Source organism: Thermolongibacillus altinsuensis (genome assembly GCF_004341205.1).
Taxonomy (GTDB): domain Bacteria; phylum Bacillota; class Bacilli; order Bacillales; family Anoxybacillaceae; genus Thermolongibacillus; species Thermolongibacillus altinsuensis.
This window is the reverse complement of sequence record NZ_SLUL01000002.1, coordinates 1-57671: the sequence shown is the minus strand read 5'-3', so window position 1 is coordinate 57671 and position 57671 is coordinate 1. Positions and strand designations below refer to the sequence as shown.

Genomic DNA, 57671 nt, shown 5'->3' with positions numbered 1-57671 from the left:
TTTTAAGCCTTCTTCCGTGCTGTTTACCTTATAGCACGCTAGCACAGGGCTTAATTTTTCACGAGAAAGCGGATATTGCGGACCAACTCCTTTTAATTCAGCAACGAGAATTTTTGTATCTTCTGGAACGTCGATTCCCGCCATTTTTGCGATTTCGTATGCAGGTTTACCGACGATGTTTGGATTGACCGCGCACGTATTTTCATTAATAACAAGCTTTTCAACTTTTTTCTTCTCTTCTTCATTTAAGAAGTAACATTTATTTTCAATCATTTCTTTTTTTACGGCGTCATAAATCTCTTTATCGATAATAACAGCTTGTTCAGATGCACAAATCATTCCGTTGTCAAACGTTTTAGAAAGAATAAGGTCGTTGACAGCGCGCTTAATATTCGCTGTTTTCTCAATATAGCAAGGAACGTTACCAGGACCAACCCCTAACGCAGGCTTGCCTGAGCTGTAAGCCGCTTTCACCATTCCTGCGCCACCTGTCGCTAAGATGAGAGCAACACTTGGATGACGCATTAATTGTTGTGTCGCTTCTAATGAAGGGGTTTCAATCCATTGAATACAGTGTTCTGGCGCACCCGCTTTAATTGCGGCATCACGTAAAATTCGAGCTGCTTCGCTGCTGCATTTTTGCGCAGATGGATGGAACGCAAAAATAATTGGGTTTCGCGTTTTAATAGAAATCAGCGCTTTAAACATGGTTGTTGATGTTGGGTTTGTTACGGGTGTGACCCCTGCAATGATACCAACTGGCTCAGCAATCTCAATAATTCCTTCATGCTCGTTTTCGCGAATCACGCCAACCGTTTTATCGTATTTAATGTTGTGGTAAATATATTCTGTCGCGAAAATGTTTTTAATAATTTTATCTTCATAAACACCGCGTTTGGTTTCTTCGACCGCTAGCTTTGCTAAATACATATGTTTGTCTAGACCCGCTAACGCCATTTCTTTGACGATGCGATCGATCGTTTCTTGATCATAACCGCGGAATTTTTCAAGCGCTTTTTGCGCATTCGCCACGAGCGTATCAATCATTTTCGTTACTTCTTTCTTTTGATCCAACACTTTTTCGTCTACAGCCATGATAAGCCCTCCCGAAGTTATACTTGTGAAATATTTCACAAGTGTGTTTAAAAATTTAAGATGGAATAACCCCCATCACGCTTCCATTATAAACAGGTCGTTTCGATTTGTGTTTGTCAACTTTGTGAAATATTGAGCATTCTATTTCGAAAAAAAGCTGCTTCTTTTTCTAAAGAAGCAGTCCTACTGGCAAACTGGATTGCGTGGAATTTTTGTAAACGAAATATCTTTGTACATTCTTGTATTTCGCTTAACAATCACGACATAACTGGTTGTCCAAATATATGAAGGGATTTCTTGGCCATCTTCAAACATCATCGCTTCAAATTGATCCCCAATCATTTCCTCAAAGCTTTCCAATGTATATGTTTCTGTATCGGTAGAAAAGTCTCTCCATTCGCAAATGATCATTGCTTTTCACCTCTTCTTGCTGTTTTTACCATGATTGTAACATTATTTTTGACCATAAACTTTGTGAAATATTGAACAAATAGTGAATATTACTTAATTCTGTTTTGTCATATACGCTTGCTTTGGATGGTTTGGCTGATCTGGATATTTTAATTGGATCTTTCCTTCAGACAACAATTTCGCTAAATAATTATTTCTCAATCCATCTGGCGTTCGTTCTAATAACTGAGCTAGTTCTTTTAACATTAATGGCCGTTTTGCGCAAAGCTGTAAAATGATTTGTTCCATCATCGCTGGAGAAAGGCGTTTCTTCTTCCGTGCTAATTCTGCCAACTTCCATAATTCATCCTCAATCTCCTCTTTCTCGCTTCCATGCTCCGTATGATCGGTTTTATTTACGGAGTTATTTACGGAGTTGAGGTCTTTATTTATGGAGTCTTGGGTTTTATTTACGGAGTTTTGGTCGTTATTAACGGAGTTAAGCCCTTTATTTACGGACTCCAACTCCTTATTTACGGAGCTTTCGATTTTATTTACGGAGTTTCCTTTGTTATTTATGGAGTTTCCGCTCTTATTTACGGAGTTAAACACATTTTCTTTTTCGGTCAAATCAAAAAACGGTTCGACAAAATTTTCGCTTCCCCACTCATTGTGTCTTTCTGGGAAAGACACAATAGGCAACGTAAAAATCGTTCGTTCGCTTGGATCATGTTGAATGAACGTTGGTTTTTCCCAGCCATAACGCTGGCAAGTCGATTCAATGGTTTTTAGTCCAGACCCTGCACGTTTACAAAAATTAATTAAAATGAACATTTTAAATAAATTCGGGTTGCGAAGATTGCTGATGCCGCTTGTAAATATGTGTTCAACCGATGTGCGCAACAGCCCTGGATTCGAAAAACGAAACTGCTTGCTCTCTCTCTCGACTACAATGCCGCCTTCACCGTTATAATCGGCATGAACTAACGCGTTGATCAACGCTTCATGGACAACTTCTTTCACAGCTTGAGACGCATAAGAAAGTTCATTCATCACTTTAAAATAAAAGTCATACACGTTCCCCGACCATGTTCCGTCCTGTGACGTAAATCGCTTGGACCATTGATCATTTACGATTTCGCTCATATTTTCACGATATTCAAGAAAATATTGCGGTAAAACCTCCGTAATCATCCTCTCTTCGCTAAACATGAGCAATCCAGCTAACGTAAGCCCTTCTTTGCTTGTATTTCTTATTTTCCCCCAAGCACCGATTTTATATAAAAAATCTTTTGTCTCTAAGCCATTCCATGGATGATTCGGCTTTACTTTCGCAAACCGTTCACGATAGTTTTTCACCGATTCTAAATTTAATTCATTTAATCCGTAGTGTTCCAAGATGATGTTATCCTGTAAACGAATGGATGCATCTTTATTCACTTTCAATCTCCCTCTTATATTATTTTGTAAAAGTTTTTTCGTTTCGCTCTATTTCCATTTTATCATCTTTTGGATATGGACGGATTTGTTTCAATTTGATTTGTTTTTTATCTCATAAATAAATTTTTCATTCTTCGGGAAAATTAAGGAAAAATCACAAATGGAGGAATTTTTCTATGAATGATTTAAACCTTCCCATCACACCTGAACCGTATTGGCGTGCAACCATTGACCTTCCTTCGTTCCCTCCATTGACCGAAGACATTCATGTGGATGTCGCCATTATCGGCGGAGGTATTTCTGGTATTACGACCGCTTATTTGCTTGCGAAAAAAGGAGTAAACGTCGCTCTTATTGAAGCGAATCAACTGCTGAACGGAACAACCGGACATACAACAGCAAAAATTACAGCGCAACACGATCTGATTTATGATGAATTCATTCAGCACTTCGGTGAAGAAAAAGCGCGTCTTTACTACGAAGCAAACAAAGAAGCGATCGATTGGATCAAGGAAATCGTAACGACCGAACAAATTGATTGCGATTTTACCGTTGAGGATGCATACATTTACACAACCGCTGAAACCGAACGAAGCAAGATCGAAAATGAATGGGAGGCATATCAAAAAATCGGCATTGACGGGGAATATGTTGAGAAACTGCCTCTTCCTTTTTCCATTCAAGGGGCCATTATGATGAGAAATCAAGCGCAATTTCATCCGCTCAAATATTTACGCCAATTAGTGCAGTTCGCTGTTCGTCACGGCGCTTCTTTCTATGAACATACGGTCGCTTCTGATATTGAAGCCGGCACAAAACCAAGAATCAAAACAAAAGATGGACATTTGATCACATGCGATGCGGTCATTGTCTGTTCTCATTTTCCATTTTATGATGGGGCTCTCTATTTTTCACGTCTGTATGCGGAACGTTCATACGTTCTGGCGATCAAAACCGAAAAAGACTATCCAGGCGGCATGTATTTAAGTGCGGGAAATCCGAAACGTTCCCTTCGCTATACGATGATGAATGGAGAGAAACTTGTACTCGTGGGCGGAGAATCGCATAAAACCGGACAAGGAATTGCAACTATGAAGCATTATGAGGCTCTCCAATCGTTCGCAGAACACACATTCGGAATACAAGAAATTTTATATCGTTGGTCGGCTCAAGATTTAGTCACACTGGACCGAATTCCTTATATCGGTTCGATGCGTACAGATTATCCGAATATCATGGTCGCTACAGGCTATCGAAAATGGGGAATGACAAGCGGAACGCTAGCGGCTCATCTTCTTTCGGATTTAGCCATGCAAAAAGAGAATCGCTATCGCGAGGTATTCACGCCTTCACGGTTTTATGCGGATCCAAGCGTAAAAAATTTCTTAAAAGAAAACGTCGATGTTGCCAAGCACTTGATTTCTGGAAAATTAGAATATGCACTCCGCCAACCGGAAGATCTCGTCAACGGAGAAGGAGCTGTCGTCAATGTAAACGGAAAACGATGTGGGGCCTATCGCGACGAAGGAGGCAACCTTCATATCGTCGATACAACATGTACGCATATGGGCTGTGAATTGGAATGGAATAACGGTGATCGCACATGGGACTGTCCGTGCCACGGTTCAAGGTTTTCAATTGACGGAGAAGTCATGGAAGGTCCCGCGCAAAGAAGATTAGAGAAAAAATAAACATCGATAAAAATTTTAAGTTCCATATCGTTGCAGTTCTCCACTAATGATTTATAATTGAGGTAAATTATTCAACATCATAAAAATTGAGGTGGAGACATTACGATGAACGATCGCGTCATTATTCGCTTTGAACACGTCACAAAGCAATACGACGATGACCCTCCCGTGCTCGATGATGTCAGCTTTGAAATGGAGCGCGGGAAATTTTATACACTCCTTGGTCCTTCAGGATGTGGGAAAACAACGATTCTTCGTTTAATTGCTGGCTTTATCGAACCGACAAAAGGAAATATTTATTTCAACGGAAAGTTGATGAATGGGGTGCCGGCGAACAAAAGACAAGTGAACACCGTATTCCAAGATTATGCGCTCTTTCCTCATTTAAACGTATTTGAAAATGTCGCCTTTGGATTGCGCATTAAAAATCTCGACAAAAAAACGATTGAAACGAAAGTGCGAGAAGCGCTGCGTTTTGTCAATTTAGAAGGCTATGAAAATCGGGAAATTCACGAAATGTCCGGCGGACAGCGGCAACGTGTCGCCATCGCCCGCGCCATTGTGAATGAACCCGAGGTATTGCTGTTGGATGAGCCATTATCAGCGCTCGATTTAAAACTGCGAACCGAAATGCAATACGAATTGCGGGAATTGCAGCGCCGTCTTGGAATCACTTTTATTTTTGTTACGCACGATCAAGAAGAAGCGCTCGCGATGTCCGATGAAATTTTCGTTTTGAATAAAGGAAAAATTGAACAAAGAGGAACGCCAAAAGATATTTATGACGAGCCAATCAATCGCTTCGTTGCTGATTTTATTGGTGAATCGAACATCATTCCTGGAAAAATGTTAGCGGACTTTTCCGTTGAATTTGCTGGAAAGCAATTTGAATGTGTCGATCACGGTTTCGAACCAAACGAACCCGTCGATATCGTCATTCGCCCAGAAGATTTGGAAATAACGACACGCGAACAAGGAAAATTGCAAGTGCGCGTAGACTCGATCCTTTTCCGAGGCGTTCACTATGAACTTTGTTGCTACGATGATAATGGAAATGAGTGGCTCGTTCATTCAACCAAAAAAGCGGAAGTAGGCGAAGAAATCGGATTGTATTTTGAACCAGAAGCCATTCATGTTATGCGTCGCGTTGAAACAAAAGAGAATAGGGGCGGTGAGAGATGAGCGGAACAACTAAAAATTATAGCCGTTATCTTTACGCAATTCCGTATGCTTCATGGATGCTTTTATTCGTGATTGCTCCTATTATTCTTATTTTTTATTATTCTTTTTTTGATATTGAAGGTCACTTGACGCTGGATAACTATAAAAGGTTTTTGACACCTGTTTATTTGCGAATGACGATCAGTTCATTTTGGTATGCGTTTTTAATTACAGCTTTTTCATTACTGATCGCCTATCCGACCGCTTACTTGCTGACGAAAACGAAACATAAACAATTATGGCTATTGCTCATTATCTTACCTACTTGGGTGAATTTATTGTTGAAAGTGTATGCTTTCCTCGGTATTTTCGGAACATATGGATTGGTCAACGCGTTTTTCGAAACGATTGGCATAGGTACAAAACAGCTATTATTTACCGATTTTAGCTTCGTGTTCGTTTCTGTTTATATTTTTATTCCATTTATGATTTTGCCGATTTTTAATGCGCTTGAAAAATTGAATCCATCGCTTGTGGATGCGGCGCAAGATTTAGGCGCTTCCTCATGGACGACATTTCGCCGCGTCATTTTCCCGTTGACATTAGACGGAGTCAAAGCGGGATGTCAAGCGGTCTTTATTCCTTCTTTATCGCTCTTTATGATCACAAGATTGATTGCCGGAAACCGCGTGATTACGCTCGGAACAGCCGTTGAACAACATTTTCTTGTGACGCAAGATTGGGGCATGGGTGCGACGATTGCCGTATTTTTAATCATCGCCATGGCACTCATCATGATCGTGACAGGAAATCGGAAGTGGGGAGTGAAACAATGAGAAAAAAACTAAAAATTTCTCACCTCTATTTAATCGTTGTCTTTTTAATCTTATACACTCCCATTTTCTATTTGATTTATTACTCGTTCAATAGCAGCGGCACCATGCATCACTTTGAAGGATTTACGCTCGATTGGTATAAAGAAGTGTTTGCGGACACGCGCCTGCTTATCATTGTTTTAAACACAATAGTGATCGCTTTGTTTTCCGCTGCCATTTCAACAATTATCGGCGTCTTCGGAGCACTTGCGATTTATTATGCGAAAAGAAAACAAATCAAAAATGCGCTTTTGACATTAAACAACGTGCTCATTGTCAGCCCTGATGTCATCATCGGCGCTTCCTTTTTAATTTTATTTACGATTGTCGGCATTCAGCTCGGCTTTACTTCTGTTCTCTTATCTCATATCGCGTTTAGCGTGCCCATTGTCGTTTTAATGGTTCTTCCGAAACTACAAGAGATGAGCCCGACGTTAGTGGACGCGGCTCGCGATTTAGGGGCGAACTCTTGGGATGTATTGACGAAAGTCATTCTCCCGTATATTACCCCGGGAATTTTTGCTGGTTTCTTTATGGCATTAACGTATTCTCTTGATGATTTTGCGGTCACGTTTTTCGTAACAGGAAACGGATTTTCGACATTATCAGTCGAAATTTATTCGCGCGCTCGGCAGGGAATTTCGTTATCAATTAATGCGCTCTCAACGCTTCTCTTTTTGTTCACGATCACGCTTGTCATCGGCTACTATTTCATTACGCAACGTAGCCAACGTTCTAGCGCAGTAGGAGGGCGAAAATGAAAAAACTGATTCAACTGTTTACGGTCGTTTTTGTTAGCGCTTTTGCTTTGCTGTACGTTACTTCTTACTTAAATTCATCCGAAGGCTATTCGGGTAAAAATACATTAACCGTTTACAACTGGGGAGACTACATTGATCCGGATTTAATTAAAAAGTTTGAGAAGGAAACGGGCATAAAAGTCATTTATCAAACGTTTGATTCGAACGAAGCAATGATGACAAAAATCGCCCAAGGCGGAACGACATTTGATGTCGCCGTCCCTTCGGAATACGCAATCAGCAAAATGAAAGAGGAAGGTTTATTGCTTCCGATCGATCATTCGAAGCTGCCAAATTTAAAATATATCGATCCTCGTTTTCTAAACTTGTCGTTCGATCCAGGAAACAAATATTCGATCCCGTATTTTTGGGGAACGGTTGGAATCGTCTACAATCCTGAAATGCTTGGCGGAAAGAAAATTACAAGCTGGAACGATTTATGGGATCCTAATCTGAAGAATCAAATTTTGCTTGTTGATGGCGCGCGTGAAATCATGGGAATGGCATTAAACAGCCTTCACTATTCTTTGAATGACACAAATAAAGCACATCTGCAAGAAGCAAAACGCAAACTTGACGCGCTCACTCCTAACATTAAAGCGATTGTCGGCGATGAAATTAAAATGCTGCTTGCGAATGAAGAGGCAGCCGTTGGCATCGTTTGGTCAGGCGACGCCGCAGAAATTATGAGCGAAAACGAAAAACTCGATTACGTGATTCCAAAAGAAGGAACAAATTTATGGTTTGATAATATGGTGATTCCTAAAACGGCCAAAAACATTGAAGGGGCCCATCAATTCATTAATTTTATGCTTGATCCAAAAAACGCCGCCCAAAATGCAGAATACGTGGGCTATTCAACCCCGAACGCAAAAGCGCTTGAATATTTACCGAAAGAAATCGTGGAAGATGAACGATTTTACCCGAGCGATGAGCTAGCCGAAAAGCTCGAAGTATATGAAAACCTTGGGAAAAAAATGCTCGCTTATTATAATGAGCTTTTTCTCGAATTTAAAATGCATAAAAAATAATGAGGATGATTCAATTGAATCATCCTCGATTATTCTCCGAAACTGAACAAGATCCATCTGCACAATCATCGCGATTGGAATTGGCTTTTCCATTTAGATTGATTACAGAAGGCTGAGCTTGCTCTTCTTCCCACACCTTTTGTAACACATCCATAAACACATCGCTTGATTGCGCGCCGAAAACAGCGTATTTTTGATTGAATAAGAAAAACGGAACACCGGTTATCCCCAGTTGTCTACCAATTTCTTCATCTCGACGAACCTCATCGGCGTAACCATTGTTTCTTAATACATCAAGGGCTTTTTCACGATCCAAACCGACTTCGCTTGCCAAATTGGCCAGTACCTCATGATCGCCAATGTGCAGCCCTTCCGTAAAGTATGCCTTCATGAGCCGCTCTGTCATTTCCTCCATCTTTCCTTCGCTATTTGCAAAATGAGCCAAGCGATGGGCATCAAAAGTATTCGTTCGCTTCATGTTATCAAAGTCATAATGCAGTCCAACCGCTTCTGCTTGTTTCCCGACTTGTTGAGTCGTCGCTTTCGCTTGTTCTAGCGACATCCCATATTTTTCAGCAAGATATTCATACACGTTTTTTTTCGGATTTCGCTCAACATGTGGATCAAGTTCGAAACTGCGAAATACAATCTCGACCTTGTCCTTGTGTTCGAACTGTTCCAGCGCCTTTTCAAAACGCCGCTTGCCAATATAACAAAACGGACATACAAAATCTGACCAAATTTCTACTTTCATATAAAAGCCTCCAATATTGTTAGTTACTTTTCATTTTACCTTATTAAATATTGATCTCACAAAAAAGTTGTCCGGAAACTCCGGACAACTTTTTGAAAAAGCGATGAAAGATTAATCATACCCGCGGAAAACGTATGGTTCTTCCGGCGCTTTAATTGTATGCCATTCTTTCACTTGTACATACGGAATGGTAACATTAAACGGTTGGAAGTAAATAGTCGATAACTTTCCTTTTACATGAATCCATTCATCATTTTTTAAATGCGGATTTTCCGGAAATTCCGTCAACAATCCAAACACTCCTGAATCCGCTACACAATGAATGATCCCAAAACGAAGCACGAATAATTGCTGGCTGTTCGTTGTTTTGTCATGATATACAAATCCGTCAAATTCAATTTCTTTATCGCTAAACTGCCCTGGAAATTGATAAATCGTTTCCATCGCTTTCAAGTAGTTGTTGTCATTGAGAACAAGACGAGATTGCTTCGCAAACACCGCCAATTCTTTCCTCATTAGGTCTTTATAACCTTCTTTTCCATAATAAATGCTTGTATCAGGACGGAGAAATTGACGCTGCCCGAACGGATCTGCACTTTCCGTTTCAAACCCTGGAATGCGAAATCCTTTCGCTTTTACAATCTCCGAATCTAGCGTCGCAATCGGCAAAAACAACGCAGAGGCAATCGGAAAGATAAAAACAAAATAATTTAAGGCTTTTTTCCATTTCGGCTGATCTTCTTCATGATGATGACAGCACGTCTCATCATGACAGTGGTGACCGTTCTCTTTCCGATTCGCAATCCGAAACTGAACAATGGTAAGAAACGCAAAAATAAAAATGGCGCTGAACGATAAATACGAATATCGCATATTAATGTACTTGCTTATATCTCCCGTTGTGTGCAAGTGAAAAAATAGAAAGGTAAAACCGAGCAAAATGTATGTGCGAAGCATTTCTACTTCACCTCCTAAATAAATAATGAACCGACAAAGACGAAAATGGTAATATAAGCAATCAACACAATCACAAAGCGCGTTTTGAACGATTGTAAAAGCATAAGCGTATTTTTAATGTCAATCATCGGACCGTACACTAAAAAGGCTGCCAACGCGCCAAATGAGAACGTGTTTTGAAACGAGGAAGCGATAAACGCATCCGCCTCTGAACAGAGAGACAACACAAACGCAAGCGCCATCATCACAAGGGATGAAGACATTTTTCCGTGACCGATTGCAAGCAATGTCGATGTTTTTATATACGTTTGCATAGCCGATGCGACAAACGCACCAATGATTAAATATTTTCCTGATGAGAAAAACTCATCAATGCTATGCTCAAGCGTTCCCATCCATTTTTCTTTCAACGTTTTCGGCATGGAAGATGAAATGACCTCTTTTTTCCGCAATTGATCATCCTTATATTGCACCGCCAACAACAATCCAATCAAGATCGCAACAGCAAGCGCGAAAATGGAACGGCAAAGCACCATTTTTAAGCTGCTTCCGAAAGCGATAAAAGTAGAAAACAAGACAATCGGATTAATGATCGGTCCCGTTAACATAAACGGAATGGCTGCATAAAGCGGTACCCCTTTGGCAACTAAGCGTCGCGTAATCGGGACAATTCCGCACTCGCATGCAGGAAACAACGCTCCAATCAACGTCGCATATAACACCGCTAATATTTTATTTTTCGGAACCCATTTTTCAATCATCTCTTCGGTCACAAACATTTGAATAATCCCGGAAATAAATACGCCAATTAATACAAATGGCAATGACTCTATTAAAATACTGATAAAAATGGTATTTAACTGGAGAAAAGACTTGATCATGGTTCTCATGCTCCTTTAAACAAAAGCTACAACCCTCCATTCTAACAATAAGGCTATGAAAAATGAACGAGAATTTAATTCCATAAAATCACGCAAAAATTTAATAGAAAAGCACAAGCCAATGAAAGAAAGATGAATAAACTATATCGAATTCACTCTAAAAATTAAGAAGGGATCATAAAATGGAAAAAAATAAAAAAGAAGAGATCAAAAAGAAAAGTTCTAAAAAGGAGAAATCTTGTGAAATTGGACCATTATCAGCAAAAGAGCGTCAAAAAAAGGCATATAACATTCGCGAGAAAGCTGCACTTGTTCAAAAGGATCTTCCTCTTCCAGCTCATTTATGTAACGGAGATGAAGATTTGTTTTCCAATAAAATCGGTAACTATTCGAAAGGATTACCGCACAATTCCCTTGGCGAAGTAGACCTCAATGCATATAAAACATTAATAAAGTCTTTAACAACCGGGAATCCGGCTACATTTGAATCCATCCCTCTGGGAGGTACAGTTAAGCTCACCAATCCACAGTCTGCTTATGCATTCGATCTCGTTTCTCCTGATTCCTATTCTCTCAGTATGATTGCGCCGCCGAAGTTTAATAGTGCATGGATTGCGAGTGAAATGGCTGAATTATACTGGCAGGCACTGACCCGCGATATTCCTTTTGCTGACTACGATACGAATATCCTCACTCTCGCAGCAGCATCGGATCTATCCAATTTTCCAGATTTTCGCGGACCAAAAGAAAATGGAGTTGTAACCCCAAGCACCTTGTTCCGCGGGAATACACCCGGTGATCTAGCAGGTCCTTATATTTCCCAGTTTCTATGGAAGAATATTACTTATGGAGCTGCGACCATCATCCAACGAAATCGTACGACATTGCGCGGTGATGACCACATGACCTCGTATGAAGAATGGTTGGACATTCAAGACGGAAAACCGCCTACCTCCCAAAACCAATTTGATCCAGAACCTCGATATATCCGCAATGGACGAGATTTGAGCGAATGGGTCCATCGAGATTTTAGTTACCAAAGTGTTTTAAATGCTTGTTTAATTCTGCTCAGCTTTGGACAAGAAGCTTTAGACCCAGCTAATCCTTATTTGCATTCAAAAACGCAAGTTGGTTTTTCCACTTTTGGCGGTCCACATATTCTGGATTTGGTCGCTCGATCGACAAATGCAGCACTGAAAGCTGCTTGGTTTCAGAAATGGTTGGTTCACCGTCGATTGCGCCCAGAGGAATTTGGCGGACATGTTCATAACAACTTGATCGGTGCTTCCCATTATCCCATCCATCAAGAGCTCCTCGACTCACAAGCGATTTCCCATGTTTACAGTAAGTTTGGCACTTATCTTCTCCCTCAAGCCTATCCAGAAGGTAGTCCTACTCATCCTGCCTATCCTGCTGGCCATGCGACTTTTGTTGGAGCCGGGGTCACGATGCTAAAAGCGTTCTTTAATGAGTCTTTTGTGATTCCTAATCCAGTTGTAGCGAGTTCCAATGGCCTTACATTGCTTCCTTACTCAGGATCTCCTTTAACGATAGGCGGAGAATTGAACAAACTGGCCTCCAATATTGCTCTTGGTCGTGACGCCGCAGGAATTCACTGGCGTTCAGATGGATCGGAGGGAATGAAACTCGGTGAAGCCGTTGCGATCCGAATTCTTCAAGATTACAAAAAGTCCTATAATGAGCATTTTAGCGGTTTTTCTCTTACAAAGTTTGATGGAAGTACAATCATAATCTAGTAGAACGTGTTGCAAAACGCATAATGGATGCATAGATGCACATAAAAAATCCACCACCTTGGAAATCATATACAGTGACCAAAACCAACTACCAAGGGGTGGACACTATCATGATTTCCAATTTAAACAAAGAACATGCATGGTCTTATGAAATCGATCCACTTTTAGCATCCTTATTTCGATATATCGACTCGCTGTCGTTGCCGGAGACACCGTATGTGACAGGAAGACCGCCGGTGTCGAAAAAATCTTTATTGAAATGTTTCTTTTTGAAAACCTATTTTTCCATTGATTCCTTGCGAAAATTAGTACGCATTCTGCAGCGTTTTCGATGTTTTCAACGGGCTTGTGGGCTTGATGAAGTCCCACATCTGTCTACGTTTTCCCGTGCGGCAAAGTGGTTTCGGGAAACAGGGATTTCCTGTTTTTCACGCACAGCTGCTCAAAGATCTAGAAGTACGGTATCCCCAAATCGTGCTGATCGACAGCACGGCCCTTCGAAGCAGTCTTTACGATTCACAGGCAAAATGGGGAGTGTCCACCCGATACCACTGGTTTAAAGGATATAAACTCCATCTCTGTACCACTACCGAGGGAATCATCTTATCTCACGTGTTGACCACAGCGAACCGGAATGATGCGGCAGTGGCACCAGAATTGCTTGCTTCTTTGGGGCAATGGGAGATTGAGTTCGTGTTAGGGGATGCCGCGTATGACAGCGAAAAGGTTCGACAAACTGCTGAGCAAGCAGGAATCTTATTGATTTCCCCTATCAACCGCCGCAATAGCAAGGAACGAAAAGATGCCTATGGCCGGGTTCTTCCTGTCTTGTTGAAAACGAGATTTGGCCAATGGCTGTTTGGGCTTCGCCGCGAGATTGAACGGGTATTTAACGAGCTAAAGAGTGATGGGGTGGAGCAACCCCGATGGTATGGATTTCATCGATATTTACTGCATGTGTTATGTTGCATCCTTATGCATAACTTCGAGTTTTTACTCTAGTTTTGCAACACCATCTAGTAAATAAGCTTAGGGAAAGAAGTATTGATTAAGCCAATCAGACAAATAAATTTGTCTGTCATGCGTTTTACGTTCGGAATCGGCATGCTTCTAGCATGCCGGGGCGGCAAGAAAAATCTTGCCGCCTATGGCAGAAAAGCGGTCTTCTATTCATGATGAGATATGTTGGATACTCAACTTGAATCTATATAGAAAGGAGGAAAAGGTAGATGAGTAAAAATGAAAAATATATAAGAAAAGACGAAATAAAGAAAATCATCAAAAAGAAGTTGAGGAAGCACTTAAAAATCTAGTTATAAATATCGAATTTAAGCCACAAATTAACGTGATTAATGATACGCAACGCGAAGTAGCTATCGGTAAGCAGGGGAGTCGGTGCTGGTGAAAATACCAAATCGGCATCGTTGGAAAAGATGGCTCTACGGCAGCGGGAAATAATCCAGACGCAGCAGGCGTAGGAAAAGATGGAACGGCACAAGCTGCCGATCCGAATGCTGCTCAGGCCACTACAAGAGGTAATGCAGCTTCTCAGCCACAAGATCGATTCAATCAAGGTACAGAGTCCGGTCGCGGAGATTTAAATCAAGATACATCCCAATAAATGATATATAAAAACTGGTGAAGCATGAATTAGTTCCTGTGAAGTAGAAAAGTGCAACTCATGCGGCATGGGATCGAAAAATCAACCGGACTCATGTCGTATTTGTTTTGCGATATTATGTATCTGTCCAATGCGTCGGGGCAATTCTAGAACTATTTGTACATAAAGATTTTGTGTAGGGAATATATAAAGCCTTGCTAAGAAACTCAGCAAGGCCTAATTATTTTTATTAAATGTTATTTCAAGCGGTTCATCTTTTGTTAATTGATACTTTTTGCCATAAAGTTTGATCGTTAGTTCCTCTCCATTCAAAAGATTCACTTTCGTTCCTTTTGTATCAACGGAGACTGAAATGTGTCTACCTAAATATTGAATCGAAAATCTATATGACTGCCATTGTTTTGGAATCGCTGGCGCTAATGACAACCCGCTTTCTTTGACCCGAAGGCCAGCAAATCCATAAACAATCGCCATCCACGTTCCTCCCATATTCGCCATATGGAGACCGTCTTTCGTATTACCATGTGTATTATCTAAATCTAAACGAGCAGTTTCAATAAAGTATTCATAAGCCTTGTCTAATTCGCCAATTTTTGCAGCCATAATACTAAACACACATGAAGATAGAGAAGAATCGTGAGTAGTGATTTTTTCATAGTAATGATAAGAATCTCGAATCACGGATTCATCTTGTTCATCCTCTAATAAAAAGTGAGCCAGTACTGTATCGGCCTGTTTACACACTTGGTAACGATATAAAGTCAGCGGATGATAATGCAAGAGAAGTGGGTAATGTTCTTTCGGCGTATTCTCGAAATCCCAAACTTGTTTCTGCAAAAATGTATCATCCTGCGGATTAATATTCAGTGTTGGATCATAAGGCAAATACATAGCTTCAGCTGCTTTTATCCATTCTGCTATTTCCTCGTCAGTAACTCCAAGCTTTGCTTTTAATGATACTAATGTATCCGGTGCATGTTTTTCTAATTCCTCGATAGCTTTGGCTGCCCAGCGCAAATTGTGCTTTGCCATCACGTTCGTGTAATAGTTATTGTTCACAATACACGTATACTCGTCAGGCCCCGTTACAGCATCAATTTTAAATTTCCCTTCATGATAATGTCCGGTATCCATCCAGAGACGAGCTGTTTCAATTAACAGTTCAGCTCCATAAGATTTTAGGAAATCCAAATCTTTCGTCACCAAGTAATATTGAACGTAACTATAAGCGATATCTGCACTGATATGGTACTGAGCTGTTCCAGCTGGAAAATAAGAAGAACATTCTCCTCCTGATATTGTTCGCCACGGGAATAAAGCGCCTTTTCTATGGCCCATTTCCCTTGCTCTTTCACGTGCTTTATCTAGGATTGAATATCGATAAAGGAGCAATTGCTTTGCTAGTTCAGGATTCGTCATCAAGAAAAATGGCACCATATATATTTCGGTATCCCAAAAATAATGCCCTTCATATCCTTCGCCTGACAAGCCTTTTGCGGCTATATTTGAGAAACGATCGCGCCCTGCTGATTGTAGCAAATGAAATAAATTAAAGCGTATCCCTTCTTGGAGCGCCTGATCTCCACATATTTCCACATCCGCATAAAACCAAAACTTATCTAAATAGTGCTTTTGTTGTTCTTTAAGGTCATTAAACGTCAAACATGATAATTTCTGACATAGATCAAGACCAGCCTGAAGTGGATGATCTCCATGTCGAAGCGTATCTGTATATATATTTATTTTGGTCATGATCACTTTTTCTGTTAATTCAAAAGTGAGTACAGTTTCAACCGACTTCTCATTTTTAACATATTCTCGCTGAAAATCAGTGTTTAGTCTGCATGTTGATGTACAAGCGGCATAAAGATTTGACCGTTTCGTTTTTGTTTCTACACCAACAAAATCTCCTTCAATAACCGTATCCGAGACCGTTAAGAGCTTCGCATGTCCTGAACCGACCCGTGGATCATTCGGATCAACAAAATTTGAGACATCTCCGTTAACTGAGAAAACCACCTTCGTTTTCCCAAAAAAATTAACGGGTTCAATTGTAATTTTCTGCATGAAAAGTTCTTTATAAATGAATGAAGTTAACCTTTTAAACTTGAGTTTGACTTCTTTCCCTCTAGGAGAACGCCAATGAATCACACGTTCTGAAAAGCCTTTGTCCAAATGGAGATGCCGTTCATATTGAATGACTTCTCCTTCAAAAAGCGAAAACCTTTCTTCTTCTCCAAAGTATATTTGAACGGTTTGCGCATCAATGACATTCACTAACTTCTGTTGCGTTTCAGGGAATGCATATAATTTTTCACCGTAGTTAATATCAGTTATATCGTGGAATGCATTGATATATGTACCACGAATGGATGGAGCACCGTCATAATATCCTTCTTCAAAATTTCCGCGTACACCAATATACCCATTACCAGTGAAAAAGAGACTTTCTTCATTTAACAAGTTTTCAATATTAAGCTGATTTGAGCGAATTGACCAAGACATGTAAAACACTCCTGTTTCATTATTCTTTTACTCTGACGGATGTTGATTCTGTATCTGGAAAATCAGCAAAATCAAAAGTATCGGAACGATAGCAGCATATATTTGTTTTCAACTTTGAATCCAAAACAGAACTCCTTTTCTTTACGTTTTTTACAAACTAGAGTCATCAAACGATCATTTTGAATGGGCTTACATTTTTCTAGTAAAAGTAAACCAGCAAAACTGCTTGCACACCGAGTTCCATCAGGAAGAGAATCCCCCCTTGTTATTCCTCTGATTTTAATGATCTAATTGAAGCTTACTTATTAAATACTTATAATTTATATTAAAAATCTAATATTTTTGTTAAGATTTTAAGGTAAGAGGTGACTTTCGTTGCGTAATACCTCTATTCAACAAAAAATTATTAAGAAATTCTTTGAAGCAAGAGTCAAAAATAAGCAAAATTACTTCGTTCACCCTTCTTATGAAATGGAACAAAAGTTGCTACAATCGTTATCAAGAGGATTATTTCAAGAAGCCAAACTTGCCTTAGATGCTATTAACAGCCAAAAACGAGCTACGCTAGCTAAGGATCCTGTCCGTTCTTTGAAAAATTCATTAATTGGGTCATGCACACTTTTTACACGTGCAATTATTAATGGCGGTGTACACCCTGAAACCGCTTACAATCTTAGTGACGTTTTTATTTTACAAATTGAAGAAACAAATGATATAGAAAGTCTGAAACAACTTGAATATGAGATGCTCCATTCTTTTATTAAAACATTAAATGATGAAAAAAGACCGTCTTATAACTTAGTTGTTAATAAGACGATCTCATTTATTCATGATGAAATTTTAAACGATTTATCGCTAAAACGCATCGCTTCGTTCGTGAAAGTGCATCCGAACTATCTTTCTAAAATATTCAAAGATGAAGTTGGCATCTCAATCACAGAATATATTAACAGGAAACGTATAGAAGAATCTAAATATTTTTTGTTGCACAGTGATTTACCAATTTCAGATATTGCAATTTTACTCGGTTTCTGCAACCAGAGCTATTACACTAGATTATTTAAAAAATACACTTCAATGACTCCCCTTCAATTCCGAAATAAGTATTTTCAAAGCATGGGGACGAATGATTAGCAGTGGATCATACACATGGACGAAGCAAGATCTCGGCAAAAAAATTGCGTCATTTGTGATAAGGCTCGCCACGATTAATCCGGAACGCGCGGTAAATTTGTTCGAGCAAAACCAATCGCATGAGTTGGTGCGGGAAGGTCATTTTCGAAAACGATAACGATTCATTTGCGCGTTTCATGACCTCTTTGCTTAACCCGAGCGAACCGCCAATAATAAAAGCGACTTTACTTTTCCCGTAAACAGCTAGCTTATCTAGCTTTTCGGCGAATTGTTCCGATGATAGCATCGTCCCTTCGATCGCTAAGGCAATTACATATGTATCATCCGTTATTTTCGCTAAAATGCGTTCTCCTTCTTTTTGCTTCACTTGCTCCATTTCTTGCAAACTGAGCTGTTCCGGCGCTTTTTCATCGGCTACTTCAATGATTTCGATCTTCGCATAACTCGACAATCGTTTTAAATATTCCTCTATTCCTTGTTTTAAATACTTCTCTTTCAATTTACCCACAGCAATAATTGAGATATTCACAACACATCCCCACTTTACAAACATGATATCCACAAGAGTTATCCACATATTCACAATCTATATCCACATATTGTGTGGAAACATTAGTTCCCTACAACATATGCCGCCCGATTTTGACAAAAATCGCACCGTTCATCTGATTTATCCACAGGAACGGATTGGATTTCAGGCGCCGCTTCCATTTCATCCACATACATATCAATCGCTAAATCCACATGTTCTTCACAACATTTCCACATCATATTTTGCTCCCCCCTATTTCGAAAAGAAGACAGGAGTAGGATGTTCCCCTCCTGTCCTTAATTAGAGAGATTGTCTTGCTAATTTCATCGTTACCGTTTTCTTTTGCCCGTCACGATAAAATGTTACTTTCATCGTGTCGCCAATTTGTTTTCGATTATATAAATGTTTACGCAATTCGATGACATCAGCGATTTTCTCACCATCAAGTTCAACAATTACATCGAATTCTCTTAATCCTGCCCGTTCAGCTGGTGATCCAGGAACGACTTGTAAAATCGCTACACCTTCTTTTACGCTTGGTGGCAAGTGCAACGTTTCTTGCCAGTGATACGCTGGAATGTCGCTGAGTGAACGCAATTCGACTCCCATGTATGGGCGACGAACTTGTCCAAATTTCTCTAGATCGGAAATAACAGGTTTTGCATAGTTAATTGGAATCGCTAATCCAATTCCTTCAACTGCTTGTTCGGCAATTTTCATTGAATTGATCCCTATAACCTGCCCTTCAATATTCACGAGCGCCCCGCCGCTATTTCCAGGGTTGATCGCTGCATCGGTTTGCAATACTTCCGCATGCCAATCAGGGATACCGTCTTGATCGATATCAATCGGAATGGTTCGTTTTGTTCCTGAAATAATTCCTTGTGTGACTGATCCAGCAAACTGTAATCCAAGTGGGTTACCAATCGCAATGACAGGCTCACCAGGTTTTACAACATCTGAATTTCCAAACTCGGCTACTTTTGTCACATGTTTTGCATCAATTTCTAACACAGCTAAATCGGTCCAAACATCGCTACCTAAAATGCGAGCTTTTACTTTCGTTCCATCGCTTAGACTAACCTCTACTCGGCTTGCGCCTTCAATCACATGATGATTGGTAACAATGAACGCTTTTCCATTTTCTTTTTTATAAATGACTCCAGAACCTGTCCCAGCTTCGCCGCCTTCAGACCAAAAGCTTGCTTCTTGAATGTTAACAACCCCGACAACAGCTTCTGATACTTTATCAACCGCTTGTGTCACTTGAGATACCACATTGACAGTAACATTTTTCTCCACTTTCGGTTGATCCGTTGTTTCGCTTACATCCTTCTCATTTTGTTCCATGTTATAAGGAAGAACGTCCCATTTTACAAGAGAAGGAACCGCAACAATGACGAGCAATCCACCTAAAATAGCGCCAACAACACCTGATAAAATCGCGCCGCCACGGTTTCCTTTCTGCTTTTGGCGAAGATGGTCATAATGATCATCATAGTAACCCATAATCCTCACCCATCCTTTCTATCAATCCATTTCTGTCTTTCATTATACCCCTCTTTTTCCTAAAGAATCTATTAGTATACATACCACCGTTCAGTGAAAAAACGATGAAAAATCTTTTTCATACACAAGCCATTTCCGTCGGGCAACTTGGGTCTGTATCATATAAGTGAAATTGCTCACCGACGATGATCCCTTTGCTTGCGAGTGTTTGTGTCACCGTCATTCGCGCTAATTCTTTCATATTGTTATCTTGGCTTAAATGAGCTAAATAAATTCGTTTTGTTTGATCTCCAATGACATCCGCTAAAGCGAGCCCCGCATCTTCGTTTGAAACATGGCCGACATCACTTAAAATACGACGCTTGACACTCCATGGGTATTTTCCCATTCGGAGCATTTCGACATCGTGATTGCTTTCAAATATAAACACATCGGCATGACGAATAATTCCTTTCATTCGTTCACTCACGTACCCTGTATCCGTAATTAACGCAAGTTTTTTTCCACCGTGGTGAAAAACATAAAACATAGGTTCAGCCGCATCATGAGAAACGCCAAACGATTCAACATCTATATCCCCAAATGTTTTTACCGTTCCCACTGGAAAAATAAATTTTTGTTCAGATGGAATCTCTCCAATGAGAGATTCCATTGCCCTCCATGTTTTTTCATTCGCATAAATGGGTAACTGATATTTTCGAGCGATCACACCTAATCCTTTAATATGATCGCTATGTTCATGGGTGATTAATATTCCGGACAAATCTTTTAAATTTCGTTTAATTTTCGCAAATAAAAGCTCCATTTGTTTTCCGCTTAGCCCAACATCAACAAGAAGCCGTTCACGATCGGTTTCTATATAAAAAGCATTCCCCGTACTCCCGCTAGCTAATACGCTAAATCTCATCTTGTTTTCTCACTCCAACACTTTGTTTTCATCGCTAATAATTTGTCCTTCGAATGCGTTAACATAATAATCCGTTTTGCCATTAACAACAACATGCCATGTCGGTGTTAGCACTTGCGAAGCTGTAAACTGAACGAGCGCATAGTAGCCAAGATCAATCTTGGTTACACGATCACCAGGTTTCAAAAGATTTTTTTTGTAAAGCGTTTCTAAAGCTTTAATCGCTGGTAAAATTTCTTGCTTTTTCTTATCTTTTTCGAGATCTTCTAACATGGTTTGTTCGTAGCCAATCATTTCGTTATTGTCATTTAAATGAATTAACAACATGCTGCTGACATTGTTATAAATAATTTTTCCGTCATATTGTTGGAAATAGATCAATGTTTTGGTATTCTCATCATACTTCCAAAACGTATAATTCTCTCCAGAAATAATGTTTTGTTTCAAGAACTCGCTTAAGCGATATCCTTCTTTCGGATCCTGAATCAAAATAGGTTTAATAAATTTAGCTTGCAAGACCGATTGATTGACAGTTTCAACCTGTTGATTGCTCAATTTCTCGATCTCTTCTTTTGTAAACACTTTACTTTTTCCGCTTACATACGTTGCTTTCGTCACTTCTTTTGGTAAATCAACATACGTAATCCCATCTGCTTCTAATTGTTCTTCAATGGTCGTTTCCAAAATCACATCAAGTTGGCTGCTGCTTCGCTTTTGCATAAACTGATATCCTAAAAAGAGGTCGAGGATGAGGAATGTAATAATAAAAATTGTTTTTGTTTTACTCCAATCCAATGACATCCCCTCCTCGCGCATCTTTACCGAAAACCACTTTGCGCCAAGTCCCATTATACAAGCAATACCAAGACGGTTCCAAAATGACAATGTTTTCGCGCTCTGAGTCGCGAATAAGTTCATAACCAATAACTAGATCTTCAATGAGCTCATGATCAATGTTTTTTATTGTTTGCAGTTGTTTTATGACCTCATATCCTGACGGAAGCGTAATTGGCAAACTAACTCGGTCAGGAATTTCTAATGTAAATAAAGGACGCTGGTAGTTAATAATATCGTTTTCTCCCCATACGTGAATAATTTCTGACATTCCATAGCGGTTAAATACAGGATAGCTGTTAGCAAATAACCGAAAAACGACTTTCCGCTCGGTCTCTTCTAATCGATCGAAGTGGTATGTGTCCGTCCACCCGCCATGCTCGTTAACAAAATCGATGCTTTTTTGCAATAAATATGGATCATTTTCTGTGATCGTTCCACGGGCTGCAGGATTGACATACAACAATAGCTTTTTAGAGAAATCAACATCCATCAATCGCGAACCATCCGTATACTCTTCACCAAACGCTAATACATCTTTTTTTACAAAGCTTGGATCATTGAATAATGCCTCTTTAAATTTATCAGAATTTAACTCATCCATATAATACTGCAAACGGTTCAAAACAATCGGCCGAGCAGGCAAAAAAAGTGATTTCGTTTCGCTGAGGTCATAAGATAAAAACGGCATATAACGCCCTGCTCGAGCATAATATCCTTTTTCTAATTCTTCTAACGCTCCCTCTTGAATCGTTGCTCGATAAATTTTTCTTGTTTTTGTTGAAACAAAATAAATAAATGGCTCTTCTTCCTTTTCAATTTCCATCGGGATCACAATTCGATCAAAATGTAGCGCTTCTATACCTTTATCTTCGATTTGGAAAATATTTCGATATATTTCAATTGGAATTTCATCAGAATAGACAATTTCTATTTTTCCTTTTCCGTGAAGAAACGTTAAAAATTCATTTTTTGGTACAGTACTTGAAACATTTTCAAACTCATCTAACGTCCAACGCTTCACTTCGCGCATAAACTTATAAATGTCTGTATCCTGAACAATTCCATAATGATTATTGCTTTTATGAATAAGAATTTGGCGTGGACGAATGATCGTAGCAAGATCGACATCAACGTTGCTAACAGGAACATTTTGAATATATTTCGTATTTTCAATGAACTCGTATTTTGGTTGGTACGTCCATAAGTTCCACGTTAGAAAAATGCTCACCAACACTAGAAAAGTTAACAAAACAGATTTGATCGTTTCGTATTTCATATCATTCATCCTCTTTTACACGTTCCGTCGGTAGAGTAAAGTAAATAGTTGTTCCTTTTCGTTCTTGACTTTCAGCCCAAATGCGCCCACCATGAGCGATGACTACTTCTTTTGCAATCGCTAATCCTAATCCCGTTCCGCCCAATTTGCGCGAACGAGCTTTATCTACGCGGTAAAAACGCTCAAAAATTTTTGATAAATCCGATTTCGGAATTCCTACCCCTTCATCACTAACACTCACTTCAATATGGTCCTCTTTTTTCCTTACACGAAATGTAATCTTTCCACCTTGTGGTGAATATTTCAATGCATTTGAAATAATATTATCAAGCACTTGTGTAATTTTATCTTGATCTATTTCAATGACAATTTTCTCATCTGGAAAATCACGAATAAACGACACATTCTCTTGCTTCGTTAATTCAAAACGATCAATCACTTTATGGAAATAACTAATGAAATTGACAGGTGTTTTTTTCAACTTGTAATCTTTGCTATCTAGTTTAGAAAGTTGTAATAAATCATTGACTAAGCGAATCATTCTTTCTGTTTCTTTTTGTGTCACTTCAATAAATCTTGGAGCAATTTCTTCATCGCGCCAAGCCCCGTCCGCTAATGCTTCTAAATAACTTCGCATCGTTGTTAACGGTGTGCGCAACTCATGAGACACATTTGCGACAAACTCTCTTCGTTCTCGGTCAATCTTTTCATGCTCTGTAATATCATGCAAAACAACAATAAGACCATTCACAAAGCCTGTTTCTTTTTGAATGACAGATAAGGAAGCACGTAAAATATACGGTTCTTCATCTGTACTAAAATCCAAAATAAGCGAATCACGCTCTTGCACTAACGTTTCAAACGTATATTGTTCGTCTAATCCTAATACTTCAACAATCGGAGCAGATAGCACTGTTTCACGTGAAACATTTAAAATGTTTAGTGCTGCATCATTAATAAGGATAATACGTCCTTTCCGGTCTGTTGCAATGACACCGTCGGTCATATGCGTTAATACCGACTCGAGTTTCCGACGTTCTCCTTCCGTTGTCGCTTGTGCTTCCTGTAATTTTTTTGTCAGGTTATTAAAACTTAATGCTAACTGCCCAATTTCATCATATCCGTAAATTTTTACCTTTCGCGAAAAATTTCCTTTCGCCATTGCAATCGCTTGTTTTCGCATATCGGATATCGGTCGAGTAATCGTTTGGGCTAACAAAATGCCTAACAAAGCTGTGATAACCAAAGCAATACCCGTACCTGTTGCAAAAATATTATTAATCTGCCTCATTTGCGCAAAAACATCTTCCATTGAAGCGATGACATAAATCGCTCCTTTAATTTCATTCTTTACTCTTACTGGTGTAGATGAAATGTACATACGATGGCCCGTTTTCGGATCAACGAGCATTTTTTCCGTCATTTCACCAGCAACTAGCGTTCTCTTTATAAGAAGATCGGTTGTTCGTTTTCCAACAATATTTTGATTATATGGATTCGATGTACCGAGAACTTTGCTTTTGTTATCAATCACCCGCACTTCGGAAATATCTTGTGATACAAAATCTTGTAAAATGACACGAATGTCTTCCTCCAAAGTGGAGCTCTTTTTATCTCGTTCTTTACTCATTTCTTGTTCAATATTATAGGCAAGGAGAGTGACCCGCTCATTTAATGAGTTTTTAAAATTTCCGACAAGCTGGGCTTCTAATTGGCGTACAAAATAAGCACCAATAATTTGCGTCGCAATCAAAATGAGAAGAATGTAAATTAAAGCGAATTTTAAATGAATCGATTGAAAAGGACTTACTTTTTTCATATATTCATTTACTCCTGTTCTGGATTACGTAAATAATATCCAACACCGCGGCGCGTGACAATCCAAGCAGGATGAGAAGGGTTATCTTCAATTTTTTCACGCAAACGTCGAACCGTTACGTCAACCGTTCGAACATCTCCAAAATAGTCATAACCCCAAACAGTTTGCAATAGATGTTCGCGCGTCATCACTTGTCCGATATGTTTCGCTAAATAATGCAACAACTCAAATTCACGATGCGTCAACTCAATTTTTTCTCCTCTTTTTGAAACGGTATAAGCATCAGGATGAATCACAAGTGAGCCAATTTTTATTTCACTCATTTCCTTATTTGCTTGTTCATTATCGATTTTTTGCTGATGACGGCGTAAATTTGCTCTGACGCGAGCAAGCAACTCTCTTGTGCTAAACGGTTTTGTGACGTAATCGTCTGCTCCAAGTTCAAGTCCAAGCACTTTATCAATTTCTGAATCTTTCGCCGTCAGCATAATAATTGGCATATCATATTTCTTTCTTATTTCTCGACATACTTCCATTCCATCTTTTTGCGGAAGCATAATATCTAACAAAATTAAATCGGGATGAATTTCTTCTACTTTTTGCAATGCTTCTACGCCATCGTAAGCACAAAATACTTCATAGCCTTCTTTTTTTAAATTAAATTGCAAAATATCCGCAATTGGTTTTTCATCATCAACAACTAAAATACGTTTTTCCACTTTGATTCACTCCTTTTGTGAGCGTTACATATGCTTATAGGAATAATGTATCATGTTATTTGTTTTCATTCACTTCTTATATTATAAAATAAAAAAGAAGCATAGACACATCACTGTATCTATGCTTCACTAGTGGCTCGGGACGGAATCGAACCGCCGACACAAGGATTTTCAGTCCTTTGCTCTACCGACTGAGCTACCGAGCCATACTATTTTTACTCATCTTCATACAAATCTTCTCTACGTCCTTCGTCCCGCTCTCATTAGCTTACACAAGTAGTTGTTCGAGCGGTACGCTGAAGTCATTTCTTTGAAGTTTACTTTTACTTGCCTTTGTCTCTTCCTCTGCTAGCTCATTCGCAGATGATGGATGCGTCGGGACAACTCGCAGTTTATTCATCGAAGTATCGCTCGTTGCTCGTCGCTACCGAGCTATTATCCACTATTTATATAAAAATGGCGGTCCCGACGGGACTCGAACCCGCGATCTCCTGCGTGACAGGCAGGCATGTTAACCACTACACTACGGGACCGTTTTTACAAACGCTATTAATCATGACGACAATGGCTATTCTATCAGATTTAAGATAATAGAGCAAGTACTATTTTGCAAATTTTATTGAAAAACATCGATTGTTATATAAATTCAGGTGAAGTTTACGACATATATCACCACGAATAGAAAACCGCTTTTCTGCCTTAGGCGGCAAGATTTTTCTTGCCGCCTAAAAGACATGCCGGTTCCAAACGTGAAACGCACGGTAGATAAATTCACTGGTCCGATGGCGTTTTCGTTCGGGGAAGTGACAGAAAAGCTTGTTCATATCGGAATCTTACCATAGCATCGACGTTTTCATCGTGCTATGATTACGAATAAACACTACGGACAACATTCGTTTGTGAACGGTCTGGTCCAACCGAAAAGATTGAAAGTGGAATACCTGTTAACTGAGAAATTCTTTCAACATAATGACGTGCATTAGCTGGAAGTTCATCTAAACTTTTAACTCCTGTAATGTCTTCTGTCCAACCTGGAAGTTCTTCATAAATTGGTTCACACTCAGCTAATACTTTCAAGCTTGCTGGAAACTCTTCAATCACTTTTCCTTTATAACGATAAGCAACACAAATTTTTAATGTTTCAATTCCTGTTAACACATCAATTGAGTTTAATGATAAATCCGTAATGCCACTCACACGTCGAGCATGACGGACGACAACGCTATCGAACCAACCAACACGTCGTGGACGTCCTGTTGTTGTGCCGTACTCGCGTCCTACTTCACGAATGCGATCACCGATTTCATCTTTTAACTCTGTCGGGAATGGACCGTCACCGACACGGGTTGTGTACGCTTTCGCTACCCCAACAACATGTTTAATTTTTGTTGGACCGACTCCTGCTCCGATCGTGACACCGCCCGCTACCGGATTGGAAGAAGTAACGAAAGGATATGTACCTTGGTCAATATCTAACATCACTCCTTGCGCTCCTTCAAACAATACGCGGCGGCCAGCGTCAAGCGCATCGTTTAACACAACAGATGTATCACAAACATATTTCGCAATTTGTTGTCCGTATTCGTAATATTCATCGAGAATATCCTCAAGTTTGAATCCTTCTACCCCGTATACTTTTTCGAACAATATATTTTTCTCAGCGAGATTGCGTGCAAGCTTTTCTTCAAATACTTCGCGATCGAGAAGATCAGCGATGCGAATGCCTACACGAGCCGCTTTATCCATATAAGCAGGACCAATTCCTTTTTTCGTCGTGCCGATTTTATTTGCACCTTTGCGCTCTTCTTCTACTTCATCTAGCTTCAAATGATAAGGTAAAATCACATGAGCACGATTGCTGATGCGCAAATTATCTGTGCTCACTCCTCGCTCGTGTAAATAGGCTAATTCCTGCACGAGCGCTTTTGGATCGACAACCATCCCGTTGCCAATGACACAAATCTTTTCTTTATAAAAAATTCCGGATGGAATAAGGTGTAATTTATATTTCTCACCGTTAAACACAATGGTATGTCCTGCGTTGTTTCCGCCTTGATACCTTGCAATCACTTCCGCGTTTTGCGATAAAAAATCGGTAATTTTTCCTTTCCCCTCATCTCCCCATTGCGTTCCAACAACAACAACTGAAGACACAGCGAGCACCTCCGCTTTATTCACTCAAAACCTTTTACCAAACATAGTAAGTGTAACAAACTTTATAAACAGAAGTCAATAAATACCGAACATTTTTATATAAAATTAATACTTTTATTCGTGTTAATAGAAACTAAAAAATACCCTTCTTCTTTTTCGAAGAAGGATTATGCACTCGGTGGAATATTTGTTTCATCAAATCGTCTCTCTAAATTAACAAATTTATTATATTCTTTAATGAATGCAAGTTGAACCGTGCCAACAGGGCCGTTCCGTTGCTTGGCGATGATAATCTCAATAATGTTTTTATTCTCGGAATCTTTATCGTAATAATCATCACGATATAAAAACGCAACAATATCCGCATCTTGTTCAATACTACCAGACTCGCGAAGGTCAGACATCATCGGTCTTTTATCTTGACGCTGCTCGACACTGCGGGAAAGCTGAGATAAAGCGATGACTGGCACATCTAATTCACGCGCTAACGCTTTAAGCGAACGCGAGATTTCCGATACTTCTTGCTGGCGGTTTTCGCGGTTTCTCCCGCTTCCTTGGATCAACTGCAAATAATCGATTAACACCATTCCTAATCCTTGTTCTTGCTTTAAACGACGACATTTCGCGCGAATCTCACTCACGCGAATATTTGGTGTATCGTCAATGTATATTCCAGCGTTTGATAAGCTTCCCATCGCCATCGTAAGCTTTGCCCAATCTTCTGTCGTCAATTTTCCTGTTCGCAAATTTTGCGCATTAATATTTCCTTCCGCGCATAACATACGCATAACAAGCTGCTGAGCGCCCATTTCTAAACTGAAAATCGCAACGTTTTCTCCCGTTTTTGTTGCGACGTTTTGAGCAATGTTTAAAGCAAAAGCGGTTTTTCCGACCGACGGACGAGCTGCGACGATAATAAAGTCACTGCGCTGAAATCCTGCCGTCATCCGATCTAGTTCAATAAATCCAGTTGGTATTCCTGTAATTTCTCCTTTTCGGTTATGAAGCATTTCAATATTATCATATGCCTGTACAAGAATATCTTTTATATTTTGAAATCCGCTCGTATTTTTCCGTTGAGACACTTCTAAAATTTTTCTTTCCGCTTCACTTAACAGTTCCTCAACTTCATCTTCCCGCGTATACCCTTCTTGTGCAATCGAAGTAGCTGTACGAATGAGACGACGCAAAATGGATTTTTCTTCAACAATTTTGGCGTAATACTCAATATTTGCGGCAGTTGGAACAGCATTAGCCAATTCTGTTAAATAGGAAACTCCTCCAACTTCCTCAAGGCTATTCGCATCAGCTAATTCAGACGTAACGGTCACTAAATCAACTGGTTCACCTCGGTCAGAAAGTTGTAACATGGTTCGAAATATTTTTTGATGGGAAGAGCGATAAAAATCTTCAGGAACTAAAATTTCTGAAGCTGTTGTTAAAGCCGAAGGTTCAAGCAAAATCGCTCCTAGTACAGCTTGTTCCGCTTCGATATTTTGAGGAGGAATGCGATCTGGAAATAAATCGTTCATCTTTTTTCACCTTCCTTTCATTTGAAAATAACCATAAGAAAAATGTGATTATATGAGGGGGGGAGCAATCCCCTGCATAAAATCACATTTTTTCATTACTTTTGCTCTTTTACATGCACTTTTAAAGTCGCTGTGACTTCTGGATGAAGTTTAATTGGGACATTTGTATATCCTAACGAACGAATCGCATCTTCAAGTTCAATTTTACGTTTATCAATTTTAATGTCGTGTTGAGTTTGTAACGCTTCAGCAATTTGTTTGCTCGTAATCGAACCGAATAATCGACCGCCTTCACCCGCTTTAGCAAACAGCTCTACCGTTAGCGTATCGATTTTCTCTTTTAATTGCTTCGCTTTTGCTAACTCTTCCTCAGCTTCTCGTTTTTGTTTATTTTTTTGCGCTTCCAACGCTTTTAAATTAGCTGGTGTCGCCTCAACGGCTAAACCTTGTTTGAACAAAAAGTTATGTGCATATCCATCCGCGACGTTTTTAATTTCTCCTTTTTTTCCTTTTCCCTTTACATCTTTTAAGAAAATGACTTTCATGACTTCTTACCCCCTTCTAAATATTCTTCGATTGCTGCCCGTAATCGTTTTTCCGCTTCTTCAATCGTTATATTTTGCAATTGTGTAGCAGCGTTTGTTAAATGTCCACCACCATCAAGTTTTTCCATGATGATTTGCACGTTTACATCCCCTAATGAACGCGCACTAATCCCAATGGTTTGATCATTCCGTTTTGAAATGACAAACGAAGCAATAACTCCACTTAATGATAATAAAGTATCAGCCGCTTGCGCAATTAATACCGGATCGTATGTTTCATTTGGGCTTCCTTTAGCGATGGCAATACCGTTTTCATCAATTTTGGCATTTTCAATAATTTTAGCACGTTTGATATAATGTTGAATATTTTCTTTTAACAATTTTTGAACAAGTGTTGTATCCGCCCCTTGCGCTCTTAAATATGAGGCGGCATCGAACGTGCGTGACCCCGTTCGTAATGTAAAACTTTTCGTATCAACGACGATGCCAGCAAGCAAAGAGGTTGCTTCCAGCATGGTTAATTTCAACCGTTTCGGCTGATATTCAAGCAACTCTGTTACGAGTTCAGACGTGGAAGAAGCGTACGGCTCCATGTAGACGAGGAGTGGATCTTCAATAAATTCTTCACCGCGACGATGATGGTCGATCACAACGACACGATCCATTCGAAGTAAAAGCCGTTCTTCGATGACAAGCGACGGTTTATGTGTATCGACAATCACAAGAAGCGTGTCATCTGTTGCCATATCTAAAGCTTGTTCTGGAGTAATAAAACGAGACCAAAGCTCAGAATGCTGCTTAACCTCCTCGATTAACCGTTGAACGCCTGAATCCACTCGATTTGTATCGATGACAATAAACCCTTCTTTTTGATTCATCTGTGCTACTTTTAGAATGCCGATCGAGGCCCCGATCGCATCCATATCGGGATATTTATGTCCCATAATCAGCACTTTATCACTTTCAGTTACAAGCTCCTTCAAAGCATGGGAAATAACACGCGCACGTACCCTTGTTCGCTTTTCCATCGGATTGGTCTTTCCACCATAAAATTTAACTTTTCCATTTATTTGCTTAATCGCTACTTGGTCACCACCGCGTCCTAACGCCAAATCTAAACTTGACTGAGCTAATGCCCCTAATTCCGGTAAAGAAGATGCACCTGTTCCAATTCCAATGCTAAGCGTAAGCGGTACATTATTTTTCATCGTTTGTTCGCGAACCTCATCTAAAATAGAAAATTTACTTTTTTCCAACTGCTGCAAAATACTTTCATTCAACACAGCAACAAATCGATCAGAGGAGGTTCGTTTTAAAAATAATCCGTAATCATTTGCCCAGCGATTTAAAATGGAAGTGACTTGACTATTCAACTGGCTTTTCGTTTGATCATCCATTCCTTGCGTGACATCGTCATAGTTATCAAGAAAAATGATTCCTAGTACCGTTTTTTCTTCCTCATACTTTCTTTCAATCTCCACTTGTTCAGTTATATCGAAAAAATAAAGTAAACGTTCTTCGCGTCTGATGATTACTTTAAATTTTCGACCATGGAGATCAATCACTTCTGTATGCGTTTCCTGTTTAATTAATGGAACAAGTTGTTCAGCTACATCATACAACGATCGACCTACTAACGTATCTTCACCGAAACAAGAAGCTAAAAATGAGTTGGTCCACTCAATATAAAACTCATCGTTGATCAGCATAATGCCGATCGGCATCCCCATTAATGCTTCTTCACCAACTTTTTTCACGCGATAAGAAAGAGTGGAAATATAATTTTCAATTTCTTCCTGAATCGCCCGTTGTGACTTAAATACATGCAATAATGTTGGTCCAAGGAGCACAGCACTTACTATCCCGATGATCCATTGAAAATACGTAACAATGATCACCAATCCGAACGCAATCCCAATTAACAGATATAAGGGATAGCGATGCCTCTGATTTTCATAAAAATTTGACATGAACGTCAGCTCCCTGCGTCTTAATCTTTTAGGCGCTTACGCAATTCAAATCCTAAATCAATTATACCTAAGATTCGAACAAGATAAAGTAAAAAAGGGAAAAGCAATGATAAAACCACGATGGCGGCTGCCCATTTCTGAGCAATTTTCTTTTGATAAGCCCAATAAAAAATGAACGAAAAACCTTGAATCGTCATTAACAATTGAAGAATTTGAAAAATATTCAAAAGAGCGATATGGACAAATGATCCTTGTTCTAAAGGAAAAAACATTAAAATCATCACGATTAAGTAATACCATAATAAACTTTTTGGCAACATGAGGTCACGAAACGGCGGCCAATCATCTATTTTGATCTGTAACCGTTTTAAAATAGGCGCTGTAACAAGCTGTGTCATCCATGCAAGAAAAACAGACGCCAAAACAAGTGAAGCAGGGAGCAAATAGATTGCAAGATCCAACGCTTGCTGGAAATTTTCTTCAACTTCCTCCGCTGGTAGTTGACCAACTTGACTAAATATAGATTGAGCATTTTGAAAAGCTTCTTCCATCATCACCTTTATTTCTTCTGCGAAATTAAAATCGAAAAAGAGAACCGAACCGATGTATAAAAGAACGATATTAATCAAAAAAGCCAATGATCCAACGAGTAAAAGGATATATCTTCCTTGTTTTTTACTCCAGACATGCCCCATCACAACGCCGCTACTTCCGAACATAATCGCCATCGGTAAAGAAAAAATCGAACCAAACCATACCGAAGGAATAAGTGAGACAAGAAGCAACAATAAGCCATTTTTATAAGTATGGCGAATCGTAAAAATAATAAAAGGAACGGATAAAAATAATGTAGCAATGATCCCGATGAAAGGCATGTACAAACTGATCAATAGCAGAACAGTAAAAATAGCTAATTGAATGGCCCCTTCGGTAAGAATACGGGTGTTTTTCATCTCGATTCTCCTTTCTTAAAATAAAAAGCAGTAAGGCTTCTTCCCCCTTACTGCTTTTTATTTTATTCGTTTACAACGTATGGCAATAAAGCCATTTGACGAGCACGTTTAATTGCTACTGTTAATTTACGTTGATATTTTGCACTCGTACCTGTTACACGACGAGGTAAAATTTTACCGCGCTCAGAGATAAATTTCTTTAATGTTTCTACATCTTTGTAGTCGATGTGCGTAATTCCGTTTGCAGTAAAATAGCAAACTTTACGACGTTTTGCGCGTCCACCTTTACGTCCTGCCATTTTTTTCGTCCTCCTTCCTAATTCAAGATGTTATATTAAAACGGCAAATCATCATCCGAAATATCGATCGGTTGTCCATCGTTCGCAAATGGATCTTCATCAATGCGACTAAAACCTGGATCGTTTGTATGATGTGGGTTCTGATTAGATCCAAATGGAAACGGCTCGCCGTAATAGCTGCCTGATGCCATGCCACGTTGTTCACCGCTGCTTCGCGGTTCTAAAAACTGCACGCTATCGGCAACAACCTCTGTAACATATACACGTCTTCCTTCTTGATTTTCATAACTTCTCGTTTGTAGTCGACCTTCAACACCAGCTAAACTACCCTTTTTCAAGTAGTTTGCCACATTTTCAGCTTGACGGCGCCAAACTACACAGTTAATAAAATCTGCTTCACGCTCACCTTGCTGATTCGTGTATGTTCGGTTTACCGCTAGCGTAAACGTGGCAACAGCAACTCCATTTGGAGTATAGCGTAATTCTGGGTCTTTCGTTAGCCTCCCAACAAGAATTACGCGATTGATCATCAGAACCACTCCTATTCATTCAGGCAATTATTCTTCTTCCTTCACGATGATGTGACGAATGATGTCTTCGCTAATTCTCGCTAAACGGTCAAATTCTTGTACCGCTGCTGGCTTAGCCACAACATTCACGATCATGTAAATACCGTCACGGAACTTTTTAATTTCGTATGCAAGACGACGCTTACCCCATTCTTTTACGTTCGTAATTTCCGCGCCGTTTTCTTTTAAGACATTATTGAAACGCTCAACTAATGCCTTTTTTGATTCTTCATCAATGTTCGGACGGATAATGTACATAATTTCGTATTTTCTCATCACGACACAGTCACCTCCTTTTGGTCTAAACGGCCCTTTACGAGAGCAAGGAGCAATCTATTCATTACTCACATTTGATGATTATATCACGAATAAATATGATGTGCAAGATTAGACATTAAAGCGGAAGTGAATGATATCACCGTCTTGCACTTCATAGTCTTTTCCTTCTAAACGTACTTTTCCTGCCTCACGAGCAGCCGCCATCGAACCAGCAGCGATCAAATCTTCATACGAAACTGTTTCTGCACGAATAAATCCACGTTCAAAATCGGAGTGGATAATTCCCGCACATTGTGGCGCCTTCATTCCCTTTCGGAACGTCCATGCGCGAACTTCTTGCTCACCTGCTGTGAAATAAGTCGCTAATCCAAGCAAGTTATAAGAGGCGCGAATTAATTGATCTAATCCTGATTGCTTAATCCCTAACTCTTGTAAGAACAATTCTTTCTCCTCATCATCCAATTCGGCCATTTCTGCCTCTACTTTTGCGCAAACAACAATGACTTCCGCATTATCTTTTTTGGCAAATTCACGTACTTGCTGAACAAACGGATTGCTATCTGGATCCGCCAAATCTTCTTCGCCGACATTCGCTACATATAACATTGGTTTAATTGTCAATAAATGAAGCTGTTTCACAACTTTCATTTCTTCATCCGTAAAAGAGAGTGTACGTGCAGGTTTCCCCGCTTCAAACGTTTCTTTTAATTTACTTAAAATTTCATATTCAAATGCCGCATCTTTATCTTTTTGCTTCGCCATCTTTCCTACGCGGTCAATCCGTTTATCTACCGTCTCAAGGTCAGCGAAAATAAGCTCTAAATTGATCGTTTCAATATCAGCGATTGGATCAACTTTTCCAGCAACATGTGTAATATTTTCATCAGCAAAACAGCGCACGACTTGGCAAATGGCATCTACTTGACGAATATGGGACAAAAATTTATTTCCAAGCCCTTCGCCTTTGCTTGCGCCTTTCACAATTCCCGCAATATCGGTAAATTCAAACACAGTCGGCACCGTTCTTTTTGGTTTAAATAATTCGGTAAGTTTTTTTAAGCGTTCGTCAGGAACTTCAACAACCCCAACGTTTGGTTCAATCGTACAAAACGGATAGTTGGCTGACTCTGCTCCAGCTTTTGTAATGGCATTAAATAATGTCGATTTTCCTACATTCGGAAGACCCACAATTCCAGCTGTTAATCCCATCTGTTTTCACTCCTCTGTTAACCCATTCTCACTCATTATAGACATGCAGACGCGCTATGAAAAGAGCGTTTCGCTTTATTCTTCAGATTTCACAAGCACCTTTTTCAATTTTTTCTCAAATTCTTTCCGCGGGAGAAGAACGCTATGAGCGCATCCTTCGCATTTAATGCGAATATCCATTCCCATACGAATAATTTTCCAACGATTGGTTCCACACGGATGAGCTTTTTTCATTTCAACAATGTCATGCATACCATATTCTTTATTCAACTCAACACGCCTCCTTCGTTTGTTTAAGCATGTTCCTTTGTTCCATTTTCCTTTTGATCTTGACGATTATAAAGAACTAAACGCGGAAAAGGAATTTCAATGCCATGCTCGTCCAAACGGAGTTTAATTTCTTTGCGCAATACTCTAGCAACATGCCAATGGCGCATCGGTTTTGTTTCACAGGTAACACGCATGACCACTTCCGAACTCGTTATATTTTGAATTCCTAACAATTCTGGAGGTTTGACCATATCCTCGTACTTTGCCGGCAACTCTTCAAGCAATTCACGAATAATCGTTTCTATTTTTTCAATATCCCCTTCATGTGACACGCTCACATCGACGATCGCAATGCTATTATTAAGCGAGAAGTTGGTTACTTGTGTAATGGTTCCGTTTGGTAAAATATGCAATTCGCCTGTCCAACTTTTAATTTTTGTTGTCCTTAATCCAATTTCTTCGACATACCCTTCAAAATTCCCTATCCGTACATAATCGCCAACCGCAAATTGGTCTTCCAATATGATAAAGAAACCAGTAATGACATCTCGGACGAGATTTTGCGCCCCAAAACCAACCGCAAGACCAACAATTCCAGCTCCAGCAAGAATCGCTTTCACTTCAACTCCTAACGTATCCAAAATCATAATTAAAGCAATAAAATAGACGCTGTAAGTCGCTACATTCGTTAATAATCGCATTAACGTCGCTTCTCTCCGTTCAGAAACCCGAATCGGAGCTTTTTGACGAACTTTAAAAAAATTAAAAATGGCTAACTTAACAATTTTTAAAAACAAAGCTGAGAAGATTAAGATGCTAATGATTTTAAATAAACCAACCCCGATTTTTGTCCATAAATCATCATTAATAATCGTTTCGACAATTCGATCATAACTATTAGCTATGTCCTTCACCTCATGTACACCTCTACATTGATAGATTGCCTATACAGGTTGTCTTCTCGTTGCATAAGTTATTTTAACAATATTTTTATTCAATTTGTAGCGTTCCGACTTTCCATATACATCATATGATAAGCTTAATTTTCCGACATGAACAAGCTTTTCTGCCGCCGATGGCAGAAAAGCGGTCTTCTATTCATGATGAGATATGTTGGAAACTCAACTTGAATCTATATAAATGTATAGAATTTCACATTTTTCCGTATACTATTACCAATTTATAAAATTTTAGGAGTGAATCAACGTATGAAAAATAAGTTCTTTTATGAAGAACGAAACGCTCCCACTTTGTTAGCTTCTCACTTGCTATCTTTATTGCCAATGCACCACGATCCAATTGTCATTGTTTGCATCGGCACCGATCGCTCCACAGGTGATTCTCTCGGACCTTTAGTCGGGACGATGCTTAAAGAAAAACAAATTTCTCCGTTCCATGTTTACGGAACGTTAGAAGAACCAATTCATGCTGTAAATTTAGAAGAAAAACTAAAAGAAATTAAAATGATGCATAAAAACGGCTTCATAATCGCTGTTGATGCTTGTTTAGGAAAATTAAAAAGCATCGGAATGATTACTGTTGAAAAAGGACCTTTAAAACCTGGTGCAGGAGTCAATAAACAGCTTCCCCCTGTAGGAGATATTCACATTACAGGTGTCGTCAATGTTAGTGGATTTATGGAATTTTTTGTATTACAAAATACTCGACTACATTTAGTGATCGAAATGGCTCAATCGATTGCCAATGGCATTTATGAAGCGGTTCAGCAAATACGAAAACAACAACGCCTAACTTCACTGAAGTGGGACGAAAGTCAATATAAGTTATTTGATTAAGTGCCAAATATAGATGCCGAAAATGATTATCGCATTCATAAGAATGCTTGGTAATAAATTTGCAACGCGAATGGAGGTAAGGCGTAACATATTGAAACCAATGGCCATAATTAAGACTCCTCCCGTTGCGGTCGATTCAATGATAAATGAATTCAGCAAACTTTGTGGAATCCAATGTTCAATTTGTGTTGCTAATAGAGCAATGGTACCTTCGTATAGAACAACAGGCACAGCGGAAAAAATGACACCAATCCCAAACGTAGCGGTTAAGATGATGCTTGTAAATCCATCCAAAATCGATTTTGTATATAACACAAGATGATCCCCTCTTAATCCGCTATGTAGTGCGCCAACGATCGCCATAGAACCAATAACAAAAAGCAATGTTGCACTAACAAATCCTTTAGCAATCATGCCTTCCGAACCGTATCCTATTTTTTTCTCGACCCATTTTCCTAAATGATTCAACTTCCCTTCTATATCCCAAAACTCTCCTAACATTCCTCCGATGACGAGACTACAAATCACAATCAAAAACTGTTCACTTTTCAACCCCATCTGTACCCCAAGAAGAACGACAGAAAGTCCGATTCCGCTCATCACAGTAGCTTTTACTTTTTCAGGGATGTTACGAAAAACATTTCCTAATAAAGCGCCGATGATAATACAAACTCCGTTTACTAATGTTCCTAATAAAACCAAAGAATCACCACACACCTCTCACATCATCATTTAAAAAAAGAAACCAGCAAAAGCTGGAAAAATGAACGGTTAATCCAAATGTTCATCACCAATATTTAACAATTGTAAAATCCGTTCTAAATCTTCGTTAGAAAAAAATTCAATTTCAATCTTTCCTTTTTTTCGATGCTTTTTAATCACAACTGAAGTGCCTAATTTTTCTCTTAATAAAGCTTCACTTTGTTTAAGAAAAACACTCTTCTCTTCTTCTCGCTTCTTTTTCTTCATTGTTTCACGTGAAACATTTTCATTCATTTCTTGAATGAACTTTTCAAGTTGACGTACATTCATCGATTCTTTGATTACTTTTTGAAGGACGGCATTTAATTTTCTTTTGTCCTTCAGTGCTAATAACGCTCTTCCATGTCCCATCGATAATGTTCCACTTTCAATCATATGTTGAACTTCCATAGGAAGAGAAAGCAGGCGAAGATGATTGGCAATGTGTGGACGGCTCTTTCCCAAGCGTTTAGCTAACTCTTCTTGCGTCAACTTGCATTCGTTTAATAACGTTTGATATGCTACAGCTTCTTCAATTGGGTTTAAATCCTCACGCTGCAAATTTTCTAATAAAGCGATTTCCATCATTTGCTGATCTGAAAATTCGCGAACAACAGCTGGAACCGTTTTAAGTTCCGCTGCTTTTGCTGCCCGATAACGTCTTTCTCCCGCTACAATTTCATATCCTTTAATGCTTTTTCGAACAATGAGAGGCTGCAAAATTCCATGTTCTAAAATCGATTGCTTTAACTCTTCTAAGGACTGATCGTTAAAATTTTTTCGCGGTTGATAAGGATTTGGACGCAATTGTTGAATATCAATTTCTTGAATGGTTTCCTCTTTTCCGATTTCTAGATTAGTAAATAAAGCATTAATTCCCTTTCCAAGCCCTCTAGCCATTGGAGATGACCTCCTTAGCGAAATCTAAATAAACTTCCGCCCCTCGTGATTTAGAATCATAAAGAATAATTGGTTTACCATGACTCGGAGCCTCACTTAATCGAACATTTCGAGGAATGATCGTTTCGTACACTTTTTCACGAAAATATTTTTTTACCTCTTGGATCACTTGAATGCCTAGATTTGTTCGGGCATCAAACATCGTTAACAAAACTCCTTCAATTCGTAAACGAGAGTTTAAATGTTTTTGAACTAAACGAATCGTATTTAACAACTGGCTAAGCCCTTCTAACGCATAATACTCACATTGAACAGGGATCAATACGGTATCAGAAGCGGTTAAAGCATTAATCGTTAACAATCCCAATGAAGGCGGACAATCAATAATGGTATAATCAAATTTTTCTTTAATAGGGCTTAGCGCTTTCTGTAAACGTACTTCTCGAGAAACAACAGGAACTAATTCAATTTCAGCTCCCGCTAATTGAATGGTAGCTGGAATCATATATAAATTTTCGATATTGGTCGGCCGAATGACTTTATGAACATCAACCTCTTCTACTAACAAATCATATGCGCATTGATCGATCGTATCTTTTTCAATTCCAATCCCACTGGTAGCATTCCCTTGCGGATCGATATCAACAAGCAACGTTTTTTTTCCCAATTGCGCTAAACAAGCGGCTAAATTGACGGCAGTCGTTGTTTTTCCTACTCCGCCTTTTTGATTGGCAATCGCAATAATTTTCCCCACGATGCTCCCCCACCTTACCTAATTCTATACTTTTTTATTGTATCATGAATTTTTCAGTATTTTCATTCACAAAAAAAAGAAAACCTCATCCGCTTCGATGAGGTGTTTATTTTTGTCGTTTAGGAATGCGAATTGTAATTTGATAATAGTCTTCAAATTCCTCTTCCTCTGAATCGATGGCAACACCGCTATCCGCAACCATGCTCAACGATTGCCGAATCGTATTAACAGCAATGCGCATATCTTTGCTCAACGATTTTCGCTTTGGTTTTACTCGTTTATCATTTGTTTCAAGCATTTTAGCGACACGGTCTTCCGTCTGTTTCACATTCAACTGTTTCTCAATAATTTCTTCTAATAATTTCAACTGCTTTTCATAATCCTTGAGCGCAATTAAAGCTCGGGCGTGTCGCTCCGTAATTTTTCGTTGTAATAAAGCTTCTTGAACCTCTTGCGGAAGTTTTAAAAGGCGAAGCTTATTCGCAATAGTGGACTGACCTTTACCAAGTCTTTGCGCTAACGCTTCTTGTGTTAAATTGTGCAACTCTAGCAATCTTGCATAAGCGACTGCTTCTTCAATCGGCGTCAACTCTTCTCGTTGTAGATTTTCAATGAGCGCAACAGAAGCCGTTTCGGTATCATTTAAATTTTTGATGATCGCTGGAATTTCTGACCAACCAAGCTTTTGTGCGGCTCGCCATCTTCTCTCTCCGGCAATAATTTCAAATTTCCCGTCATCACATTCCCGAACGACAATTGGTTGAATCATTCCGTGCGTTCGAATCGTTTGTGCCAGTTCATCAATTTTATCCTCAATAAAAATCGTTCGTGGTTGAAAACGATTAGGGACAATCTGTGTAATTGGGATCTTTTTTATTTCTTCATGATTTGTAACGATTTCTTCTTGTTCCTTTTCACCAAAGCTAAAAAAACGCGAAAAAGGATACTTCATTTCCCCCTAACACCACCTTTGAGAACTCGAAACATTCATTCGATTGGAAGCTTATTCGGAACTCCCGGCTTACGTGGATATTTCTTCGGTGTCTTTCTTTTTTTCTCAATGAAAATAATGGTTCTCTCACTCTCTTCAATCGGTAGCGTAAATCGCTGCACCGATGCAACATCCCCACCTAAAACATGAATAGCTGTCTTTCCTTGTTCTAATTCTTCTTGAGCAGAGGCCCCTTTCATTGCTACGAATATTCCGCCTACTTTCACAAGCGGTAAACAAAGCTCGCTCAGTACAGAAAGACGAGCAACGGCACGGGCGATTACAAGATCAAACGATTCACGAACTTCCCTTCTACCAAATGTTTCGGCACGATCATGATAAAAAGCGACATCCTCCAACTCTAGCTGAGAAGCAAGATGATTTAAAAACGTAATTCTTTTTTGTAATGAATCAACGATCGAAACTTTTAAGTGAGGAAAGCAAATTTTTAATGGAATGCTTGGAAACCCCGCCCCTGCTCCAACATCACAAATCGATTGTGGCTTGGAAAAATCATGATAAAAGGCCGGGGTAATTGAATCAAAAAAATGCTTTAAATACACATCTGGTTTCTCTGTAATTGCCGTTAAATTCATTTTTTCGTTCCATTCAACGAGCAATTGATAATACAGTTCAAATTGATCTAATTGCTGAGGAGAAAGAGAAATTCCTTTCTCCTCTAGCATTTGCTTGAACAGACTTGTATCCATATGTCATTCCATCCCTCTTTATTCATTTGACACTCGTGCAATTTTTCCCTGCTCTAAATACACTAATAAAATTGAAATATCTGATGGATTTACACCTGAAATGCGAGATGCTTGCGCAATAGAAAGCGGCCGAACTTGCTTCAATTTTTGACGAGCTTCTGTCGCTAAACCGGTAATCGCATCATAATCAATATCTTCTGGAATTTTTTTATTCTCCATTTTCTTCAATCTTTCTACTTGTTGCAGTGATTTTTCAATATATCCTTCGTATTTAATTTGAATCTCTACTTGTTCTGCAACTTCTCCATCTACTTCTTTTTCAGGCGGAGCAAGAAGTTTAATATGCTCATACGTCATTTCTGGGCGTTTTAACAAGTCCGCTGCACGAATACCGTCTTTTAATTCGCTTCCACCAGCGTTGCGAATCACTTCCTGAACTTGAGGAGTTGGTTTAATAATATAAGATTTCAAGCGTTTTTTCTCCGCTTCGATCGCCTCTTTTTTAGCGAGAAACTTTTGATAGCGTTCCTCAGAAATAAGGCCAATTCGATAGCCAATTTCAGTTAGACGTAAATCCGCATTATCATGGCGCAACAACAAACGATATTCCGCCCGTGAAGTCAGAAGGCGATAAGGTTCGTTCGTTCCTTTCGTCACAAGATCATCAATTAACACGCCAATGTATGCGTCTGAACGGCTTAAAATCAGTTCTTCCTTTCCTAGCGCCTTTCTTGCCGCATTAATTCCCGCAATCAATCCTTGTCCAGCCGCTTCTTCATATCCGGACGTTCCGTTGATTTGACCAGCCGTATATAAGTTTTGAACGATTTTTGTTTCGAGTGTTGGCCATAATTGCGTCGGAACAATCGCATCGTATTCAATCGCATACCCAGCACGCATCATTTGCGCTTTTTCTAGACCTGGGATCGTTGCTAAAATTTGACGTTGAATATGCTCTGGTAAGCTTGTTGATAGTCCTTGAACATATACTTCTTGTGTATTTCTTCCCTCTGGTTCTAAGAAAATTTGATGGCGTGGTTTGTCATGAAAACGCACAATTTTGTCCTCGATAGACGGGCAATAACGTGGTCCCGTTCCTTTAATCATCCCCGAATACATTGGAGATAAATGCAAGTTTTCATCAATAATCCGATGTGTTTCCTCTGTTGTGTATGTTAACCAACAAGGCAACTGATCCGTAATATATTCCGTTGTTTCATAAGAGAATGCGCGCGGAACATCGTCCCCTGGCTGAATTTCTGTTTTGCTATAGTCAATTGTGTGACTATTCACTCGCGGTGGTGTTCCTGTTTTGAAACGCACTAATTCAAATCCTAGCTCTTCTAAATGCTCAGACAGTTTAATGGACGGCTGCTGATTATTTGGGCCGCTTGAATATTTAATATCGCCAATAATAATTTCTCCGCGCAAAAACGTACCAGTTGTGATGACAACCGTTTTTGCATAATAGTGAGCACCTGTATGCGTAATAACCCCTTTACATACGCCGTCTTCGACGATCAAACGCTCTACTTTTCCTTGTATTAACGTGAGATTTTCTTGATTTTCAAGCGTTTTTTTCATTTCTTGTTGATATAAAAATTTATCCGCTTGAGCACGCAATGCACGGACGGCTGGTCCTTTTCCTGTATTCAACATTCTCATTTGGATATGGGTTTTATCAATATTTTTCCCCATTTCTCCGCCTAAGGCATCGATTTCACGAACGACAATCCCTTTCGCAGGGCCGCCAATCGACGGATTGCAAGGCATAAAAGCAATCATATCCAGATTTAACGTAATCATTAACGTTTTTGCGCCAATACGCGCAGCAGCCAAGCCTGCTTCACATCCCGCATGACCAGCTCCAACGACAATGACATCGTACGAACCTGCATCATAATTCATGAACAAACAAACCTCCTTTTCTCTACTTTCCTAAACAAAACTGTGAAAATAATTGATCGATTAAGCTTTCATGTACAGTATCGCCAATGATTTCACCTAGCAATTCCCACGTTCTCGTTAAATCGATTTGAACGATGTCGATCGGCATGCCAGATTCAATGCCTGCAATCGCTTCTTCTATCGCCTTTTTTGCTTGTGTCAGTAACGCAATATGTCTTGAATTCGATACATACGTTAAGTCTCCCGCCTCAACATTGCCTGTAAAAAACAGAGAAGCAATCGCTTCTTCAAGCTGTTCAATCCCTTTTTCTTCTAAAAGAGAGGTCGTAATAATTGGCGCATTTCCAGCTAACTCTTTTACGCGCTCCATATCAATCTTCTTTGGTAAATCTGTTTTATTCACAACGACAATGACATCCATTCCACGAACGGCCTCAAACAGCTGTTCATCTTCAGGAGTCAGCTCTTCACTATAGTTTAAAACAAGTAAAATCAAATCCGCCTCTTTGAGCACTTTTCTTGAGCGCTCTACACCAATTCGTTCAACAATATCATCTGTTTCACGAATTCCAGCTGTATCTAATAAACGTAACGGTACGCCGCGAACATTGACATATTCCTCGATGACATCGCGAGTGGTTCCTGGAATGTCTGTGACAATCGCACGATTTTCATGTGCTAGACTATTTAGTAACGAAGACTTTCCGACATTTGGACGTCCAATAATGACAGTAGCTAAACCTTCACGCAATATTTTTCCCTGTTGTGCCGTTTGTAAAAGGCGTTCAATTTCATTTCGTACGTATGTTGCTTTTTCGTGCAATACACGATGCGTCATTTCTTCCACATCGTCGTATTCTGGATAATCAATATTCACTTCGACATGCGCCAATGTTTCCAAAATCGTTTGACGCAACTGCCGAATTAACTTGGAAAGCCGTCCCTCCATTTGATTTAACGCAACAGCCATCGCACGATCGGTTTTGGCACGAATAAGATCCATCACCGCTTCCGCTTGCGATAAATCAATTCGTCCATTTAAAAACGCTCGTTTTGTAAACTCTCCTGGTTCTGCCAATCGTGCACCGTTCTCCAAGACAAGTTGAAGGACGCGATTGACAGAAACTAACCCACCGTGACAATTAATCTCAACGACATCTTCACGCGTAAATGTTTTTGGGGCTCTCATGACCGTAACCATCACTTCTTCAATTGTCTGTCCTGTTGCGGGGTTGACGATATGACCGTAATGAATCGTATGTGAAGGGACGTCTTTTAAACGCTTCCCTCCTACTCCTTTAAATAGCTGATCCGCAATCGCGATGGCTTGATCACCGCTTAAACGAACGATCGCAATCGCTCCTTCTCCCATCGGAGTCGAAATCGCCGCAATTGTATCAAATTCCATCTTTCTTCACCCACTTTCCGCTTAAAGATATCTATCCACATGAACGGACTCATACTCCCAATTCCAATTCATTCACATTGTTAATCATATAAATTTTAACTTATCCACATGTGAATAACAACATACAAACCTTCATCACCTTTCGGTAAAAAAAATTCTCTAGGGAATTCCCCCCCTAGAGAATTTTTACATTTTAACGAATAGGCGAAATAACAACATAGCGATTCGGTTCAACCCCCACCGAAAATGTGCGCACTTGCTCATGTCCAGCTAAAGCAGAATGAACTATTTTTCTCTCCCATGAAACCATTGGCTCCAAAGAAATATCTTCACCGCTTTGAATCGCTTTTTTAGCAAGATTTCTCGCTAAACGGGTAAGCGTTTCCTCCCGTCTTTTCCGATAATCACCCGCATCAAGCACAACATGAATGGGACGATCTGTATAGCGATTTAGTACAACTTGGGTTAAAAATTGCAGCGCATTCAATGTTTGACCCCGTTTTCCAATTAACAAAGAAACATCCGTCCCAGAAAAAAGAAACTGCACATGATCTTGTTCTATTCGTCGCTCGATTTTCACATCTACTCCCATATTAGCGACAACGTTTTGTAAAAACGTTTCTGCCTGCTTAATCGGATCAATGGAAACTTCAACAATAGCTTGCTTTCCACCAAATATTCCTAAAAAACCCCGTTTTCCTTCTTCAATAACCGTTATTTCAACTTGCTCTTTTGAAACGTTTAATTGTGCTAACGCTTTCTCAATCGCCTCTTCAACGTTTCGGCCGCTCGAAGTGATCTTTTTCACTTTTTCGTTCCCCCAGCATTTTTAGCTGCCTTTAAATCTGGCCCTTTAATGAAGTACGTTTGAGCAATCATAAAGAGGTTTCCGACAACCCAGTAAAGGGACAAAGCAGCTGGAAAGTTAATCGCAAAAATGACAACCATAATCGGCATAAGCCATAACATCATCGCCATTTGTGGATTTTGCTGCGCCGTTCCAGCCATCATCATTTTTTGCTGGATAAATGTTGTTACGCCTGCCACCAACGGCAAGATAAAGAATGGATCCTTTTCCCCTAAATCAAACCATAAAAAATTGTGACGCGCAATTTCCTCGGTGCGCATAATCGCATGATAAAAACCGATTAAAATCGGCATTTGAATGAGAAGCGGGAAACACCCTGCTAGCGGGTTCACCCCATGCTTTTGAAAGAGCAACATCGTTTCTTGCTGTAGCTTTTGCTGTGTTTGAACATCTTTTGAGCTGTATTTTTCCCGCAATTTTTGTAACTCTGGCTGCAACGCTTGCATGGCCTTGGCGTTTTTTGTTTGCTGGATCATGAGCGGTAAAATCGCTAATCGAATTAAGATCGTTACGATAATGATTGCCAATCCATAATTCGAGTTAAACATGTCCGCTACGTATGTAATTAACCATGAGAGCGGATAAACAATATACTCATTCCAAAAGCCTTTGCTTTCTGCAGTAATCGGCTCATTGATTTCGTTACATCCGACTAACATGAAGGCAATCAACAAAAATGTAAACGCGATCCGCCTTTTCACCATCACTTCCTCCTAACACAATAAATTCCTTCAAGTATTTTAACATACGATCAGCCAAAAATTTAATTCTCTTCTCTTTTTAAGACATTTGCTCTCTTCAACACATGCAGCAAACTTTTTTTCACTTCGAAATAATCCATCTCTGCCACTGGAATACGAGCAATGATCACATAATCTTTCCCTGCTTCAATGTTGTCCCGCTCTTCCAGGAAAACTTGGCGAATGTATCGCTTCACTCTATTGCGAACAACAGCCTTACCGATTTTTTTACTCACAGAAAGACCGATTCGAAAATACGCTTGTCCAGGTTTATCAAGCACATATAAAACAAATTGGCGATTCGCAAAGGATTTCCCTTGCTTAAATACGGCTTGAAATTCGTCATTTTTTTTAATTCGATATTTTTTTTTCATTTCGAACACTGACACCTCGATCGTTTCATCGGCAGCTCACGTTTAGAAAAAAGACCACTGAGGTCTCAGTGGCCTATGCAGATAATACTTTTCTTCCTTTACGACGACGACGAGCAAGAACTTTTCTTCCGTTCTTTGTGCTCATACGAGCGCGGAAACCATGCACTTTGCTACGCTTACGCTTATTTGGTTGATAAGTTCTTTTCATATATGACACCTCCCTGAGGAATAACTGTTAAAGACAGTCTTTCTAATTATAGTGAGAAATCTAGAAAAATGTCAACTATCCCAGGAGTCTCTTTTTTCCTCTAATTTTGTGGTTACACTTGTGGATAAATAAAATGACGATTTTTTGATATCCACAACATTTATCGACAATATTTTCACAAGTTATAAACTTGTGGATAATTTTTTTCCACACCTCTTGAGTATTGTGGATAAATATTTTAAAATCATTGCAACACCAGTTTTTATTTGATATTATATTGTTGTTTTTACTCTGGATAAATGAATAGAGAAACTTTTTTATCCACAAAATGTGGATAATCTGTGGACATATTGTTCCACATACTGTGAAAATATTTGTCCACAAGTATTGAAAATTGTCGAAAAGTGATTTTTTATAGATAAGGTTGTACAAAGTTAAACGAAGCCTCTCGGAAAAGGAGGGAGATCGACGTGGAGAACATCTCCGATTTATGGAGTAAAGCGCTTGGAGAAATTGAAAAAAAAATTAGCAAACCGAGCTTCGACACTTGGTTAAAATCAACAAAAGCGCATTCGTTAAAAGGAGACACGCTCATTATTACCGTTCCAAATGAATTTACGAAAGACTGGCTTGAATCCCGATATACAACGTTAATTGAACAAACGCTTTATGACATTACAGGCGAGGAATTGAAAATTAAATTTACGATTCCACAAAACCAAATAACGGAAGAATTTGATGTAAAACCAGCCATTAAAACCAAAAAAAGCGATGATGATCAAACGGACTTTCCGCAAAGCATGTTAAATCCAAAGTATACGTTTGATACATTCGTTATCGGTTCGGGCAACCGCTTTGCTCATGCGGCCTCTTTAGCAGTCGCAGAGGCGCCTGCAAAAGCGTACAATCCTTTATTCATCTATGGAGGCGTCGGTTTAGGCAAAACACATCTCATGCATGCCATTGGCCACTATGTCCTTGAACACAATCCATCCGCTAAAGTTGTCTATTTGTCTTCAGAGAAGTTTACAAACGAGTTTATTAATGCGATTCGTGACAACCGGGCTGATGATTTTCGCAACAAATATCGAAATGTTGATGTGCTGCTAATAGATGATATTCAATTTTTAGCTGGAAAAGAACAAACACAAGAAGAATTTTTCCATACATTCAACACGTTGCATGAAGAAAGCAAGCAGATTGTTATTTCAAGCGATCGGCCTCCAAAGGAAATTCCAACTTTAGAAGACCGACTCCGTTCTCGTTTCGAATGGGGATTGATTACAGACATCACTCCTCCAGATTTAGAAACTAGAATTGCTATTTTACGTAAAAAAGCAAAAGCAGAAGGTTTTGATATTCCAAACGAAGTCATGTTATATATTGCCAATCAAATTGACTCAAACATCCGCGAGTTAGAAGGTGCACTTATTCGAGTCGTTGCTTATTCCTCTCTAATCAATAAAGAAATTAATGCTGATTTAGCAGCGGAAGCACTGAAGGATATTATTCCAAGTTCTAAGCCGAAAGTGATCACCATTCAAGACATTCAAAGAGTGGTAGGACAACATTTTAATGTAAAGCTCGAAGACTTCAAAGCAAAGAAACGAACAAAGTCTGTTGCGTTTCCACGTCAAATTGCCATGTATCTCTCACGTGAATTAACAGACTGTTCGTTGCCAAAGATCGGCGAAGAATTTGGAGGACGCGACCATACAACTGTGATCCACGCTCATGAAAAAATTTCTAAGCTCCTTCAAACAGACGTACAGTTGCAAAAACAAATTAAAGAGATTCAAGAAAAATTGAAAAATTAAAATGAGGAAAATGTGAATAAGTTTATGCGCTTTATGCACAGTCTGTCCACATGTGGATAGACTGTGCTTCCTTTGTTTTACTCATTTATCCACATAACCACAAGCCCTATTACTATTATTAATAGGTTTTTATTCTTTTTACTTATTTAAAAAAAAGAGGAGGAACTTTATCGTGAAGTTTGTCATTAATCGCGACCATTTAGTAAGAAGTGTCCAAGATGTGATGAAAGCTGTTTCTTCGCGAACAACGATTCCGATTTTAACTGGAATCAAAATTGTCGCTACTGAAAGTGGAGTAACGCTAACAGGAAGTGATTCTGATATTTCGATTGAGTCCTTCATTCCAACTGAAGAAGAAGATAAGGTAATTGTTGAAGTAATCAAGCCTGGAAGCGTTGTTTTGCAAGCTCGTTTTTTCAGCGAAATCGTGCGAAAACTACCAAAGGATACAGTTGAATTAGAAGTTCAAGATCATTTTGTCACAACGATTCGTTCAGGAAAAACAGAGTTTAATTTAAACGGATTAGATCCAGAAGAGTATCCACGCTTACCGCAAATTCAAGAAGAAAATGTGTTTAAGTTACCGACTGACTTATTAAAAAACTTAATTCGCCAAACAGTTTTTGCTGTGTCGACATCTGAAACAAGACCGATATTGACAGGTGTAAACTGGAGAATCGAAAATGACGAGTTGACGTGTATTGCAACAGATAGCCATCGCTTGGCATTAAGAAGAGCAAAAATAGAAACGAATACATTTTCCTCTTACAACATTGTAATCCCAGGAAAAAGTCTAAACGAATTAAGCAAAATTCTTGATGATTCCAATGAACTAGTCGATATCGTTATTACAGAAAATCAAGTGCTTTTCAAAACAAAGCATTTGCTTTTCTTCTCAAGATTGCTTGACGGAAATTACCCAGATACATCGCGATTAATCCCAACAGACAGCAAAACGGACATTATCGTGAACGCAAAAGAATTTTTACAAGCGATCGATCGCGCTTCATTATTAGCGAGAGAAGGCAGAAATAATGTTGTTCGATTAGCAACGTTATCAGATGGAATCATTGAAATTTCTTCTAATTCTCCTGAAATCGGAAAAGTGGTTGAAGAAATTCAGAGTGAACTGGTCGAGGGAGAAGAATTAAAAATTTCGTTTAGCGCAAAATATATGATGGACGCATTAAAGGCATTAGAAGGAACCGAAATCAAAATTAGTTTCACAGGTGCAATGCGCCCATTTTTGATTCGTGCTCTTCACGATGACTCCATGCTACAGCTCATTTTACCTGTGCGAACTTACTAAAGGATAAACAGCTGCTAGGAAAAAGAGAACTAGCAGCTTTCTTTTCTTAGTTGCGTTTTTTTAGTAAAATAAAATAATGGACACTTTTTATGGGAAGTGAGCGGATCAATGATGATACGAGAAGTAAAAATCTCAACAGAAACCATTACATTAGGACAGCTTTTAAAACTAACGAATGTTATTGAAACCGGTGGCATGGCTAAATGGTTTTTGCAAACACATGAAGTATTGGTCAACGGTGAACTTGAACAAAGACGTGGCCGAAAGTTAAAACCAGAAGATGTTGTTGAAATTAGAGATATTGGTACTTTTATTGTCCGTTCGTAAAGGTGGGGGCACCTTTGTTTTTAGAACAATTAACGTTAAAAGACTATCGAAATTACGAAACAGCTCATTGGCATTTTCAAAACAAAGTGAATGTCATTCTAGGGGAAAACGCTCAAGGAAAAACAAATGTGATGGAAGCCATTTATGTGCTTGCGATGGCGAAATCCCACCGAACTTCTAACGATAAAGATCTTATTCGGTGGGAGAGAGATTATGCTAAAATAGAGGGGAAAGTTTCAAAACGAAGCGGCTCTCTTTCATTGCAGTTTGTCGTATCAAAAAAAGGAAAAAAAGCAAAAGTGAATCATATTGAGCAGGCAAAGTTAAGCCATTACATCGGACATATGAATGTTGTTATGTTCGCTCCTGAAGACTTAAATCTTGTTAAAGGGAGTCCGCAAATAAGAAGACGTTTTATTGATATGGAAATTGGACAAGTATCCCCTGTTTACATGTATGAACTAAGTCAATACCAAAAAATATTACAACAACGAAATCAATATCTAAAATTGCTTCAATCAAAAAAGCAAACGGATGAAACATTTCTTTCTGTATTGACTGAACAACTTATTGAATTCGCGGCAAAAATTACGCTAAAAAGATATGAGTTTATTGAATTGTTACAAAAATGGGCCAAACCGATTCATGCTGAAATCAGCAGAGGAAGCGAAACATTAACGATCCACTATCATCCATCGATTGATGTATCAGAAAAGCAAGAATTGTCGAGAATAATAGAGGCTTACAACGAAAAGTTTGCTAAAATAAAGAATAGAGAAATGGAACGAGGAATCACGTTAGCGGGACCTCACCGGGATGACTTGTCATTTGCTATTAATGGAAAAGATGTACAAACATTTGGATCACAAGGACAACAACGAACAACGGCCCTTTCATTAAAACTAGCTGAAATTGACTTGATTTTTTCCGAGATCGGTGAGTACCCGATTCTTTTATTAGATGATGTATTGTCAGAACTTGATGACTTTCGGCAAACACACTTGCTGAATTCCATTCAAGGGAAAGTGCAAACATTTGTAACGACTACAAGTATTGATGGGATTGAGCATGACGTCCTTCTTGATGCCGACCTTTATAAAGTCGTCTCCGGGCAAATGACAAAATGGTAGCCTCCTCGTGCCCATTTATCCTCAAATATGTTGTTTGCAAAGGAAAGCGTAGGTGATAAGTAGTGACAATGGAACCAAAAGAACAGGTTGTTTATGACGAGAGTCAAATTCAAGTTCTTGAAGGATTAGAAGCTGTACGGAAAAGACCAGGAATGTACATCGGTTCAACAGGACCGAAAGGATTGCATCATCTCGTTTGGGAAATCGTTGATAATAGCATTGACGAAGCGCTTGCTGGCTATTGTACGGAAATTAATGTGATCATTGAAGAAGATAATAGCATCACTGTTATTGATAATGGCCGTGGAATTCCAGTTGGAATTCATGAAAAAATGGGAAGACCGGCAGTAGAAGTCATTATGACCGTGTTGCATGCCGGCGGAAAATTTGGTGGAGGGGGCTACAAAGTATCTGGCGGATTGCACGGAGTCGGCGCATCAGTCGTAAACGCACTTTCAGAGGAACTAGAAGTTTATGTATATAGAGACGGGAAAATTCATTATCAAAAATACGAACGTGGTGTGCCATGTCATGATTTACAAGTGATTGGCGAAACAGATCGGACAGGCACAACCGTGCATTTCAAACCAGATCCGGAGATTTTTACTGAAACGACAGAGTACGATTATGATACGTTGGCTTATCGTTTACGTGAGCTTGCTTTTTTAAATCGAGGAATTCGGATCACCATTGAAGACAAGAGAACAGAAAAACGCCGAAATGAGTATTATTATGAAGGCGGTATTAAATCTTATGTTAAACATTTAAATCGAACAAAAGAAGTCCTTCATGAAGAGCCTATTTACATTGAGGGAGAAAAAGACGGAATTCAGGTAGAAATTGCCCTCCAATACAATGATGGGTATACGAGCAATATTTATTCTTTTGCTAATAATATCCATACCCATGAAGGCGGAACTCATGAATCGGGGTTTAAAACAGCTCTGACTCGCATTATTAATGAATATGCAAGAAAGAACCATATTTTCAAAGAACAAGATGCAAATTTGAGCGGGGAAGATGTACGTGAGGGCTTAACAGCCATCATTTCTGTCAAACATCCAGCTCCGCAGTTTGAAGGGCAAACAAAAACAAAATTAGGAAATAGCGATGCGAGAACGGTAACAGAGTCAATTTTTTCAGAGCAGTTTGAAAAATTTTTATTAGAAAATCCAGCGATTGCAAAAAAAATTGTTGAAAAAGGCATTTTAGCTTCGCGTGCACGATTGGCGGCAAAAAGAGCAAGAGAATTGACGAGAAGAAAAAATGCGCTAGAAGTTTCAAGTTTGCCTGGGAAATTAGCTGATTGCTCGTCAAAAGATCCTTCGATTAGCGAATTATACGTAGTCGAAGGAGATTCAGCGGGCGGCTCAGCGAAACAAGGGCGTGATCGTCATTTCCAAGCCATTTTACCTTTGCGCGGGAAAATTATTAACGTTGAAAAGGCACGTTTAGATAAAATTTTGGCAAACAATGAAATTCGTGCGATTATTACCGCATTAGGAACAGGCATTGGAGAAGATTTCGATATTACGAAAGCTCGTTATCATAAAATTATTATCATGACGGATGCCGATGTGGATGGAGCGCACATTCGTACATTACTATTAACATTTTTTTATCGATATATGCGAGAAATTATTGAACAAGGTTATGTATATATTGCTCAACCGCCATTGTATAAAATTCAGCAAGGAAAGCGGGTCGAGTACGCGTATAGTGATCGACAACTAGAAGAAATTTTATCGCAGCTTCCTGAACAGCCGAAGCCGGTTATTCAGCGTTATAAAGGGCTTGGTGAAATGAATCCTGAGCAACTTTGGGAAACAACAATGAACCCTGAAACGCGCACTTTGCTGAAAGTAAGCTTACAAGATGCGATGGAAGCGGACGAAACGTTTGAAATTTTAATGGGCGATAAAGTCGAACCGCGCAGACAGTTTATAGAGGAAAATGCTAAATATGTAAAAAATTTGGATATCTAAAGGATAGATTCAAATGTCTATCCTTTCTTGTACAATTTGGAGAGTGTTTTTCACCCTCCCATATGTTTTTTTATAAAAAGTGAAGTAAGGGAGGTTGTTTCGTATGTCTGAACGAGTAAAGGAAATAAATATTAGCCAGGAGATGCGTTCTTCTTTTCTAGACTATGCGATGAGCGTCATCGTTTCCCGCGCTCTTCCCGATGTTCGAGATGGGTTAAAACCAGTCCATCGCCGTATTTTGTATGCGATGCATGATTTAGGGATGACCGCGGATAAACCGTACAAAAAATCTGCTCGTATTGTTGGAGAAGTGATCGGTAAATATCATCCGCATGGGGATGCGGCTGTATACGATACGATGGTGCGCATGGCTCAAGATTTTAACTACCGCTATATGCTTGTAGATGGTCATGGCAACTTTGGATCCATTGACGGAGATGCTCCAGCAGCCATGCGATATACGGAAGCAAGAATGTCTAAAATTGCGATGGAACTGCTTCGAGATATCAACAAAGATACGATTGATTATCAAGATAACTACGATGGATCAGAAAAGGAACCCGTTGTTTTGCCAGCTCGTTTCCCGAATTTACTTGTTAATGGCTCTTCTGGAATCGCTGTTGGAATGGCAACCAACATTCCTCCGCACCAACTAGGAGAAGTCATTGACGCTTTACTCGAGCTCATGAAAGATCCTGACATAACAGTGGCGGAGTTAATGGAAATTATTCCTGGCCCTGATTTTCCAACCGGAGGACAGATTATTGGCCGTAGCGGTATTCGGAAAGCGTATGAAACGGGAAGAGGATCGATTACTTTACGCGCGAAGGTAGAGATTGAACAAAAAGCAAACGGAAAAGAAACGATTATCGTCCGTGAACTGCCATATCAAGTGAATAAAGCAAAGCTCATCGAAAGAATTGCTGAGCTTGTTCGGGAAAAGAAGATTGACGGAATTACGGATTTACGAGATGAATCGGATCGAAGCGGCATGCGCATTGTGATTGAAGTTAGAAAAGATGCGAATGCGAACGTCATTTTAAATAACTTATATAAACAGACAGCGTTACAAACAAGCTTTGGCATTAACATGCTTGCCCTTGTTAATGGAGAGCCAAAAGTATTGAATTTAAAACAATGTTTACAGCACTATTTAGAGCATCAGAAAACAGTGATTCGTCGCCGCACTCAATTTGAGTTGAATAAGGCGGAAGCGCGGGCGCATATTTTAGAAGGATTGCGTATCGCCCTCGATCATTTAGATGAGGTCATTAACCTTATTCGCAATTCAGCGACTACTGAGATTGCAAAAGAGGGGTTAATGAGCAAATTTTCGTTAACCGAGAAGCAGGCACAAGCGATCTTAGATATGCGTCTGCAAAGATTGACAGGATTAGAACGTGAGAAAATTGAGCAAGAATATACAGATTTAATCCAGTTGATCAGCCATTTAAAAGAAATTTTAGCGAATGAAGAAAAAGTGTTGCAAATTATTCGGGACGAGTTGCTAGAAATTAAAGAAAAATTTAATGACAAGCGTCGAACGGAAATCGTAAATGGAGGATTAGAAACCATTGATGACGAAGATCTCATCACGCGTGAGAATATCGTTGTTACGTTAACTCATAATGGATATATTAAAAGGCTCCCTGTTTCAACTTATCGTAGTCAAAGACGCGGCGGTCGTGGAATTCAAGGGATGAATACAAATGAAGATGATTTTGTAGAGCATTTACTCATCACTTCTACTCACCATATTATTTTGTTTTTCACTAATAAAGGAAAAGTTTACAAAGCGAAAGGATATGAGATTCCTGAATTTGGTCGTACCGCGAAAGGAATACCAATTGTCAATCTATTGAACATCGAAAAAGATGAAATCATTAATACTGTCATTCCTATTGAAGAATTTAACGAAGAATCCTTTTTGTTCTTTACAACAAAGAAAGGAATTGCAAAGCGTTCACCTCTATCATCTTTTGCCAATATTCGCAATCATGGTTTAATTGCGATTCATTTACATGAAGGAGACGAATTAATTTCAGTCAAGTTAACAGATGGTAAAAAAGATATTATTGTCGGTACTAAAAACGGCATGTTAATTCGATTCCCAGAGACAGATGTTCGTTCGATGGGAAGAAATGCTGCTGGAGTAAAAGCAATTACGTTATCCTCAGATGACGAAGTCGTTGGTATGGAGAGTTTAGAAGGAAATGAAGATATTTTAATTGTGACAAGAAATGGATATGGAAAAAGAACTCCTTCTTCCGAATACCGCATTCAAAGTCGTGGCGGAAAAGGAATTAAAACTTGTAATATTACTGAAAAAAATGGAACGGTTGTTGCCGTTAAAACGGTGATCGGGGACGAAGATTTAATGTTAATGACAGCTAGCGGAGTGATTATTCGGATGGCTGTTAGCGATATCTCCATAATGGGACGAAATACACAAGGGGTTAAGTTGATTCGCCTCGATGAAGACAACGAACATGAATATGTAGCGACAGTGGCAAAGGTTCCAAAAGAAGAAAAAGATCATGAAGAAGAGAAAGATGATGAATTAGTAAATGAATAAGAGGAGCACGGTGTGTTCCTCTGAAATTTTATCTTCCTAAAGACAGGGGGAGACGGAGATGTTGCTTGTAAAAACGACTCAATTACAAGAAGGTTGTATTCTCGCTGAGGATGTAATTGGAAAATCAATGCGTGTCATTATTCCTAAAAATACAGTGCTAGATCAAAAATTACTGACAGTTTTGCAAAAGTTTTTAGTGCCCAGTGTTCGTGTTCAATCCTTGCTTGTCAATGGAAATCCTTTTCGTCCGACTGAGATTATTAAAGAAGAAGTTCCGTCCGTTAAAAACTCCGTTAAGAACTCCGTAAAAAACGAAGAGATATTAACGCTATATCTAGAAGCAGTGCGTCAATATAAACAAATGTTTCAAAGTTGGCAATCAGGGCTACCGATCGATATTGGAAAAATAAGAAAATTTTTTATGCCTTTATTTGAAAGAGTGATTGAATCAGAAAAAGAACTTTTAACATTCCATCATTATTCAACAAAGGAAGATTATTTATTTCATCATGCAGTGACTGTCGGATTGTTGGCAGGTGTAATAGCTAAAAAGCTTCAATATTCCAAGGGAGACTATTGTCAAGTAGCGATTGCTGGTTTGCTCAGCGATTGTGGTATGGCAAAAATAGATCCAAAGATAATTGAAAAAAGTACGGCGCTCACTCCTCAAGAGTATAAAGAAATCAAGCAGCATACGGCATATGGATATAAAATGGTCCAAAAAATACCTTCTTTACAAGAAGGTGTTAAGTTGGCTGTTTTGCAACATCATGAACGAAATGATGGGAGCGGCTATTTATTTGGAGTTGAACAAAATAAAATTCATCCTTATAGCAGAATTGTGGCGGTGGCTGATGTTTATCATGCGATGATCTCAGAACGACCGTATCGCAAGAAACAATCTCCTTTTAAAGTGTTAGAACAAATCCAACATGATTGTTTTGGAAAATTTGATATTTCGGTTGTAAATGCATTGTCATCTATACTGATGACGCTTTCGATTGGTACGAAAGTGAAACTTTCCAATGAACAAATAGCGGAGATTGTCTTTTTTGAATCAGAATCACCAACACGGCCGATGGTGAAATTAATTGATACAAATGAAATTATTGCATTGAGAGAACGGAGAGATTTATTTATTGAAGAAATTATCAACTGACAATGATGGTTAACATCATTGTCAGTTGAAATTTTCTATTGCGAAAAAATTTTGTTTATGTATAATGTTAATTGTTCTTTTTGATAGAGCGATAAAAAATATTTTTTAAAATCGTTGACAAGCACTAAATTGTATTGTAATATAAAAAAGTCGTTTGCGAGAGTTCCTTGAAAACTGAACAGAACAGCAAGCGTCAAGATCTAGCTAGTGAGAAAACTTTCTATGGAGAGTTTGATCCTGGCTCAGGACGAACGCTGGCGGCGTGCCTAATACATGCAAGTCGAGCGGACCGGATGGAAGCTTGCTTTCATTCGGTTAGCGGCGGACGGGTGAGTAACACGTGGGTAACCTGCCCGTAAGACCGGGATAACTTCGGGAAACCGGAGCTAATACCGGATAACACCGAGGATCGCATGATCCTTGGTTGAAAGGTGGCTTCGGCTACCACTTACGGATGGGCCCGCGGCGCATTAGCTAGTTGGTGAGGTAACGGCTCACCA

General features: G+C 39.2%; 53 protein-coding genes, 2 tRNA genes, 1 rRNA gene and 1 pseudogene (1 of these 57 running past the window's edge). 17 read left to right on the top strand and 40 right to left on the bottom strand.

Annotated features, from left to right (window positions below; all coding sequences use genetic code 11):
- The 3 genes from adhE to EDD69_RS01885 all read right to left on the bottom strand — a co-directional run.
- Positions 1-1095, bottom strand: the start of a protein-coding gene (gene adhE, locus EDD69_RS01895) for a bifunctional acetaldehyde-CoA/alcohol dehydrogenase (protein ID WP_132947271.1). It extends 1512 nt beyond the left edge of the window; 1095 of the gene's 2607 nt are visible here — the first part of the coding sequence; its start codon is at positions 1093-1095; its stop codon lies beyond the left edge, outside the window.
- Positions 1096-1278: 183 nt separating this feature from the next.
- Positions 1279-1506, bottom strand: a complete 228-nt coding sequence (locus tag EDD69_RS01890; RefSeq protein WP_132947270.1) for a hypothetical protein — start codon at positions 1504-1506, stop codon at positions 1279-1281.
- 93 nt (positions 1507-1599) lie between these two features.
- Positions 1600-2925, bottom strand: a complete 1326-nt coding sequence (locus EDD69_RS01885; protein WP_132947269.1) for an ATP-binding protein — start codon at positions 2923-2925, stop codon at positions 1600-1602.
- Between the two features lie 176 nt (positions 2926-3101).
- On the opposite strand from EDD69_RS01885, the gene EDD69_RS01880 reads away from it, so the two are divergent.
- The 5 genes from EDD69_RS01880 to EDD69_RS01860 all read left to right on the top strand — a co-directional run bounded on the left by EDD69_RS01880 (position 3102) and on the right by EDD69_RS01860 (position 8483).
- Positions 3102-4616 (top strand): FAD-dependent oxidoreductase, encoded by a 1515-nt coding sequence (locus EDD69_RS01880; RefSeq protein WP_132947268.1) that lies wholly within the window; start codon positions 3102-3104, stop codon positions 4614-4616.
- Positions 4617-4721: 105 nt separating this feature from the next.
- A complete protein-coding gene (locus EDD69_RS01875; protein ID WP_132947267.1) occupies positions 4722-5798 on the top strand; it encodes an ABC transporter ATP-binding protein in 1077 nt (358 codons plus the stop codon).
- Entirely contained in the window at positions 5795-6613 is an 819-nt protein-coding gene (locus tag EDD69_RS01870) for an ABC transporter permease (RefSeq protein ID WP_132947266.1), read from the top strand. Before EDD69_RS01875 ends, EDD69_RS01870 begins: the two co-directional genes overlap by 4 nt.
- Positions 6610-7413, top strand: a complete 804-nt coding sequence (locus EDD69_RS01865) for an ABC transporter permease (RefSeq protein ID WP_132947265.1) — start codon at positions 6610-6612, stop codon at positions 7411-7413. Before EDD69_RS01870 ends, EDD69_RS01865 begins: the two co-directional genes overlap by 4 nt.
- The gene (locus tag EDD69_RS01860; RefSeq protein ID WP_132947264.1) at positions 7410-8483 is read left to right on the top strand and encodes an ABC transporter substrate-binding protein; all 1074 of its coding nucleotides are present in this window, start codon (positions 7410-7412) and stop codon (positions 8481-8483) included. The genes EDD69_RS01865 and EDD69_RS01860 overlap by 4 nt, the downstream gene beginning before the upstream one ends.
- 19 nt (positions 8484-8502) lie before the next feature.
- On the opposite strand, the gene EDD69_RS01855 is transcribed toward EDD69_RS01860, so the two are convergent.
- The 3 genes from EDD69_RS01855 to EDD69_RS01845 form a co-directional block, all read right to left on the bottom strand.
- Complete coding sequence (locus EDD69_RS01855) at positions 8503-9237, bottom strand: DsbA family oxidoreductase (protein WP_132947263.1); 735 nt, start codon at positions 9235-9237, stop codon at positions 8503-8505.
- A 111-nt stretch (positions 9238-9348) separates the two neighbouring features.
- Positions 9349-10194 (bottom strand): TIGR03943 family putative permease subunit, encoded by an 846-nt coding sequence (locus EDD69_RS01850; RefSeq protein ID WP_132947262.1) that lies wholly within the window; start codon positions 10192-10194, stop codon positions 9349-9351.
- A gap of 14 nt (positions 10195-10208) precedes the next feature.
- The gene (locus EDD69_RS01845; protein WP_132947261.1) at positions 10209-11075 is read right to left on the bottom strand and encodes a permease; all 867 of its coding nucleotides are present in this window, start codon (positions 11073-11075) and stop codon (positions 10209-10211) included.
- Positions 11076-11257: 182 nt separating this feature from the next.
- Between EDD69_RS01845 and EDD69_RS01840 the strand changes: the two genes are divergently transcribed.
- A complete protein-coding gene (locus EDD69_RS01840; protein ID WP_132947260.1) occupies positions 11258-12832 on the top strand; it encodes a vanadium-dependent haloperoxidase in 1575 nt (524 codons plus the stop codon).
- Positions 12833-12942: 110 nt separating this feature from the next.
- Positions 12943-13834, top strand: a pseudogene (locus EDD69_RS01835) (transposase).
- Between the two features lie 835 nt (positions 13835-14669).
- On the opposite strand, the gene EDD69_RS01830 reads toward EDD69_RS01835, so the two are convergent.
- Positions 14670-16958, bottom strand: a complete 2289-nt coding sequence (locus EDD69_RS01830; RefSeq protein WP_132947259.1) for a glycoside hydrolase family 65 protein — start codon at positions 16956-16958, stop codon at positions 14670-14672.
- 375 nt (positions 16959-17333) lie between these two features.
- Here EDD69_RS01830 and EDD69_RS01825 point away from each other — a divergent pair, with 375 nt between their 5' ends.
- A complete protein-coding gene (locus EDD69_RS01825; protein WP_243643015.1) occupies positions 17334-18092 on the top strand; it encodes an AraC family transcriptional regulator in 759 nt (252 codons plus the stop codon).
- Between the two features lie 49 nt (positions 18093-18141).
- Here EDD69_RS01825 and rlmH read toward each other — a convergent pair whose 3' ends face one another.
- The 22 genes from rlmH to EDD69_RS01720 all read right to left on the bottom strand — a co-directional run bounded on the left by rlmH (position 18142) and on the right by EDD69_RS01720 (position 36385).
- Positions 18142-18621, bottom strand: a complete 480-nt coding sequence (gene rlmH / locus EDD69_RS01820; RefSeq protein ID WP_165871701.1) for a 23S rRNA (pseudouridine(1915)-N(3))-methyltransferase RlmH — start codon at positions 18619-18621, stop codon at positions 18142-18144.
- An 83-nt stretch (positions 18622-18704) separates the two neighbouring features.
- Positions 18705-18860 (bottom strand): CxxH/CxxC protein, encoded by a 156-nt coding sequence (locus tag EDD69_RS01815; RefSeq protein ID WP_132947455.1) that lies wholly within the window; start codon positions 18858-18860, stop codon positions 18705-18707.
- Between the two features lie 64 nt (positions 18861-18924).
- Positions 18925-20133 carry a S1C family serine protease gene (locus EDD69_RS01810; RefSeq protein ID WP_132947258.1) on the bottom strand — a complete coding sequence of 403 codons (1209 nt, stop codon included), beginning with the start codon at positions 20131-20133 and terminating at the stop codon, positions 18925-18927.
- Positions 20134-20251: 118 nt separating this feature from the next.
- Positions 20252-21040 carry an MBL fold metallo-hydrolase gene (locus EDD69_RS01805; RefSeq protein WP_132947257.1) on the bottom strand — a complete coding sequence of 263 codons (789 nt, stop codon included), beginning with the start codon at positions 21038-21040 and terminating at the stop codon, positions 20252-20254.
- 9 nt (positions 21041-21049) lie between these two features.
- Positions 21050-21835, bottom strand: a complete 786-nt coding sequence (locus EDD69_RS01800; RefSeq protein WP_132947256.1) for a two-component system regulatory protein YycI — start codon at positions 21833-21835, stop codon at positions 21050-21052.
- Positions 21822-23162 carry a YycH family regulatory protein gene (locus EDD69_RS01795; protein ID WP_424565320.1) on the bottom strand — a complete coding sequence of 447 codons (1341 nt, stop codon included), beginning with the start codon at positions 23160-23162 and terminating at the stop codon, positions 21822-21824. Before EDD69_RS01795 ends, EDD69_RS01800 begins: the two co-directional genes overlap by 14 nt.
- Positions 23155-24972 (bottom strand): cell wall metabolism sensor histidine kinase WalK, encoded by a 1818-nt coding sequence (walK, locus tag EDD69_RS01790; RefSeq protein WP_132947254.1) that lies wholly within the window; start codon positions 24970-24972, stop codon positions 23155-23157. Before walK ends, EDD69_RS01795 begins: the two co-directional genes overlap by 8 nt.
- Positions 24973-24980: 8 nt before the next feature.
- Positions 24981-25691 carry a response regulator YycF gene (yycF, locus tag EDD69_RS01785; protein ID WP_132947253.1) on the bottom strand — a complete coding sequence of 237 codons (711 nt, stop codon included), beginning with the start codon at positions 25689-25691 and terminating at the stop codon, positions 24981-24983.
- A 133-nt stretch (positions 25692-25824) separates the two neighbouring features.
- Positions 25825-25897: transfer RNA gene (locus EDD69_RS01780), tRNA-Phe, on the bottom strand.
- A gap of 62 nt (positions 25898-25959) precedes the next feature.
- Entirely contained in the window at positions 25960-26091 is a 132-nt protein-coding gene (locus EDD69_RS15640; RefSeq protein ID WP_279388122.1) for a hypothetical protein, read from the bottom strand.
- 57 nt (positions 26092-26148) lie between these two features.
- A tRNA-Asp gene (locus EDD69_RS01775) sits at positions 26149-26224 on the bottom strand.
- 334 nt (positions 26225-26558) lie between these two features.
- Positions 26559-27845 carry an adenylosuccinate synthase gene (locus tag EDD69_RS01770; protein ID WP_132947453.1) on the bottom strand — a complete coding sequence of 429 codons (1287 nt, stop codon included), beginning with the start codon at positions 27843-27845 and terminating at the stop codon, positions 26559-26561.
- Positions 27846-28012: 167 nt separating this feature from the next.
- On the bottom strand, positions 28013-29377 hold the full coding sequence (gene dnaB, locus EDD69_RS01765) for a replicative DNA helicase (protein WP_132947252.1): 1365 nt from the start codon (positions 29375-29377) through the stop codon (positions 28013-28015).
- A gap of 95 nt (positions 29378-29472) precedes the next feature.
- Positions 29473-29922, bottom strand: a complete 450-nt coding sequence (gene rplI / locus EDD69_RS01760) for a 50S ribosomal protein L9 (RefSeq protein ID WP_132947251.1) — start codon at positions 29920-29922, stop codon at positions 29473-29475.
- Complete coding sequence (locus EDD69_RS01755) at positions 29919-31892, bottom strand: DHH family phosphoesterase (protein ID WP_132947250.1); 1974 nt, start codon at positions 31890-31892, stop codon at positions 29919-29921. The genes rplI and EDD69_RS01755 overlap by 4 nt, the downstream gene beginning before the upstream one ends.
- Positions 31893-31912: 20 nt before the next feature.
- Positions 31913-32845, bottom strand: coding sequence for a YybS family protein (locus EDD69_RS01750; protein ID WP_132947249.1), 933 nt, complete (start codon positions 32843-32845; stop codon positions 31913-31915).
- A 62-nt stretch (positions 32846-32907) separates the two neighbouring features.
- Positions 32908-33144: a 30S ribosomal protein S18 gene (gene rpsR, locus EDD69_RS01745; RefSeq protein ID WP_132947248.1), complete on the bottom strand. Its 237-nt coding sequence runs from the start codon at positions 33142-33144 to the stop codon at positions 32908-32910.
- Between the two features lie 35 nt (positions 33145-33179).
- Entirely contained in the window at positions 33180-33674 is a 495-nt protein-coding gene (ssb, locus tag EDD69_RS01740) for a single-stranded DNA-binding protein (RefSeq protein ID WP_132947247.1), read from the bottom strand.
- A gap of 27 nt (positions 33675-33701) precedes the next feature.
- Positions 33702-33989, bottom strand: a complete 288-nt coding sequence (gene rpsF / locus EDD69_RS01735; RefSeq protein WP_132947452.1) for a 30S ribosomal protein S6 — start codon at positions 33987-33989, stop codon at positions 33702-33704.
- Between the two features lie 111 nt (positions 33990-34100).
- Positions 34101-35201, bottom strand: a complete 1101-nt coding sequence (ychF, locus tag EDD69_RS01730; protein ID WP_132947246.1) for a redox-regulated ATPase YchF — start codon at positions 35199-35201, stop codon at positions 34101-34103.
- Between the two features lie 75 nt (positions 35202-35276).
- Positions 35277-35453, bottom strand: coding sequence for a DUF951 domain-containing protein (locus tag EDD69_RS01725; RefSeq protein ID WP_132947451.1), 177 nt, complete (start codon positions 35451-35453; stop codon positions 35277-35279).
- Between the two features lie 41 nt (positions 35454-35494).
- Complete coding sequence (locus EDD69_RS01720) at positions 35495-36385, bottom strand: mechanosensitive ion channel family protein (protein ID WP_132947245.1); 891 nt, start codon at positions 36383-36385, stop codon at positions 35495-35497.
- A 294-nt stretch (positions 36386-36679) separates the two neighbouring features.
- On the opposite strand from EDD69_RS01720, the gene yyaC reads away from it, so the two are divergent.
- Complete coding sequence (yyaC, locus tag EDD69_RS01715; RefSeq protein WP_132947244.1) at positions 36680-37267, top strand: spore protease YyaC; 588 nt, start codon at positions 36680-36682, stop codon at positions 37265-37267.
- On the opposite strand, the gene EDD69_RS01710 is transcribed toward yyaC, so the two are convergent.
- The 11 genes from EDD69_RS01710 to rpmH form a co-directional block, all read right to left on the bottom strand.
- Positions 37256-37969, bottom strand: coding sequence for a DUF554 domain-containing protein (locus EDD69_RS01710; RefSeq protein ID WP_132947243.1), 714 nt, complete (start codon positions 37967-37969; stop codon positions 37256-37258). The genes yyaC and EDD69_RS01710 overlap by 12 nt on opposite strands.
- Before the next feature lie 69 nt (positions 37970-38038).
- Complete coding sequence (locus tag EDD69_RS01705) at positions 38039-38908, bottom strand: ParB/RepB/Spo0J family partition protein (protein WP_132947242.1); 870 nt, start codon at positions 38906-38908, stop codon at positions 38039-38041.
- On the bottom strand, positions 38901-39662 hold the full coding sequence (locus EDD69_RS01700) for a ParA family protein (protein WP_132947241.1): 762 nt from the start codon (positions 39660-39662) through the stop codon (positions 38901-38903). Before EDD69_RS01700 ends, EDD69_RS01705 begins: the two co-directional genes overlap by 8 nt.
- A 106-nt stretch (positions 39663-39768) precedes the next feature.
- Entirely contained in the window at positions 39769-40614 is an 846-nt protein-coding gene (gene noc / locus EDD69_RS01695; RefSeq protein ID WP_132947240.1) for a nucleoid occlusion protein, read from the bottom strand.
- Positions 40615-40649: 35 nt separating this feature from the next.
- Positions 40650-41363 (bottom strand): 16S rRNA (guanine(527)-N(7))-methyltransferase RsmG, encoded by a 714-nt coding sequence (gene rsmG / locus EDD69_RS01690; RefSeq protein ID WP_132947239.1) that lies wholly within the window; start codon positions 41361-41363, stop codon positions 40650-40652.
- Between the two features lie 18 nt (positions 41364-41381).
- Positions 41382-43271, bottom strand: a complete 1890-nt coding sequence (gene mnmG / locus EDD69_RS01685) for a tRNA uridine-5-carboxymethylaminomethyl(34) synthesis enzyme MnmG (protein WP_132947238.1) — start codon at positions 43269-43271, stop codon at positions 41382-41384.
- A gap of 22 nt (positions 43272-43293) precedes the next feature.
- Positions 43294-44679 (bottom strand): tRNA uridine-5-carboxymethylaminomethyl(34) synthesis GTPase MnmE, encoded by a 1386-nt coding sequence (mnmE, locus tag EDD69_RS01680; protein WP_132947237.1) that lies wholly within the window; start codon positions 44677-44679, stop codon positions 43294-43296.
- Positions 44680-44872: 193 nt separating this feature from the next.
- The gene (gene jag, locus EDD69_RS01675) at positions 44873-45487 is read right to left on the bottom strand and encodes an RNA-binding cell elongation regulator Jag/EloR (protein ID WP_132947236.1); all 615 of its coding nucleotides are present in this window, start codon (positions 45485-45487) and stop codon (positions 44873-44875) included.
- Positions 45484-46251: a YidC family membrane integrase SpoIIIJ gene (spoIIIJ, locus tag EDD69_RS01670; RefSeq protein ID WP_132947235.1), complete on the bottom strand. Its 768-nt coding sequence runs from the start codon at positions 46249-46251 to the stop codon at positions 45484-45486. The genes jag and spoIIIJ overlap by 4 nt, the downstream gene beginning before the upstream one ends.
- 59 nt (positions 46252-46310) lie before the next feature.
- The gene (gene rnpA, locus EDD69_RS01665; protein WP_132947234.1) at positions 46311-46661 is read right to left on the bottom strand and encodes a ribonuclease P protein component; all 351 of its coding nucleotides are present in this window, start codon (positions 46659-46661) and stop codon (positions 46311-46313) included.
- 73 nt (positions 46662-46734) lie between these two features.
- Complete coding sequence (gene rpmH, locus EDD69_RS01660; protein WP_003397591.1) at positions 46735-46869, bottom strand: 50S ribosomal protein L34; 135 nt, start codon at positions 46867-46869, stop codon at positions 46735-46737.
- 470 nt (positions 46870-47339) lie between these two features.
- On the opposite strand from rpmH, the gene dnaA reads away from it, so the two are divergent.
- The 8 genes from dnaA to EDD69_RS01620 form a co-directional block, all read left to right on the top strand.
- The gene (gene dnaA, locus EDD69_RS01655; protein WP_243643013.1) at positions 47340-48686 is read left to right on the top strand and encodes a chromosomal replication initiator protein DnaA; all 1347 of its coding nucleotides are present in this window, start codon (positions 47340-47342) and stop codon (positions 48684-48686) included.
- A gap of 172 nt (positions 48687-48858) precedes the next feature.
- Positions 48859-49995 (top strand): DNA polymerase III subunit beta, encoded by a 1137-nt coding sequence (gene dnaN / locus EDD69_RS01650; RefSeq protein ID WP_132947232.1) that lies wholly within the window; start codon positions 48859-48861, stop codon positions 49993-49995.
- 111 nt (positions 49996-50106) lie between these two features.
- Positions 50107-50322, top strand: coding sequence for a S4 domain-containing protein YaaA (gene yaaA / locus EDD69_RS01645; RefSeq protein ID WP_132947450.1), 216 nt, complete (start codon positions 50107-50109; stop codon positions 50320-50322).
- Between the two features lie 14 nt (positions 50323-50336).
- The gene (gene recF / locus EDD69_RS01640) at positions 50337-51452 is read left to right on the top strand and encodes a DNA replication/repair protein RecF (protein WP_132947231.1); all 1116 of its coding nucleotides are present in this window, start codon (positions 50337-50339) and stop codon (positions 51450-51452) included.
- A gap of 68 nt (positions 51453-51520) precedes the next feature.
- Positions 51521-53437 (top strand): DNA topoisomerase (ATP-hydrolyzing) subunit B, encoded by a 1917-nt coding sequence (gene gyrB, locus EDD69_RS01635; RefSeq protein ID WP_132947449.1) that lies wholly within the window; start codon positions 51521-51523, stop codon positions 53435-53437.
- A 103-nt stretch (positions 53438-53540) separates the two neighbouring features.
- Positions 53541-56012 carry a DNA gyrase subunit A gene (gene gyrA, locus EDD69_RS01630; RefSeq protein ID WP_132947230.1) on the top strand — a complete coding sequence of 824 codons (2472 nt, stop codon included), beginning with the start codon at positions 53541-53543 and terminating at the stop codon, positions 56010-56012.
- Positions 56013-56070: 58 nt separating this feature from the next.
- A complete protein-coding gene (locus EDD69_RS01625; RefSeq protein WP_132947229.1) occupies positions 56071-57171 on the top strand; it encodes an HD-GYP domain-containing protein in 1101 nt (366 codons plus the stop codon).
- Between the two features lie 219 nt (positions 57172-57390).
- A 16S ribosomal RNA gene (locus EDD69_RS01620) occupies positions 57391-57671 on the top strand; the annotation flags it as partial.

Excerpts from the sequence above, each read along its gene's own strand:
- EDD69_RS01890 (WP_132947270.1), bottom strand. The coding sequence starts at position 1,506 with ATGATCATTTGCGAATGGAGAGACTTTTCTACCGATACAGAAACATAT.
- EDD69_RS01880 (WP_132947268.1), top strand. The coding sequence starts at position 3,102 with ATGAATGATTTAAACCTTCCCATCACACCTGAACCGTATTGGCGTGCA.
- EDD69_RS01875 (WP_132947267.1), top strand. The coding sequence starts at position 4,722 with ATGAACGATCGCGTCATTATTCGCTTTGAACACGTCACAAAGCAATAC.
- EDD69_RS01870 (WP_132947266.1), top strand. The coding sequence starts at position 5,795 with ATGAGCGGAACAACTAAAAATTATAGCCGTTATCTTTACGCAATTCCG.
- EDD69_RS01865 (WP_132947265.1), top strand. The coding sequence starts at position 6,610 with ATGAGAAAAAAACTAAAAATTTCTCACCTCTATTTAATCGTTGTCTTT.
- EDD69_RS01860 (WP_132947264.1), top strand. The coding sequence starts at position 7,410 with ATGAAAAAACTGATTCAACTGTTTACGGTCGTTTTTGTTAGCGCTTTT.
- EDD69_RS01855 (WP_132947263.1), bottom strand. The coding sequence starts at position 9,237 with ATGAAAGTAGAAATTTGGTCAGATTTTGTATGTCCGTTTTGTTATATT.
- EDD69_RS01850 (WP_132947262.1), bottom strand. The coding sequence starts at position 10,194 with ATGCTTCGCACATACATTTTGCTCGGTTTTACCTTTCTATTTTTTCAC.
- EDD69_RS01845 (WP_132947261.1), bottom strand. The coding sequence starts at position 11,075 with ATGATCAAGTCTTTTCTCCAGTTAAATACCATTTTTATCAGTATTTTA.
- EDD69_RS01840 (WP_132947260.1), top strand. The coding sequence starts at position 11,258 with ATGGAAAAAAATAAAAAAGAAGAGATCAAAAAGAAAAGTTCTAAAAAG.
- EDD69_RS01830 (WP_132947259.1), bottom strand. The coding sequence starts at position 16,958 with ATGTCTTGGTCAATTCGCTCAAATCAGCTTAATATTGAAAACTTGTTA.
- EDD69_RS01815 (WP_132947455.1), bottom strand. The coding sequence starts at position 18,860 with ATGTGGAAATGTTGTGAAGAACATGTGGATTTAGCGATTGATATGTAT.
- EDD69_RS01810 (WP_132947258.1), bottom strand. The coding sequence starts at position 20,133 with ATGGGTTACTATGATGATCATTATGACCATCTTCGCCAAAAGCAGAAA.
- EDD69_RS01805 (WP_132947257.1), bottom strand. The coding sequence starts at position 21,040 with ATGAGATTTAGCGTATTAGCTAGCGGGAGTACGGGGAATGCTTTTTAT.
- EDD69_RS01795 (WP_424565320.1), bottom strand. The coding sequence starts at position 23,162 with ATGAATGATATGAAATACGAAACGATCAAATCTGTTTTGTTAACTTTT.
- walK (WP_132947254.1), bottom strand. The coding sequence starts at position 24,972 with ATGAAAAAAGTAAGTCCTTTTCAATCGATTCATTTAAAATTCGCTTTA.
- EDD69_RS15640 (WP_279388122.1), bottom strand. The coding sequence starts at position 26,091 with ATGAATAAACTGCGAGTTGTCCCGACGCATCCATCATCTGCGAATGAG.
- dnaB (WP_132947252.1), bottom strand. The coding sequence starts at position 29,377 with ATGAACGATTTATTTCCAGATCGCATTCCTCCTCAAAATATCGAAGCG.
- rplI (WP_132947251.1), bottom strand. The coding sequence starts at position 29,922 with ATGAAAGTCATTTTCTTAAAAGATGTAAAGGGAAAAGGAAAAAAAGGA.
- EDD69_RS01755 (WP_132947250.1), bottom strand. The coding sequence starts at position 31,892 with ATGTCAAATTTTTATGAAAATCAGAGGCATCGCTATCCCTTATATCTG.
- EDD69_RS01750 (WP_132947249.1), bottom strand. The coding sequence starts at position 32,845 with ATGAAAAACACCCGTATTCTTACCGAAGGGGCCATTCAATTAGCTATT.
- rpsR (WP_132947248.1), bottom strand. The coding sequence starts at position 33,144 with ATGGCAGGACGTAAAGGTGGACGCGCAAAACGTCGTAAAGTTTGCTAT.
- ssb (WP_132947247.1), bottom strand. The coding sequence starts at position 33,674 with ATGATCAATCGCGTAATTCTTGTTGGGAGGCTAACGAAAGACCCAGAA.
- rpsF (WP_132947452.1), bottom strand. The coding sequence starts at position 33,989 with ATGAGAAAATACGAAATTATGTACATTATCCGTCCGAACATTGATGAA.
- ychF (WP_132947246.1), bottom strand. The coding sequence starts at position 35,201 with ATGGGATTAACAGCTGGAATTGTGGGTCTTCCGAATGTAGGAAAATCG.
- EDD69_RS01725 (WP_132947451.1), bottom strand. The coding sequence starts at position 35,453 with ATGCATGACATTGTTGAAATGAAAAAAGCTCATCCGTGTGGAACCAAT.
- yyaC (WP_132947244.1), top strand. The coding sequence starts at position 36,680 with ATGAAAAATAAGTTCTTTTATGAAGAACGAAACGCTCCCACTTTGTTA.
- EDD69_RS01705 (WP_132947242.1), bottom strand. The coding sequence starts at position 38,908 with ATGGCTAGAGGGCTTGGAAAGGGAATTAATGCTTTATTTACTAATCTA.
- noc (WP_132947240.1), bottom strand. The coding sequence starts at position 40,614 with ATGAAGTATCCTTTTTCGCGTTTTTTTAGCTTTGGTGAAAAGGAACAA.
- rsmG (WP_132947239.1), bottom strand. The coding sequence starts at position 41,363 with ATGGATACAAGTCTGTTCAAGCAAATGCTAGAGGAGAAAGGAATTTCT.
- mnmG (WP_132947238.1), bottom strand. The coding sequence starts at position 43,271 with ATGAATTATGATGCAGGTTCGTACGATGTCATTGTCGTTGGAGCTGGT.
- mnmE (WP_132947237.1), bottom strand. The coding sequence starts at position 44,679 with ATGGAATTTGATACAATTGCGGCGATTTCGACTCCGATGGGAGAAGGA.
- spoIIIJ (WP_132947235.1), bottom strand. The coding sequence starts at position 46,251 with ATGGTGAAAAGGCGGATCGCGTTTACATTTTTGTTGATTGCCTTCATG.
- rnpA (WP_132947234.1), bottom strand. The coding sequence starts at position 46,661 with ATGAAAAAAAAATATCGAATTAAAAAAAATGACGAATTTCAAGCCGTA.
- rpmH (WP_003397591.1), bottom strand. The coding sequence starts at position 46,869 with ATGAAAAGAACTTATCAACCAAATAAGCGTAAGCGTAGCAAAGTGCAT.
- yaaA (WP_132947450.1), top strand. The coding sequence starts at position 50,107 with ATGATACGAGAAGTAAAAATCTCAACAGAAACCATTACATTAGGACAG.
- gyrB (WP_132947449.1), top strand. The coding sequence starts at position 51,521 with ATGGAACCAAAAGAACAGGTTGTTTATGACGAGAGTCAAATTCAAGTT.
- gyrA (WP_132947230.1), top strand. The coding sequence starts at position 53,541 with ATGTCTGAACGAGTAAAGGAAATAAATATTAGCCAGGAGATGCGTTCT.
- EDD69_RS01625 (WP_132947229.1), top strand. The coding sequence starts at position 56,071 with ATGTTGCTTGTAAAAACGACTCAATTACAAGAAGGTTGTATTCTCGCT.